The organism is Mycobacterium sp. NPDC051804, assembly GCF_044452905.1.
In the GTDB taxonomy this organism is placed as follows: domain Bacteria; phylum Actinomycetota; class Actinomycetes; order Mycobacteriales; family Mycobacteriaceae; genus Mycobacterium.
Map to the genome: position 1 here is coordinate 680,548 of NZ_JBITCD010000002.1, position 56,541 is coordinate 737,088.

A 56,541-nucleotide genomic window follows, 5' to 3' on the forward strand; every position below is an offset into this window, starting at 1 on the left:
GTTCGCCCACCCAGGATCGACGCCGCTGTTGAAAAAGCTGGTGCCGCCTTCGGCGCATGCTGCCGCGATGAGCTCGCGGGTTTCGGCATCCGCGGCGGGTGGATAGCACATCGGCACCAGCGAGGTACAGACGACATTCTTGCCCGAACGCAGGCACCGGGCGATGTCCTCGGCGGCCTCGTGATACCGGTAGTCACCAGACGCGAAGTAGGCGACGACGTCGGCATCGGTCGCCAGGACGGCGGCGACGTCACGCGAGGCGATGACGCCGGTCGTCGGCATTCCGCACAGATCGCCTGCGTCCCTGCCGTCCTTGGTTTCGGCGTGTACGACGACACCGACCAGGTCGAGACCGGAATGTGCAATCAGAGCGCGGAGTGCGCCAACACCGACTTGTCCGGGTCCCCAGAGGATTACCCGTGGTTGACGTTGACGTACGGTCATGGGCAGCCTTTCCGACTGTGTTGAACCGAGCTGTGAGAATATATCTTCTCATATTCCGGTAACACCATTACCGTACTGCAGAACCTGGAGGAGCCCGGTGAGCGATTACAAATTCCTGAAGTGGGAAAGCTTCGACGACGGCATGATCGTGCGCATCTCGCTGAACCGGCCCGAGCAGCGCAACGCCCAGAACCGCGGGATGCTCGTCGAGCTCGACGAGGCGTTCGGACGCGCCGAAGCCGATGACAACGTGCGGGTGGTGATCCTCGCCGGTGAGGGCAAGATGTTCTCGTCCGGTCACGACATCGGTTCCAAGCAGGCCAGCGCGGAGTTTCGGCCGGGCCCCGATCAGCACCCGACAGCGGCGATCAACGGGGGCACTCGGGAGGGCGCCGAGAAGATCATGCTGCAGGAGTGGCATTACTTCTTCCAAAACACATTGCGGTGGCGCAATCTGCGCAAGATCACCATTGCGCAGGTCCATGGCGACGTGTTCTCGGCGGGCCTGATGCTGATGTGGGCGTGCGACCTCATCGTCGGCAGCGAAGAGGTGCGCTTCGCTGACGTCGTCGGCACCCGCCTCGGCATGTGCGGTATGGAGTACTTCGGCCACCCGTGGGAGTTCGGGCCGAGGAAGGCCAAAGAGCTGATGCTGACCGGCGACGCGATCGACATCCACGAGGCGCATCAGCTCGGCATGGTGAGCAAAGTGTTCACGCGCGACGAATTGGGCGATTGCACAATCGATATGGCCCGTCGTATAGCTGAGGTCCCCACCATGGCGGCGCTACTGATCAAGGAGTCTGTCAACCAGACCGTCGACAACATGGGCTTCTACAACTCGCTGCAATCGTGTTTCACGCTGCATCAGCTCAACCATTCACACTGGGTGGGCGTTCGCGACGACAAGCGTGCGACCGCAGGACCCGAGAACGGCGTACCGGATTGGCGCACCGCACCCCCGATCGTCCTGTCGGTCAAAGACCAGGTCAGAGTCGAGTCATGACCCCACGCCCGATGCAGGTGACCATTCCGGATCACCTGTTCGCCCAGCTGCCGTTCTTCGACATCCTCGACACCGATGACACCGTTGTCATCGACCTGGAGAACCGGCCCGATCTGGTCAACATCCGGGGGGCGCTGCAGGGCGGACTGGTCGCGACACTGATCGACGTGGCGGGCGGCCGGCTCGCCATCAAGTACACGAGCGAGGGCGCGGGTGCCAGCACCGCGGATATGACCATTCATTTCCTGGCGCCGATCATGGAAGGTCCTGCGCGTGCCACCGCCACACTGGTCCGCGCGGGTAGGCGCACCATCGTGGTCGCGGTTGACGTAACAGATGTCGGCGGCGATCGCTTGGCGGCGCGGGCGACGTTGAGCTTCGCTGTCCTGAGACCTACGTAGTCACTTCAGCCGTCGACGGCTCCGTAGCGGGCCTCGGCAACACGGTCCAGTGCCACTGCCGGTTCGCCGTACACCATGGCCCAGCCGCGGGACCTCCGGTAGTAAAGCTGAATGTCGCCCTCCATGCCGAAGCCGTAGCCGCCGTGGATATGCAGACTGCGATGCGTTGCGTCGCGAGCGGTCTCGTAGGCGAATGCGAACGCCATCGCGGCCAGCTCACTGACGCGGTCGGGTTCATCGGCGAACGAACACGCTGCCTTGAGTGCCAACAAGCGCGCCCCGTCCGCCGCCGTGGCGCTGTCGGCGAGCGGGTGAGAAACCGCCTGGAAGGTGCCGATCGCGGTACCGAACGCGTGCCGCTGCTTGGCATATTCGACACCGATCTCGACGGCCTTCTTCGCGGCACCCGCGAGCGCGGCGGCGGTCAATGTCAGCCACAGGTCGAGTGCGCTCGAGAACAACCGCGGTCCGTCCGCTCCCCGCGCGAGAACGGTGACCTCATCGATTCCGATATCCGCGAGCGGCAACGAGCCCAGATTCTCGACAGGACAGCGGTTCTCGCGAACCCGCACCGCGACAAGACATCCGTCGACGAGTGCCAACACCGTATCTGCCACCGCCCCTGCGGGTACCAGGCTCAGCGAATGACCGTTACTCGCTCGCGGGGCGAACGTGACGAGCTTGTCACCCGCCAAAACCTCGGCGAGTAGTCCGGCGCCTGTCTCACCGCAGCACGCGAGCAACCGGGCGCCGACTTGACTCTCGATGACGGGTGCGGATGCGACGGCCCGACCGAACTGTTCGGCGATCAGTGCCAACTCCATCTCGGAGGCACCCCAGCCGCCCGAGGCCTCGTCGACGGCCATCTCGACGGCTCCGGTGTCCAGCAGTGCCTTCCACAACTTGGGGTCGAAACCCGACGGCTCCGCGGCCCGTACGCGCTCGGAGGTCGACTCCCTGGCATAGATCGCGGCGAACGACTCGACGAGCTGCCGTTGTTCGCCCGACAGGCTCAGGTCCACCAGCAAGTCCCTTCACATGCGAATATGGGTGCTCTCATTATTGAGAGTAACATTATCGCCTGCCACCCTCATTGGCCCGTGCGACGACAGATTGGTTTCACTCCATGGACTTTCGACTCGACGCCGATACCGCTGCGTTTCGCGACGACGTGCGTGCTTACCTGTTGCAGGCGCTGACGCCTGAATTCGAGGAGCGCATCTACCGAAGCGGTGTGGCCCACGACGACGAGTTCGCCAAAGGGCTTGTCGAGAGCGGCTACTTCGCGCCGACATGGCCTACCGAGCACGGCGGACAGAACCGCGGTATCTGGGATGAGCAGGTGCTCAAGGAAGAACTCATGCGTTCGGACGCGCCGGTGTACCTATCCGAGACCACGCGGATGGTCGCCTCGATCATCCGCGAAGTCGGCACGCCGGCCATGCAGGACCGCATCCTCAACGCAGCGATGGCAGGAGATATCACCATCGCGCTCGGATTCACCGAGCCGGAGTGCGGCTCGGACGTCGCCGCCGCCAGCACGAGAGCTGTGCGCGAGGGCGATGACTGGATCATCAACGGCTCCAAGATGTTCACCACCAACGGCCATATCGCCGATTATGTGTTCCTCCTGGCACGCACCAGCCCCGACAAGCCCAAGCACCAAGGCCTGACGATGTTCCTAGTGCCCATCGATGTCGACGGATTCGAAGCCCAGGCAGTGTGGACCCTTTCGGGCGAACGCACCAACATCACGTTCTACAGCGATGTGCGTATCGGCGATGAGTGGCGAATCGGCGACGTCGACGCCGGTTGGCAGGTCCTCGCGTTGTCGCTGCAGGCCGAACACGCGTCGGGTTGGGGACCGCACATCGGCAGGCTGCTGAATCACGCCGAGCACTGGGCTCAGACCAGCCACTCCGAAGACGGCTCGCGCCGAATTTCTACGATGGAAGTGCGACGGCGCATCGCCCGGGTCGCGATGGAATTCGAGGTGTCGATGCTCCTTCAGCGCCGATGCGTCTGGATGGCCGACGATGGCCAAATCCCGGTGGCCGAAGGTCCGATGTCCAAGGTGTTCAGTACGGAGGCATTGGCACGTGCCAGTCAGGACATCGTCGAGCTGGTCGGCCCGGACGCGATGCGCAGCTTCTTCGAGCCCGCTGCGCCGGAACAAGGTCGCTTCGAGCACCTCATGCGATTCTCGCTGGGCACCACCATCTATGCGGGCACCAGCGAGGTGCAACGCACCATCATCGCCCAACGCGGACTCGGTCTACCCCGTTAGTTTCTTCGGCTTACGCGCCGTCGTGCGCCGCGGCGCCGCTTTCGTCGCAGCAGGTTTGGGCTTGGCCGCCGGAGGAGCCAGCGCCTGAAGGCACCACGCCCACAGCTGATCCTCGGTGAGTTCGGCACCCTTGACGCCCAGGTGGAAAACCCCGATCTGCGCGAGCGCGATCAGCGTCGAGTTCAACAGCGTCGTCAACTGCGCCGGCGTCAAGTCTTTTCTCACCAAACCGGCGCGCGAACACGACGTGAGGATCTTGGTCAGCAGCTTCTGATGTGGCTCCCAGATCTTCGCGAAGTCCGCGGGCCGCTCGATCTCCAGACTCAGGTTGTAGATCGTCATGACCCGTCCACCGATCGCCTCGGACGACTCGGCTCGGGACAAAAAGCCACGACAGAACGCCTCGAGCTGATCCATCGGACCGTCCGCGGCGGCGACCTCATGCCGGATGGCTTCGATGAACTGACTGGTGGCGTTCTCATAGAGCGCCAACAACAATTCTTCCTTGCCCGCGAAGTGCTGATAGAACGCACGCAGGCTCAGGTTCGACCGATCGATCAGTGTCTGAATCGTGAAGTCGGCCTTCCCCGACTCCTCGACCAGCTCCAGAGCGGCAGCCAGAAAGCGCGAGCTGCGCGCCAATGCGCGGGCTCGCGCCTGGCTGAGCCGCCGCTCAATCGTCCGCTCCTGCCAACTGCTCGACAGATCGATGTCGGTGTCCACGAGTTCCAGTCCGGCTTCCGGATCACGGCCGGCGCGCTTCTTAGCAGTCATGATGGGTATGAGAATACGCGTTCTGCGCTCGTACTGTGCGGTCTACCTACACGTGTAGGTAGGCCGCCCGCGCCAGGCCGTCGTTATGCGTTACTCTGGAAATGCTCATTCTCGCTTGCGGGAATCAAAGTTCTGCAAGATGAAGCCGCAGTTCGTCCTCGAAGGAGTGCAGCCTTGACCGCAGATATTCTCATCGTTTCTCCGGACGACCACCTCGTCGAGCCGGCCGATTTGTGGACCAGCCGGCTGCCTGAGCGCTATCGGGATATCGGCCCAAGAATCATCCGCCACCGCGGGCGCATGGATCCGAGTGTCACGTCCGATGTCGCGTTCATCGACGACGAGGACGGCCGCGACGCCGATATCTGGCACTACGAAGATGCGATCATCCCCATTCCGCTCATCAGTGCGGCCGCCGGCTATGAACTCGATGAGCTGACCACCGACCCCATCACCTACGACGAGATGCGCCCGGGATGCTTCCGTCCGGCCGATCGGCTCGCCGACATGGACATCGCAGGCATCGAGGCCTCTGCCTGCTTTCCCAATACATTGGTTCGCTTCTGCGGACAGCGGTTTCTCTACGGCAAGGACAAAGAGCTCTCACTGCTGTGCGTTCAGGCCTACAACGACTTTCAGATCGACGAGTGGGGGGCGGGCTCGGATGGCAGGTTGATTCCGCTCGGCATCATTCCGCTCTGGGATGTCGAACTCGCCGCCAAGGAAGTCGACCGTGTCGCGGCCAAGGGCATGCGGGCCGTGTGCTTCTCCGAGCTGCCCGCTCGCCTCGACCTGCCGTCCATCCACAGCGGCTACTGGGATCCGTTCTTCGCCGCATGCGAGCGCAACGAGGTCGGCATCATGCTGCACATCGGGTCGAGCTCCTCACTCACCAAGTCCTCCCCGGACGCGCCGCATGTCGTGACGAGCGCGCTGATGGCGGTCAACTGCACCATCGCGCTGGTCGATTGGCTCTTCTCCGCCAAGCTCAAGCAATTCCCCAAACTGAAGATCGCCTTCGCCGAGGCGCAGGCCGGCTGGATTCCCTACTACCTGCAGCGCGTCGACGAAGTGTGGGAGGACAGGCGCGCATGGGGCGGTATCCATCCCCTGCTGACCGAGCCACCGAGCAGCCAGGTCCCCGGACGCGTCTGGTTCTCGACGTTCGGTGATCCGGTGGCGTTCCGCATCCTCGACCTCGTCGGCGAAGACCAACTGATGTTCGAGACCGACTATCCGCACAACGACACCAATTGGCCCAAGAGCATGGATGTCGCGAACAAAGCCACGGAGGGACTCGACGAAGAAACCAAGCGGAAGGTGTTGTCCACCAACGCGAAGAACTTCTTCGGGATGGCGTGACGAATCGCCGCCCAGCAGGGCCCTCGCGGGTTGGGCCCACGCGACAGCTGAAGAACTAGAGCGCTCGCCAGTCCGGCTTGCGCTTTTCGAGAAAGGCGCGCGGCCCCTCGATGGCGTCCTTCGTCAGCGCCACCTTCATCCGATAGTTCTCGGCGAGTAGTTCGGCTTCGTAGATCGGCAGGTTCATGCCCTTACGCACAGCCATCCGCGAACCACGCACCGCTAGAGGCGCATTCGAGTTCACCACCTCCGCGATGTCCCAGGCGCGGTCCATCAGCGAATCGTGCGCGACCACCTCGGTGAACACCCCCAGGTCGTAGGCGCGCTGCGCGTCCAGGCGCTCGTGCTTACCCATCAGGATCAGTCGCATGGCGACGGGCAGCGGCAAAACGCGCGCCAGCCGGACACCTTCGCGTCCCGAGGTGACGCCGATACTCACGTGTGGATCCATCAATGTCGCATGCTCGGATGCGATGGTGATGTCCGCTGTCGTGACGAGATCCATTCCCGCACCGCACGCAATGCCGTTGACGGCGCAGATGATCGGCTTCGTCATCTGCATCCAGGGCGGCGTCGCCTCCTGCGGCGCATCCCACTGCCGCAGCGAGCTCAGGATCGGCTCGCCCTGATTGTCGATGCCCGCCGCGTTCTCCATGTCGTGATCGGCTGCCTTGTTCACGTCGGCGCCGACGCACAGCGCGCGGCCGGCACCGGTGATGATCATCGTCCAGATGTCCTGCGAATTCTCTATGTCCGCATACGCCATCGCGAGCTCGGCGATCATCTCGTCATTGATCGCGTTGAGCACGTCAGGCCGGTTCAGCGTCACGCAAGCCGTGTGTCCACGGACCTCCACGTCGATCGTGTCGTAGTTGTTCACCGGCTCATTCTCTTCTCTCCAAGAGTGTTTCGGCGCTCGGACGGAACCCCAAGATGTCGTGGAACCTCTCGCAATACCTGGGCCACACGTCGGGATTGAGCAGTCGGGGCGGCATAGCTCCGGCGAAGATCGTCTGCCACTGCGTGGCCGTGGCGACCGCAAGATCACGCGCAGCTTCGATCGTGATGCCCGCCGTGTGCGGGGTGGCCACCACGTTGTCGAGGTGCAGGAGCGGGTTGTCCGGTCGGGGTGGTTCCTCGTGGAACACGTCAAGACCAGCGCCCGCAATACCCCCGCTGACGAGCGCGTCGAGGAGGGCCCTCTCGTCGTGCACTGGTCCGCGCGCTGTGGTGATGAAGAAAGCGGTCGGTTTCATCGCGGCGAACTGCGGACGCCCGATCAGACCGTGCGTCTCTCTGGTCAACGGACACGTCACCTGAATGAAATCCGAGCGCTCGATCAGCTCGTCGAGCTGCACCAGCCGCACACCGCGATCGTCGGCGGTCGCGTCGTTGACGTACGGATCGAAGACAATGACCTCCATCCCGAACGGCGTGCACAACTCCACCAGACGGCTGCCGATGGCACCGAGCCCGACCACCCCCAGCGTCTTGCCGAGCAGCTGAGTCCCCTGCAGCGCCAATCGGTCAACGAGCGGTCCATCCCGCAACGCGCGGTCCGCGACCGTGATCTTCTTGGCGAGGTCGAGCATGAACCCCAGCGCGTGTTCGGCGACCGCCTCCGCACCGGGACCCGAGTTGTTGCACACTGCGATTCCCGCCTGTGTACAGGCCTCGACGTCGATCACGTCGTAGCCCGCACCCGCAGAGCAAACCGCCAGCAGCTGTCGGCACCGTTGCACCAAATCGCGATCCGCCAACCACTGCACGCCGTTGTCCACGGACGCGACGTCGGTGCGGGTCGCCACCTGGTAGCCGTGCGCCGATTCGAGTGCGCCCCAACCTTGTTCACTGGATGCCGCCAGGTCAAGCTTGACGATGTCGATGTCCGCGACGTCGAGTATTTCGCCGGCGGCAGGATCGGTCCATCGTTCGTAGACCAGTCGCGGCCGTCCGTTCATTGCCTGGCTTTGGGCTTCGCCTGCGCCGCCTTGAACATATCGGCGAGTTCGGCGTTCACGTTCTTGTAGTCGTTGCGGGCGATGGAACCATCGCGGCCGTCGACGATGTCGTAACCCAACCGCAGATCCTTGTTCTCCATGTGAAAATACTCACGACCGATGGGGAGCCGGCGGTCCTCGCGCGGCACCTCCATCCAGGCGCGCAGGAAGCACCGCGCTTTCTTCGGATCATTGCTGCTGACGAAGTCCGATCGCGAATGACACATCGCGAAGTTGTTGGCAACTGCTGCTTCACCGGATTCGAGCCGGAACTCGACCTGCTGCTCGACCAGGATGTTGCGCAGCAACTCGATGGCCTCGTCCTGCTCTGGCGTGAATTCACGGCCAAGGGTCTTCATGGCGGGCAGGATGCTGCTGTAGGTGAAGTTTATGCAGATACGACCGTCGATCTGCGAGAACACGGGCACGTCGTAGGGCGTGACGTCAGGTTGGTCGTCAGGTTGTTCGCTGCGACGGTGGTGCGGGAAACCCTGGTACAGCACATCAAGCAGCTCAGGGCGTTCGGCAAGGATTCGGTTGTGCGCGGCTGGGCCACTTGCGAACTGGCTTTCGCCGCCCTGTGCCGCGGGATACACACACAGCAGCGAGAGAATATCGGCGGCGTCGTTGTGCATCGCGAGCTCGGCTCTGGACTTGGTTCCGCGAGCCGGTTGCACGCCGTTGGGCAGGATCTCCTCCTGCACGCGCACCATGCGGTGGCCGAACGAATTGTTGGATACCAGGTAGCCCAGGTGTGTGCAGAAGGCCCAGTATATGCGCTCGAGGTCTTCGATGGAGTGTTGCTCGACCGGGAACCCGCGAACGCACGCCAGACCCTTGCCGTACATGAGGTCCTGGTAAAGCCGCGCCAAGTCATCGTCGAGATGGGGATGACGAGCGTCGTCCGGCGTGATCTCGTCACGGCCCTTCGCAGATGTCTTCGCCAGAATCGATTCCAGCGCAGACACATTGCGCGACGAGAGGTCGAAGGTGAAATCTTCCTTGCTGGTGAAATCGGCGCCGGTCCAGGCCATCGGGTCAGTGACCTGTTCGGTGTAGATCGCGGTGGGCATCAGTCCTCCTCGTTAGGTCTCGAGCTCCCGCAAGACACGCGCGCGGGCCGTAGCCGCTTCGGTCATCATCCCGACGTCCGTACCCGCCGAAATGAATCGCAGACCAAGTCCGATGAAGCGTTTGAGCAGGTCAACAGACTTGATTCCAGCAATTCCGAACGCCACGCCGTGCTCACGGCAAGCCGCTGCCACAGAGTCTACTGCACGGCGGAAATCATCATTCTCATACTGCCCGTGTATGCCCATCTCGGCCGTCAGGTCACTGGGCCCGAGTAGGATCATATCGACGCCTTTCGCCTCCGCTATCGCACTGCTCGCAGCGACGGCTTCGGGCGTCTCGATCATCACTGCCACCACCGTGCGACGTTCGAGAACGGCGGTCAGCTCCGATGCGGACACTGGCTCGTAGCCGCTTACCGGATTCGGTCCCGATATCGATCGACGCCCGTACGGCGGGAATCTCGCGGCATTGACGACCGCTTCGGCCTCCTGTTTCGAATTCACATGTGGGACAATGACTCCAACTGCTCCACAATCGAGTACTCGAGCGATCGTGCTTGGGTCGTGTGACGGTACCCGCACCAATCCCGATATACCGGCGCCGACCGCACTCGTGCAGAGCATCGCCGCGGTTTCCAGGGATGTCGAGGTGTGCTCGAGATCGATGTAGACCGCGTCATAACCACATGCCGCTGCGATGGCAGGGACATCGGGGGTGCGCGCATTCAACAGGGCCAGACACAGCACAAGGCCGTCGCCACTCAAGGTCTCCCGCAGCGATCCCCGCATGTCTTTACGTTAGCGGAATGAGAACGTTCATTGCGTGAAGTCGTTAACGGCATTATCAATGTGGTAACCATGACGTATGCCAGGGCAGCGAGTTGCCATCGTGGGGGCGAGTCTGTCCGATTGCGGCCGCGTGCCCGATCAGACGGCCATGGGTTTGATGGCCCAGTCATCGCGCCGGGCAATCGCCGACGCCGGACTGTCCAAAGGCGACATCGAAGGATTCGGCGGGCACGGCGCTCTGCTGCCCCCGATCGAGGTGAGTGAATATCTCGGTCTACGCCCTAGCTGGGTCGATGCGACCAACGTCGGTGGTTCATCGTGGGAGGTGATGGCCATCCACGCCGCCGCGGCCATCGCAGCGGGCGAGATCGACGTGGCGCTCCTGACTTACGGCTCCACCGCCCGATCCGACGTCAAACGTCGTGCGCGCGCCTCAGCGGCAGCCATGAGCACCGGGGGTGCCTTGCAGTACGAGGCCCCCTACGGTGCGACTTTGATCGCCAAGTATGCGATGGCCGCCAGGCGGCACATGATCCAGTTCGGCACAGCCGTCGAGCATCTGGCCGAAGTCGCGGTCGCGGCCCATGAGTGGGCGGCTATGAACGACAACGCATTCGATCGCGAACGTATAACCCTGGCCGACGTGGCGGCTGCGCCGATGCTCGCCGATCCGTTCACGTCCAGGCATGTGTGCCTGCGCACCGACGGCGGCGGCGCGGTGGTGCTCGCCGGCGAGCGGGTGGCGAAGGACTGTGCCAAGGAGCCGATCTGGATTCTCGGGTCCGCCGATGCGACGTCACATGTCCGCATGAGCGAGTGGGGCGACTTCACCACGTCCGCGGCGGCACTGTCAGGGCCGCGGGCGTTCGCCCGTGCCGGAATCTCCCCGGGTGACATCGACGTGTGTCAACTCTACGACTCATTCACCTCCACCGTGCTGTTGACCGTCGAAGACCTCGGCTTCTGTGCCAAGGGAGAGGGTGGAGCATTCATCGGTTCGGGCGCTCTTCGTCCCGGCGGAGCCTTGCCCACGAACACCGACGGCGGCGGCCTCGCGTCGTGCCATCCGGGTATGCGAGGCATGTTTCTCATGGTCGAAGCGGTGCGACAACTGCGGGGTGAATGCGGGCTCAGACAGATCGACGATGCCCGCCTGGCGTGTGTGCACGCAATGGGCGGTTTCTTCAGCCACAGCGCGACGATGATCTTGGGGAGGTCGTGATGGACGTACCCATGGGCCCGGACCGGCCGACAATCGACTCCGACAGCGAGGCGTGGTGGACGGCGATCCAGGACCGCCGTCTGTTGCTCAACGCGTGTAGCACGTGTGGGCGCAAATCGCTGTACGTCCGGCCGTTCTGCCCACATTGCTGGAGCGAGGACGTCGCTCCGACGCCGGCCACCGGACACGCGCGTCTATATACGTGGAGCGTGGTCCACCAGAACGGAGCGCCCTTCGACGTACGCACGCCGTACGTGGTGGCGATGGTCGACCTAGTCGAGGGTCCTCGGCTGATGACCGTCGTCGAAGACTGTCCAGTCGAAAGCCTGAGCGCAGAACTGGAACTCACGATCGCTTTTCGTGATGACGATGACGGCTTCGTCGTGCCGATCTTTCGGCCGGCTATGGAAGATGTTGGAAAGGAACAGGAATGAATAAAGAGGACATGATTCTGATCAGCGTGGACGATCACATCGTCGAGCCACCGGACATGTTTCGCAACCATCTGGCTACAAAGTACCTCGACGAGGCCCCCAGGCTCGTGCACAACCCGGACGGGTCCGACACTTGGCAATTCCGCGACGTGATCATCCCCAACGTCGCACTCAACGCCGTCGCAGGCCGCCCCAAAGAAGAATACGGCCTTGAGCCCCAGGGCCTCGACGAAATCCGGCCCGGCTGCTGGCAGGTCGACGAGCGCATCAAGGACATGAACGCCGGCGGCATCCTGGGCTCCATTTGTTTCCCGTCCTTCCCGGGGTTCGCCGGGCGCCTGTTCGTGACCGAGGATCAGGAGTTCTCGTTGGCTCTAGTGCAGGCCTACAACGATTGGCACGTCGAAGAGTGGTGTGGTGCCTATCCAGCGCGGTTCATCCCGATGACGCTGCCGGTGATCTGGGATGCCGAGCTGTGCGCCAGGGAGATTCGCCGTAACGCCGAACGCGGCGTACACGCATTGACGTTCACGGAGAACCCTGCCGCTCTGGGCTACCCCAGCTTTCACGACCTCGACTACTGGAAGCCGATGTGGGACGCGCTTGTCGACACCGACACCGTGATGAACGTCCACATCGGCTCGTCAGGCAAGCTGGCCATCACCGCACCCGACGCGCCGATGGACGTGATGATCACCTTGCAGCCGATGAATATCGTGCAGGCGGCCGCGGATCTGTTGTGGTCCAAGCCGATCAAGGAGTACAAAGATCTGAAGATTGCGTTGTCCGAGGGTGGCACGGGTTGGATCCCCTACTTTCTCGAACGTGCCGACCGTACCTACGAAATGCACGCAGGCTGGACGGGGCAGGACTTCGGCAAGCAGAGGCCCTCCGAGGTGTTCCGCGACCACTTCCTGACATGCTTCATCTCCGACCATGTCGGAGTGCAACTGCGCAATCAGGTCGGTATCGACAACATCTGCTGGGAAGCCGACTACCCGCACTCCGACTCGATGTGGCCAGGCGCCCCCGAGCAATTGCATGACGTGCTCTCCGAGCACAGCGTGCCCGACGCCGAGGTCAACAAGATGACCTACGAGAACGCCATGCGCTGGTACCACTGGGATCCCTTCTCCCACATCGCAAGGGACCAGGCCACCGTCGGTGCGCTACGCAAAGCGGCCGAGGGCCATGACGTCTCCATTCAGGCGCTGTCCAAGCACGATCACGGCGGCGGCGGTGCATCGGACTGGCAATCGCAGATGAGCAAGGCGACCGCCAACACCGCGGGCAAAGACTGATCTCCGCGAAATTGCATTCCCAGAAGGTCGAGTAGAGACCTGGTGTAATGCAATTTCGTGGCAATTAACGCTCTGCGAGGCGGTCGGCGAGCACGCGCGGCCGTCCCGCCGATCGTGCCTCGAGCTTGTTGCGTTCGACCTTGCCGTTCGCGTTGACGGGTAGCGGTTCGTCCCAGAAGACGAGCTCCTCGGGAAGCTTGTACTTGGGCAGACCCGCGGCCATCAACGCGCCGGCGACGTCGGAGAGTGACATCTGGTCCGCCGAGTCGAGGACCACCGCAACCGCCAGCCTTTCACCGGTGGTGCTGTCGGCAACCGAATAGGCAGCGCAGTCACGGACTCCCGCGATTCTCGCGACTGCTTCCTCGACTTCGGCCGCTGGGATCTTGAGTCCGTTTCGGATGATGATGTCCTTCAACCGGCCGACGATGCGGACCCGACCATTGTCGAGTTCGGCGACGTCTCCGGTACGGAACCAGTCTTCGTCGAATGCCGCAGCGTCATCCTCGGCATCGGTGTATCCGAGGAAGGCGTGCGGACCACGGATGCAGCATTCGGTGGGATCAGCGCTCGAGCCAACGCGCACCTCCACATCGGCCAACGCCACCCCGTCGTCGGCATGGCGCACATCCCTTGGTTCGTGGCGCAGACCCGACGTGCTCACCGGCACCTCAGAAGATCCATAAGCACGCATGACGATGATCCCGAAGTCGTCCTCGATACGTTCGACGATGCGACGATCCAGCATCGTTCCACCCAGATATACCGCCCGCAACGAGATCGTGGCGTGACGGTCCACCGCTTCGTCGAGGATGCGATCCAGCAGCCGATCAGGACCCCCGTACCAGGTTGCCCCCGACGAGACGAGCAATTCGCTTGTCGCCGACGGGTCCCAACGGTCCTCGAGGATGACCGGAGCCGCGAGCATCGATCCGATGAACAGGCCCTGCAGCACCCCGGTGACCGACGCGAGCGGGCTGATGAGGAAGATGCGGTCGTCGTCCGTCAGTTCCGCCGCCGCGATGTAGTTCGCCGAGGCTTTGATCAACGTACTCAGCGAATGGATCACGCCCTTGGGCTTGGACGTAGTGCCCGATGTGTAGAGCACGAGGCACGGCTCATCGGCGGCACGCTGGGATCGGTACTCCACGTATGGAGCGCTGTCGACGTCCACGGCGATCCAGTTCAGCGTCTCAGGCAGCGGTTGCGCTGTGGCCCCTGGGGATTTCGGGGCAACGCCGTACTCGGCGCCGGTGCGGGCGATGATGTCGGCCACTTGCGTCTCACCGACGTTTCGGGGTACGAGGAGCAGCACCGCATCCAGGCGTAGCGCTGCGTGAACAGCGACGACCGAATCGACGTCGTTGCCGACGAGTACGACAATCGGTTCGGAGCCCTCGACTCCGGCGGCGGCCATCCGGAGGCAGGCCTGGTCGATTCGCTCGTCGAGTTGGGCGTAGGTGAGTTCTTCTCCTCTGGCGACGAGCGCGAGTCGGTCGGGATGTGCTGTCGCCGTGGTTCGGACGACGTCGGCGGGCTGAGCTGACCAAAACCCCGAGCGCCGGTACGTGTCCTGCAGTGCCGCGGCACGCCGCTGCGCACATCCCAGCAGCGCCGTCGGCCCACCCATGATCCTCCTTCAATGCAAATGATGGTTCTCGCTATCAGTAAATGTAACCTCTCAATCATGCCGACTCTCAATTTCGACAATCAGGTAGCCATCGTCACCGGCGCGGGCGGCGGCCTCGGCCGCTGTCATGCGGTGGAACTTGCACGCCGAGGTGCCCGCGTGGTGGTCAACGACTTAGGAGCCGCGGTCGACGGAAGTGGCGGGTCGACGTCGGCAGCCCAGAACGTCGTCGACGAGATCATCGCCGCCGGTGGCACTGCGATCGCCAACGGCGACTCGGTCGCGACCGAGGAGGGCGGCGCCGCGATCGTCGCCGCGGCGATGGACGCCTACGGCCGGGCTGACATCCTGGTCAACAACGCGGGCATTCTGCGTGACGCCGCATTCAAGAACATGACCGCCGAACAGGTCGACGCGGTGATCGCGGTACACCTCGCCGGCGCCTTCAACGTGACACGCGCGGTCTGGCCGATCATGCGTGAACAGAACTACGGCCGAATCGTCCAAACAACCTCAGGAACAGGACTATTCGGCAACTTCGGGCAAGCCAACTACGGCGCGGCCAAGATGGGACTGGTCGGCATGATGCATGTACTCGCCATCGAAGGCGCTCGCAACGGCATCGCCATCAACGCCATTGCCCCCATCGCGCGCACCCGCATGACCGAGGACATCATGGGCGAGGCCGGCAAGGCCATGGATCCCGAACTGGTCACCCCGGTCGTCGTGTATCTGTCCCACGGCAGCTGTGACCGCACCGCACACATCTACTCGGTGGGCGCGGGGAAAGTGTCGCGGGTGTTCATCGGGCAGACCAAGGGCATCGAGGACAGTGCCCTGTCGGCGGAAATGGTGGCCGAAGCCATCGATCAAATCGATGACAGCTCGGCGTTCACGATCCGGGGCGGGCCACTCAAAGAATGAGGCGTCAAAACCCCCGAAAGCGTGGCTTACGGCGCTCGGCGAACGACAGCAGACCCTCCTGCAGGTCAGCGGTCCGCGACACCACCTCTTGCGCCCAAGCTTCCTGCTCGAAGGCACGATCGCGACCCGACTCCGACGACACCGCCAGCAGCCGCTTCGTCAGGGTCAGCATCACCGTCGGCCCCGAGGCCAGGCGTTGGGCGATCTCCTCGGCGACGGCATCGGTGTCCTCCACCGCGGCCACCCGATTGACCAAACCGAGCCGTTCGCATGTCGCGGCGTCGACGGGTTCGCCGAGCATGAGCAATTCGGTGGCCTTTCGTAGCCCGACGATTCGCGTCAACAGGTGAATGGCACCGGAATCCGGCAGTATCCCGCGGTGCACGAAAGCCTCGACAAGCTTTGCGTCCGTGGACATGACGACGAGATCGGCCGCGAGCACCAAGCTCGACCCCGCCCCCGCTGCGGTCCCCTTCACCGCGGCAACCACGGGCTTGTCACAGTCCAGGACCGATGCCACCAGCCGCTGCCAGCCCTGCTGCAGCATGCGCGCGATGTCCCCCGGCCGCTTCTCGGTCACTGGCTGCGCCCCCGCACCACTAGGCCGGAGGGCGAGACCTGCGCCCGCGCAGAAATGCCTAGTGCCCGCTGCGCTCAACAGCACAGCGCGCACGACGGGATCGTCATTGGCACGTATGAACGCCTCCGTCAGAGCGTCACGCGCCAAGGGCGACAACGAGTTTCCGACATCCGGCCGGTTGATGGTGATTCGCTGCACACCGTGGCCATCGACTGCGACATCGATTCCGGAAGCTTCTTCACTCATCTCAGCCATCCCTGCGTTAACGGCGTTTCCGTTTTTCGGGTATCTTAATTTCCACTTCGATCCGACGACGATGCGGGCCAGGAGGAGGGGCCGGATGACTGATCGCACTTCTGGCTCTGAGACCGGCCGAATCACCGATGACGGGCTGGCCAGGTTGCGGGCCACCATCGGCATCGCCGTCCCCCACACGCAGCCGCCGCACTACTTCCGGCCCAACGAGGACGCCTTCCGCCACATCGCGGAAAGCTACGGAGATGCCAACCCGCTGTGGGCGGATCCGGCCTATGCGGCGAAATCGGTGTGGGGCGAACCGATCGCACCGCCCGCGCTGGTCGGTGGAGACACCCTGATCGGCGAGGACGAGGTCACGACGCTGTCCGACGAGGACCGCGCGCTGACCAAGGGCGATCCTCTGCGCGGTGTGCATGCGTTCTACGCGTCGTCGTCGCGGGAGTGGTGGGCGCCGCTGCGCGCAAACCACCGCGTGTTTCGGCGCAATGCGCTGGTTGCTGCCCTGGACAAGCGCAGCGAGTTCGCCGACCGTGCTGTTCACGAGTGGTCCGCCCAGGTCTTCCGTGACGACGAGGGCGTGATTCTCGGTGGCCAGTACCGAAACATGATCCGTACCGAACGCACCAAGGCGCGGAGTCGCAAGAAATACGACTCCGTCGAGCTGAAAACCTGGACCTCCGAAGAGATCGCCGAACTCGACGAGAGATATGCCCACGAAGTGTCACGTGGCGCAGAGCCACGCTGGTGGGAGGACATCAACGAGGGCGACCATGTCGGGCCCTTGACCAAGGGCCCGCTGACTGTGACGGACATGGTGTGCTGGCACGTCGGCATGGGGACCGGGATGTACGGGGTGCGGCCCCTGCGGTTGGCGTGGCGCAACCGGCAGCGCATCCCCCGTTTCTACACGCCCAACGAACACGGCGTGCCCGATGTTCAGCAGCGCGTGCACTGGGAACCCGGCGCCGCGCGCAACGCGGGCAACCCGACCACGTTCGATTACGGCCGCATGCGTGAAACGTGGCTGATCCACCTGTGCACCGACTGGATGGGCGATGACGCCTGGCTGTGGAAGCTGGATTGCGAGTTCCGCCTCTTCAACTATGTGGGCGACCTTCACACGATATCCGGCACGATCGTGCGCAAATATCTCGCGGATGGGAACCGGCCGGCGGTGGACCTCGAACTCGCCGCCACCAACCACCGTGGCGAGGTCACCGCACCGGGGCATGCCACAATCCTGTTGCCAAGCCGCGAACGAGGACCAGTTCGCCTCCCCGATCCGCCCGGCGGGGCGACAAACCTGTCCGACCTGCTCACCGCGGTGTCGGCGCAGTTCTCCGGACGTTGATTCGATGAGTTACGACAGCGTGCCGGGCCTGCGTGCCGAACTGATGCACTCGGTGCTTCGGCTGACTCTGGACCGGCAACGCAAGCGCAACGCGGTCGACGACACGATCCTCGACGCATTGATCGGGCATCTGGTCGAAGCGGGTATCGATGAGTCCGTGCGCGTCATCCGCATCGGCGCCGAAGGGCCCGATTTCTGCGCCGGATCCGATCTTGTCGCTAGCAACGCTCGCTCCGAACGAAAACCGCGCGTCGGGAGCACACAGCGCAGGTTGCCGAACAAAGCCAACAGGCTGATTCCCCTGATGCTCGAGACCCAGGTGCCCATCGTCACGGTGGTCCGCGGTTGGGCCGCGGGCCTCGGTTTCCACATCGCGATGGCATCCGACTTCTGCATCGCGGCCGACGACGCCCGCTTCTGGGAACCGTTCATGGCCCGTGGCTTCACGCCGGACAGCGGTGCGGCGTGGTTGTTGCCCCGCCTCATCGGCATGGTCCGGACCAGACAGCTGCTGATGCTGGGCGAGGAGATCTCCGGAGTCGATGCCGCCGGATGGGGCGTCATCCAAGGTGCCCATCCCGACGACCAATTGGACTCGGCGGCCGAGGAGCTGGTCTGCAAGCTCGCCGCCGCCCCCACCGTCGCGCTCGGGCTCACCAAGTGGTTGTTGCAGAGCAGCAACGGACTCGATCTGGACCGTCATCTACAAAACGAAGCCATGGCGCTGGAGCTGTCCAGTCGCAGTGACGATTTCAAGGAGGGCCTCGCCGCCTTCCGCGATAAACGCGAGGCAAGGTATCAGGGCCGATGACCACGCTACCGATCACCGCGACCACCTCCGCCGCCGATGCCGTCGCCGAAGTCGAACATTGGGTCGATGCCGAAGTGCCCGCGCAGTGGCGAGCGGCAGCGCGTGAGGGGCCGAACGCGCTGAGATTGGTTCGCAGTCAAGAGGATTACCGGCTGTGGTATCCGACGTTCGCCCGATCGGGTCTCGTTGTGCCGACATGGCTTCCCGAGCACGGCGGTCTTGGCGTCGGCAGCGAGATCGCACACGCGATCGAATCTGTGCTTCGCCCCCTGCGGCTTGCCCGGCTGAATCCGCTGGGACTCAACAACGCCGCTGCCGCGCTGTTCAGTCATGGCACGGAAGAACAGCGGCTGCGCTTCCTTCCGCCGATCGTCGGCAACGAAGAGAAATGGTGTCAGCTGTTCAGCGAGCCGGGCGCCGGCTCCGATCTCGCCTCACTGGCGACTCGAGCCGTGCGCGACGGCGCGGACTGGGTGATATCCGGGCAGAAGGTGTGGACCACCTGGGCGGACGAGGCGGACTTCGCGATTCTGTTGGCCCGCACCAACCCTGACCAACCGAAACACAAGGGCATCACCTACTTCCTGCTCGATATGCATCAACCGGGCGTCGAGGTGCGCCCGCTACGGCAGATCACCGGCGAAGCGGAGTTCAACGAGGTGTTCCTGGATGGGGCGCGAGTTCCCGACGCGCACCGCGTCGGAGAGATCGACGACGGCTGGCGTGTCAGCGCCTCCACACTGTCCAGTGAGCGGCAGATGGTTTCGGGGTCCGGTTCCGGCGGTATGGGACGCCTCGGCGGTTCCAGCGCCCAGCGACTGATCACCCTCGCGCAGGAAACCGGGCGATGGGACGACCCCGTCATCCGGAATAAGGTCATGCGCCTGTGGGCACAGGAACAGATACGTGGCTGGACGAACGCCCGTGTGCGCGCTGCGCTTTCCGCCGGCCAGTCCCCCGGTGCCGCATCGTCGATCGGCAAGATCCATCAAGCCACGCTCAATCAGCAAATCCAGGATCTGATGGTCGATCTCCTCGGCACCGACGCGATCGCCTGGCCCGCCACCGACGATCAGGATGCGCTGCCCAGAGACGTCCGGGGAATGTTGCGCAGCCTCGCCAACGGGACCGAAGGCGGCACAACCGATATCAACAAGAACATCCTCGGTGAGCGGGTGCTCGGCCTGCCCAAGGAGCCGGATCCGTGGAAGGGAAAGCCCTGGAAAGAGATTCCACGATCGTGAGCACGTACGAACGGCTCGTCGTAGAGCGTGCCGACGGTATCGGCTGGTTGATACTGAATCGGCCGGAAGCCGGAAATGCCTTCGATGCGCTGATGCTCGACGAACTCGAAGACGCGTGGGCCGACCTGAACGCCGACCCTGAGGTACGCGTGATCGTCAACACTGCGAACGGCCGCGCGTTCTGTACAGGTATGGACGTCGTCCAGGTCGCCCGTGACAAGGCAGCGATGCGCAAGCACTCTCGCCGCACCCGCGACGCCGAGCTGAAGATATCGTCGTGGCACTGCGGGGTATGGAAGCCGGTGATCGCGGCGGTCAACGGTGTCTGCGCGGGTGGCGGGCTGCATCTGGTGGCCGACGCCGACATCGTCATCGCCGCCGAGTCGGCGACGTTCGTCGATCCGCATGTTTCGGTGGGACAGGCCGTCGCATACGAGGCAATCACGCTCCTGCGCAAGTCGCCGATGGAGGCGATCACTCGAATGACGCTCAGCGGCAAGGGTGAGCGCATTTCCGCCCGGCGGGCCTACGAGCTCGGCATCGTTTCCCAGGTCGTTCCGGTGGACGGATTGCGGGCCGTGACGGCGACGTTGGCCGCAGCGATTGCCACCAATTCACCGACGGCGATGCGGGCCACGAAGAAGGCGTTGTGGCGTTCGCTCGAGGTCGGGTTGTCGGAGGCAAAACATGAAGCCGGGGAGGAGATCTGGCGTTTGCGCAACCACCCCGACCATGCCGAAGGCGTTCATGCCTGGCGTGAAAAGCGTGTCGCGCACTGGCAGCCGCTGGAGGTGTCATGACCTATACGAGACTCATCGTCGAGCGGCGCGGCCCGGTGGGCTGGATCATCAACAATCGCCCCGAGCGGCTCAACGCGTACGACGTGGTGATGCGCGAAGAGTTCCCAAGAGCCTGGGCGGAATTGAATGCCGATCCAGATGTACGCGTCATCGTGCATACCGGAAACGGCCGAGCGTTCCAGGTGGGTGCCGACGTGGAGGAACTCGACGGCGAAGCTGTGTTGCAGTTCCAGGAGACCATGCGCACGCTGGATCTGAAGCTGACGGGCTGGCACTGCAATGTCGGCAAACCCGTCATCACTGCGGTCAACGGTGTGTGCGCGGGTGGTGGCCTGCACTGGGTCGCCGACGCGGACATCGTCATCGCATCCTCGGACGCGACGTTCGTCGACCCGCATGTCTCGATCGGTCAGGTCAGCGCGCTGGAGACCATCGCGCTGATGCGCAAGATGCCGGCCGAGGCCGTTCTGCGAATGGCTCTCGTCGGGAGCCATGAACGGCTCACCGCCCAGCGTGCCTACGAACTCGGCATGATCAGCCAGGTCGTCGATCCTCCCGCGGCGCTACGCGAAGTCGCCCAGGACCTCGCAGAGAAGATCGCCAAGAATTCACCCGCGGCCATGCGTGCCACCAAGCGTGCGCTGTGGGGAGCTCTGGAGTACGGGTTGACCGACGCGTGCCGTGCGGGCGCCGAGCACTTGACTTCCATGTGGGGTCATCCCGACCAAAATGAGGGCCCACAAGCGTTCGCCGACAAGCGGACACCCGATTGGCAACCGCTGGAGGCGGATTCGTGAGCCTGACCGAACTGCTCGACGGTTTACCCGACGTCGCTGTGCACACGGTCGGCTCTCAGGTTTCGAGCGCCGAACTGGTGGCGGGTGCCAAACAGCTGGGCTCATTGCTTGGGGAGGGTGGGCTCGAAACCGGTCAGGTCGTGGCGGCGATGCTCCCCAACGACGCCACCACGATCGCGGCACTGTTCGGGACGTGGTACGCCGGCGGCGTGTATACCCCGCTGAATTCCAGGGCGGCTGATGTTGAACTTGTCGCTCAACTGCGGACGCTCCGGCCAGTTGCGGTCATCACGACACCGGAACTCGCACGACGGTTTTCAGCTTTCGATCTGCCTGTCATCATGGGCGCAGGCCTGAGGTGGGAACTGACGCCGTCGTCCGATCAACCGACCGACCCCAGGCACTACGACGCCGACGTCGCACTCCTGCAGTTCACCTCCGGCACCACCGGCCCGCCGAAGCCGGTACCGCTTCGACATGCCACCGTCCTCGATCTGATCGACCGACTGCTGGCCAAGCTCCGCGGCGCAAGACCTGCGTCGGTTACGGCGAAGCGCCCGCCGATGCCTAACCTCGTACCGTTGTCGCTGTCCCTGTGGGCCGGTATTTATCAGGTGCTGTTTGCCTTCCGCGCAGGTTCAGGCGTGGTGCTGATGGATCGCTTCTCCCCCAGCGATTTCGCCGCGCTCGTTCAGCGACATCAGTTGCGCTCGACGGTACTGCCGCCCGCAGCGCTCACCATGGTGCTGCACGACGAAGCGGTGATCGATCTGTCGCCGTTGAAGATCGTCCGATCGATCACCGCGCCCCTGTCCCCGGTGCAGGCGGGACGCTTCCGCGACAAGTTCGGCGTGATCGTGCTCAACTCCTACGGCCAAACCGAACTCGGCGGTGAGGTGGTCGGGTGGTCGGCCGCCGACGCGCGTGAATGGGGTGAGACGAAGCTCGGCTCGGTGGGTCGGCCGCTGCCCGGAATCGACGTCACCATCGTCGATGACGAGGTGATGGTCCGGACGCCGACGACGGCTGCCCGCAAGATCGATGGCGCCTTCCTCGACAGGCTGACCGACGACGGCTGGTTTCACACTGGCGACCTCGGCTGGTTCGACGATGACGGTTTCCTGTGGCTGGACGGCCGAGTCTCAGACATGATCAACCGGGGCGGTCTCAAAGTCTTTCCCGGCACGGTCGAGGATGTCCTACTGGCAGCCGACGGCGTGCGGGAGGCAGCCGTGGTCGGTGTACCCGACGAGCGGCTTGGTGAGGTGCCGTGGGCGTTCGTCGCGAGGCTGGATCCCGAACCGACCGAGGCTGATCTGATCGCGTGGTGCCGGGAGCGGCTCACCCCGTATCGCGTTCCCGTGCGCATTGTGTTCGTCGATCAATTACCGCGCAACGACGTCGGCAAAGTCGTCAAACGCCAGCTGGCCGCCATGGCCGACTCGTGAGATCCGTCGGCTCAGACGAGTGCTGCTTGCTATTCGAGCACGCACAGTCTCACACGGGTTGCCGAACACAAGGAGATGAAATGCACGACACGAAAGGGAAACATGATTGATTTCAGAGACCAAGCGGTCATCGTCACTGGTGCAGGGCGTGGACTGGGGCGGCTATACGCGCTCGATCTCGCCCGCCGCGGCGCATCTGTTGTCGTCAACGATCTCGGCGGCAGCATGGGCGGAGAAGGCGCCGATCAAACTGTGGCTGACCAAGTCGTCGAGGAAATCACCAACTCCGGCGGTCGTGCAGTGGCTTCCCACGATTCTGTGGACAGCTCGGAGGGCGGGGAGGCAATCGTCGACGCCGCGCTCCAGCATTTCGGCCGCCTTGATGCGGTGGTCAGCAACGCCGGAATCTTCAACAGCGTGCCCTTCGACGAGTTGACGCGCTCTCAGTGGCGTCAGATGCTCAGTGTGCATCTCGACGGGGGATTTTATCTCAGCCAACCGGCCTTCAAGGTCATGAAGAAGCAGGGTTACGGCCGGTTCGTGTTCATCTCGTCCTCGGGCGGCATGTTCGGCCAGCACCTGGAGGCGCACTATGGCGCCGCGAAGGCGGGTCTTGTCGGCCTGAGCAATGTCATCGCGCTGGAAGGCGCCGACCACGGGATACTGTCCAATACTGTTTTGCCCTTTGGGTTTTCGCGCATGGTCTCAGAATCCGTTGACGTCGATGCGCTGGCGGGCACCGGCCTCATCGACGCGATCAAGCCCGAGAAGGTGGTGCCAATGGTCACGTATTTGGCCAGTCGGGCGTGTCAGGTCAGTCATCAGAACTACTCATCGTGTGGAGGTAGGTACGCACGAGTGTTCATCGGACTCGGTGAAGGCTGGATGGCCGGTCACGACGACGTGGCGACTGCCGATGACATTGCCGAGCGCTTCTCCCTCGTGTCGCGGACCGACTCGTTCACCATTCCCGAAAACATCTACGAGGAACTGTTTTCGGTGATGGGCCAGCTGGAGACCGGCGAGGCAGCTGTCTCTGGTGAGTCCTAATAGCAGTACGGCTACGGGTAGCGATCGACCGGATCCCGTGATGTGGTCGACGGCTGACGACAGACGTTCTGGTTGACTTCACGTGTGGGCTTGAATCCACTGCCACGAACGACATTTCGTGAAAATTCCATAGCCCGCATCAGGCAATTGGCGGCGTTCCGAGATCGTTGCTCCCTACCCGCGGCGCCGCGGCTGACTGGTGGGGCCCACTGTCAACGGTGAAAACTGACAGCCGTCTGCGCGGTGGTACGTAGAGCACATCGTCCACGCATCCGCATGTTTCGGCCGACGCCGCCTTCTCTCTGGCCGCAGCCTAAGATTGCTCGCTGGCGCACCGAAACTGGGGCGCTGGCATGTCGATTCGGAGAGTAAACCGGCGCTGTCCCGTCCTCGCTATCGTCACTTTCCCGGCCCGTTGGGCCACCGCAGCAACGAACCGGCGTCGACGCGAATCTGCTGGCCCGTCACATAGCGACTTTCGTCGCTGGCAAGAAACACGCCTAAGTTGGCGATGTCTTCGGGCTCGATGTATGGAATGGGCATGGCCTGAAAGAAGTTGAAAGCCAACATGGCGTCTTCCTGCGTCGGCTTTTTTCCTTCCGCCACCAAATCTGGACGGAACATGCTGTAAATCCCGTCGTTCTGCAGGAGGTGGGTATTGCAGTTCGTCGGGTGAATGGTGTTCACCCGGATCATTTTCGGCGCCACCTGCAGCGACAGTTGCTCCGAGTACTCGATCAGCACGCGCTTGCTCCAGCCGTACCCGGCACCGCCAGGCCCCATATCCGGATTGTCGGTCGTGCCGTTGATCATGCCGGCCGTCGAACCGGTGATGATGACAGACGATCCAGGCCCGAGATGTGGCAGCGCCACAGCGACTGTGTTCATCACCCCCAGCAGGTCGACGTCGGTGGCGTCGACGAAAGCCATCGGGTCGTGCGGCCTGCCCATCGCCATCGGAAGGATGCCGGCGTTCGCGACAACGACATCGAGCTTGCCCAGGTCGGCAAGTGCAGTCTCGAGCGCATCGCGCAGTTCATGGCGTTCACGCACGTCGACGGCCGCTGCGAAGACACGCCTGCCCAACTCTTTGACCGAACGTTCCGTCTCGGCCAAATCTTCGGGAGTCGACAGCGGATACGGGTTCGAATCGATCTGCCTGCAGATGTCGATCGCGACGATGTCAGCGCCCTCGGTCGCCATCGCGAGTGCGTGCGCTCTTCCCTGACCACGCGCCGCTCCGGTGATGAACGCGACCTTGCCCTCAAGTCGTCCGGACATACAGCCTCCATTGGTTCGGCGCACCAGTCTTGTCAGATGCACTCGTCGACTCATTCAACCTACAACATGCATGTTGCGTGGCGACAGTCGTCACCCATGCTCCAACCACGTTGTATCCATGCACAGTTCACGGCGAAGCATTACTTTCAGTTCCTCGCCCGCGCAGTCGCCAGTGCCGCTCGGATCACCGTGGGGAGCGGACCGCGGAGGTCACCGGAAGTGCGAGCGCGTACGCGCGGCGCCGATCCGAACACTCGCGCGAGCGCATCCTCACTGGTATCCGCACCGACGGTGACGCAAAGCGTTCCGATGGCCCGGGAGTTCGCCTCCCGCAGCGCTCGTCGGGTGTCAGCCTCGGCGTAGGAACCTTCGTATCCGCTGTCGTAGGCCACTCCATCGGATACGACGATGAGCAGCCGCCGAGTCGCTCCCCGGTCCTCGTCTATCACATCGCTCGCACGCCGTATCGCGGCTCCGAGCCTCGTGAAACCGCATGGCTCGCAGGCGTGTAAGCGACGGCGCGCGAGATCGTCCCACCCCATTCCGAACGGCAGAACACACACGAGTTCGACGTTGCGGCGATCTTGCGACCGAAATCCATGGACGGCGAGTCTGCCGCCCACAGCGTGTAGTGCGTCGGCGATAACTTCGGCGAGTTCGATCTGGCGCCGATGTGTGGACACGCCTGACGAAGTCGACGACACCGAGCCCGACAGATCGACCAGGACCAGGACAGCAAGGTCGGGTCGGCGAAGCCGCGGCGCAATCCACACCTGCTCCTCGCCGAACCCGGTGGCCGCCAGCGTCGCCCGGGCATCCACAGCCGCCTCGAGGTCGATCTCGTCTCCATCGGCGCGTCGTCGGCTCGGCGCAGGTGAGAGAACCACCCGCGCGATCCTGCGCCGCAGTTCCGCATCGGCGAGTTGATGAAGGCTGGCGTGTCGGTCGACGGCGGTCGACTCGATGTCGTAGACCGTGCAATAGTCGGGTCGCATCGTGCGCCGTCCTTCGTCGAACTCCGGATACTGCCGCGCATTTCCCCGACGAGTGCCTCTCGGAGCACCATGCGGACCCACCCGATCGAATGCACGTTGCGCCGTGCTGATCACTACAGCACCGGGATCGCCCGCACGTCGGCGAGCTCGCGACCGCGCTTTCGGGGATGCCTCCGAGGCCGTGGAGCCCGGCGATCCTTTTCGCTTTCGTCTCAACTTCCGTAGCAGCCAGTTTTCATCGATGTCCATCGCGAGTTCTTCGACGATTTTCGCCAATTCGACAGCCGCCGGATTGACCTCGCCGCGAGTCGGATCCACCGGCTCATCCTCAGACTCACTAACCGATGCATCGCGATGCGGACCCTCTATTACCGACAAACGAGGCACCTGGGCCGCTAACCGTCCGAACCACGGCAATGATGGGGGCAGTGGTTCCCGGCCGCGCGCACGCTCAAGCGATTCCTCGGCGTTGCCCGATGTCGGCCAATCGTCGCCCAGCGATGCCGACAAGGTGCTCAGCGCAGGCATCACGCTTGACCGCTCCCTTAGAGCACGCGAAATCTCAAGACAGACATATCTTTCCGCGATGCCGCTTCGCCTTCCACGATGGCAGAGGCCAGCTTCCCACGCCACCTCAAGGCTGCCCGCCCCCATAAGCGCGGCCTGGCCGAGAATGGAGGCACGCACATCTCCGTCGGCCGTCGCGTTCGACACGTTGATATGCGTCGTGGTGCTATGCGTAGGCATATCGCCTTCAGTGATTTCCATGTACCGGCCTGCCACCACTGAGGCCACCAATTCCAGGCGACTGCACTCGGGCCGCGACGTCATCTGCGGACACACACCTATGATCGCGACGAGATGAAACCGTCGACCAGCTCGACCAATCCAGCGGTGAGCGACGCGTCGTCAGTCAGCGGTTCGGCGATGGCCGCGCGACATGCCGCCCGCGGGTCGAGACCGGACATGATCAGATCGGCAGCGCTCACCAGCGTGCGGGTCGAGGCGACTTCACGCAGCCCCGGCACGTCGACCGACCTCACCGCCTGACCGATTGCGATCAGCTGGTCCAGCAATGCACCTTCCAAACCAGTTTCATGACGGACGATTTCGGTTTCGATCTCGGCGGGTGGAAAATCGAGGCTTATCCCGATCATCCTTTGGCGAGTGGAGTCCTTCAGGTCTTTGATCGCGTTCTGGTAGCCCGGGTTGTAGGACACGACGAGCGTGAAGTCATCCGGCGCTTTCAACTCCTGACCTAGCCGGTCGATCGGCAGTATGCGCCGGTAGTCGGTAAGCGGATGGATGACGACCGTGACGTCTTGGCGCGCCTCGACGATCTCGTCGAGGTAGGCAATACCGCCTTCGCGTACCGCCCGAGTCAAAGGACCGTCCACCCATACCGTTTCGGCACCCTTCAGAAGATGCCGGCCCACCAGGTCGGCGGCCGTCAAGTCCTCATGACAGGCGACCGTATGCACACCGATCCCAAGCTCGGCGGCCATGGCCTCCACAAAGCGCGTCTTGCCGCATCCCGTCGGTCCCTTGATCAGTATCGGCCGGTGCGCTTCGTGTGCCGCGAGGAAGACGTCCCGCTCATCCCCCACGGGATGGTAATACGGCACATGTCGCGCAGCGGCGGACTCGGCTGACGGACGTATGGCCGTTGCGATTTCGGTCAAGTCTTCTCTCCTAGATCGGTTCTTCACGCCCATCGTTACCCGAACAAAACCGGCAGCGAGGTTGGCGACCGGAAAATTTGCCCGCGGATATGCGGGTCGTCGGCATCGGGATCAAGCCGAAGATTCGGCAGCCGGTCCATCAACAGGTTGACCGCAACCCGCATCTCGAGCCGGGCAAGGTGCATACCGAGGCAAACGTGCGGCCCGGAACCGAAGCCGATGTGCGCACGTGCCTGCCGCATGATATCGAACGCATCGGGATCGTCATATCGGTCGTCCTGCCTGTTGGCCGCTCCGAGCATCGGCATCAATTGCGCGCCAGCGGGAATCGGCACACCGCCGAGTTCGGTGTCCCGAGTCGCAACTCTGGTTATGGCCAGCAGAGGAGCCTCCCATCGCACAGCCTCTTCGATCGCCTGAGGCATCAGCGAGCGATCCGCGCGCAATAAGTCGAGTTGACTCGGATTCGACAACAAGCCGAAGAGCATGTTGCCCAACGCGCGGTAGGTCGTCTCGATGCCCGCCGGTAGCAGCAACCGCATGAACGAGAAGATCTCATCGTCAGTCAATCGCTCGCCGTCAATCTCTGCCGCTGCCAGGCTGCTGATCAGATCGTCGCGAGGTTCCTTGCGGCGCGTCTCGAGAATGGGCCTGGCGTACTCGGTGATCGCGACAGCCGATGCGCGGCCACGGTCGGGTGCAGCCATGAAGCTGAGCACGTCTATCGACCAACGCTGGAATTGGAGGAAGTCTTTTTCCGGCAGTCCAAGCAGACCTGAGATGATCCGTGTCGGATACTCAAACGTGAACTCTTTAACGAGATCTGCTCGTCCGCGATCGACGAAACGGTCGATCAGGTCGTTTGCGATCACGGTAACCAGATCGTCTTCCCAGCGTTTCAGCGTCTTCTGCGAGAAAGCCTTTGACACCAGACTTCGGAGTCTGCCGTGGTATGGCTCGTCCATGCCGAGCATCACGCGCTGACCGAGAACCTCGCCGAACGCCGCGATGACAGCCGACGACGAATACGTATCACCGTCTCGCAACATCTGCGCGATGTCCTCGTGCCGGTAGACCATGAAAAACGGGTTCGCCTCGTCGATGGGCAATCCTGATACCTCGATGCGCTGGACCGGATGGTCATTCCGCGCTCGGGCTAACTCGGTATAAGGATCGCGGACGTCGCCCGAGAGCGCGTCGTCGAATGAATAGAACTCCTCCAGATCGTCCGTTTGCTCGAGATCATGCGTCTGCTCCATTGTGCTCCCTTTGGGTTGAATGCGGCCTGTGTCAATATCTCTGGGCCTCAGCGAATGCGAAGACCGGCGATCAGGTTGTTGAGCGCAGCACTGACCTCGACTCTGGCCTTCGCGGGGTCATCACTCTTGGCGACGATGATCGCGGCTTCGTCGACCAGTGCGAGAAGTAACTGCGCAAGCGCCGGCACCGGCTGCGGCGCCATCGCACCCTCAGCGATGGCGCGCTCGAGGCCGTCGGAAATGGAATCGAGCCCGCGGCGCGACTGCATCACCCGCCACCGGTCTGCACCGAACACCGCGGGACCGTCAACCAAGATGATTCGTTGCACCGCGCCGATGTCAGCCGCGCCGGCGAGGAAGCTGAGCAGGCCGTGCCGTAGCCGATCCAGACTGTCACCACGATCGTCGATCAGCGCATCGGACATCGCCATGAACTCGGTTACGACCTCGCAGTAGACCTCTTCGAAGAGCCCTTGTTTGCTTTCGAAGTGGTGATACAACGCACCGCGTGTGCCGACTCCTGAGCGGCTGACGATGTCTTCGATGCTGGTCCCGTGATAACCGCGTTCGACGAAAAGACTGCGGGCACTGTCCACGATCGCCGAGCGTGTCGCCGCTGCCTGGTCTTCGCGCGCTCGACTTTTGTACATGGTGGCGGTATGTTAACTCACCTACTAGCAGTATGTGAAGCCGCTGCCAACGGAGGGAGTACCGATGACCGCCACCGAGACGGTGTTGGCGAACCGGGGTAAGACACCTCAAGTTGATCAACGGGACAGCTCACAGCCGATGTCACCACCCGGCATCGTTGCGCTGGTCACGACCGTCGTCACCGTGCTGATTCTGTTCGGGTGGATGCTGAGTTTTGCCACTCGCGACGCAGGTGACCGAATCCGAAGGCCCGGCCGCACCGACCCGACCGAATTCTCGGTCGAACCGCTGTTCGGGTGGCACTTTTGGCCGTACTTGTTCGAGGTCGGGGCCGTCGTCATGTTCGGCGGCGCGCTGATCATCCTGACCATTCAGTCCATCCGGGCAGGCAAGATCACGATGGGGATGTTGTTCTTCATCGCGGGCAACTCGCTGGTGTGGCTTGATCCCTGGGGGAACTGGGGGCCGTACGCAACCTACGACTCGCGTCTCCTGCATTGGCCCGAAACCTGGTGGTGGGCCTCGGTTTCCCCCACCGTGGAGCCCGTCTTCAACTTCATCGGCTACTACGCGTTCTACATAGGACCGTCGGCGGTGTCGATTCTGCTGTTGAAAAAGGTAATCGGACCGCGTTTCCCATCGACCGCATTTGTGCATCGCCATCCGTTGATCTCGCTGACGATCATCACCATAATTGTGGGCTTCATCATCGATGCCGTCATCGAGATCTTCTTCGTCATGACCGGTCTCTACGGATACTCACAGGTGCCTGCGTTCGGCTCGATCAAAGTCGGTCAGCCTGACCAATTCCCGCTTCTGCTGGAGTCGTTGTCGACGACATTGCCCTTCATTGCGGTCAGCCTGCTGTGGTGGCGCAACGACACCGGTCTAACCGGCGCCGAGCGGTTGGCCAATAAATTCCGGATCACACGCGCGACGGGCCGTGCGGGCGTGCTGATGACCATGATCGTGGTGATGAGCTTCGGGTATTTCCTCTACCTGGCCCCCTTCTTCATCATTCGCTATTTCGATTTGTCTACCGAGACCGCACGACCTTGGCGCTGGTGTGTGACGAAGGTGTACGACCCGCAGGGTCACTTTGAAAAGGCCGGTGAACAGGGCCCGTTCTTTGAGGGCGTGTGGGCGCACTGGCCATCCGGACAACCGAACGGACGGGAGGTTACGCCTCCGGTCGGGGAGCCACTACCCAACGCGTGCAAACCGTGAGCGAAGGCTTTGGCACACCGCGTCGAACTGCGGTCATCACCGGAACGTCGCGCGGTCTCGGCCGACTCTCCGCCGCCGAGATGGCCCGTCGCGGCTGGCACGTCGTAGCCGCGATGCGCTCGCCGGACCGCGATGGGCAGTCTCTCCTCGATGAGGTCGCGGGCCTCTCAGGAGAGGTCGAACTACTCACGCTCGACCTCGTCGACCCGGCCTCGATCGCGAAAGCTGCGGTCGAGCTGTCCGGGTACCAGGTCGATGCTCTAGTCCACATCGCAGGTCTCGCACCTGCGGCGGCCTTCGAGGACACCCCACGCGAAGAGCGCATGAGCACGTTCCAGACGAACCTGCTGGGACCCATGCACCTGACCGAACTTCTGCTGCCGGCGATGCGTGAACGCCGCGAAGGTCGCATCGTTGCAGTGGCAAGCTTGGCGGCCAGGATTGGTATGCCACTGTCCTCGGTGTACGGAGCCAGCAAGGCAGCGCTTGAGAAGTGGATCGAAAGTCTCGCGGTGGAAATTCATCAGTTCGGGCTGTCGGCCCATGTATTAGAGGCCGGAATGTTCGATACCGACATGATCACGGCCAGCGATGTGCCCGACGCGGTAGGTCCGTACGGGCCGATGTACGCCAACTTCTCCCAACGTCGCGCGGGGGTGGTGGCCAAGGCCAGGCCCGCGCCACGGTTCGCCACGGCACTGGCGGACTTGCTGGAAAAGAAGGCACCCCCGGTCTTTCAGACCGTCGGATTAGACGCGGCCGCAGCCCTTTACGCGCAACGCCTCATCCCCAGCCGGGTCATCTCCTCAGTCTTGAAACGGGTGGTCACCCCATAGATGGACTTCTCGTATCCGGATGAGACACAGCGCTTCCGCGCGGAATTGCGCGAATGGCTGGCAACGAACATCACAGATGAGGTCATCGCCGCTGATCGCCAAAGGGGACGCAGCGACACGGCTTTCGAGACCTTGCGTGCGTGGGACGCCGCCACAGCTGATGCGCACTGGGCGGCTGTGTCTTGGCCGCGACGCTACGGCGGCCGAGGTGCTACGGCCCTCGAAAGACTTATATTTGCTGAGGAGACGGCGGTCGCTCGCGTACCCGCGCCGTTGAACACCATCGGCATCAACAACATCGCGCCAGCGCTCATGATGTATGGCACGGAGGATCAGAAGCGAAAGCTCCTGCCACGCATGGCGCGCGCCGACGACATCTGGTGCCAAGGTATGTCGGAGCCCGAAGCCGGCTCGGACCTCGCTTCGCTGAGTACCCGCGCTGTCCGTGACGGTGACCACTTCGTCATCAACGGCCAGAAGATTTGGACTTCGCTGGGGCACCGAGCCGACTGGTGTCAGCTCTACGTACGCACAGATGCCAACGCGCCTAAGCACGAGGGCATTTCGTGCTTGATCGTCGACATGACCACGTCCGGGATCGATGCGCGTCCACTGGTGAGCATCGGCGGTGACTCGGACTTCGCTGAGGTGTTCTTCGACGACGTTCGAGTACCCGCCGACGCGCTCCTGGGCGGATTGAACGCTGGCTGGCAGGTCGCGATGACGACGTTGGCTTATGAGCGGGCCGCGGCGGCACAACTGTACGTCGAGATGCAGATTCAACTAGACGATCTCATCAGCGACCTCGCTCAAGTCCAGGTCGACGACAAGTTCATTCTGGATGATCCGCTCGTACAGTGCCGTGTCGGCGAACTTTCGGTCCGGATAAAGAACCTAGAGTTGCTCTGCTTACGTGCCGTCTCGAGCCTACTCAACGAAGGTGACGACGCCGCTGCGATGTCAAGCCTTGCCAAGACGACATGGGCCGAGGTCGGGCAGGATCTTGCAGCGTTGGGCTTCGAACTGCTGGGCGCACAACGCGCGGATGGTCGCTGGGCCCGCCAACGACTCACAGCGAGGGCCCTCTCCATCGCCGGCGGTACCACTCAGGTCACAAAGACGGTCACTGCACAGCGGGTGCTGGGAATGCCGCGCAAATGAATCTCGAGCTCTCCGAAGAACAACGCACGATGCGCGACACTGTGCGCGACTACGTCACCCGGTTTGTCGACGTTCGCAACCATGCGCGCGCACTGGTCGACGACCCATTGGGCACCACCGATGAAGTCTGGCGTGGTCTAACCGGATTGGGCACCACCGGACTGCTGATCCCCGAAGCGCAGGGCGGCTCTAGCCTCAGCATGATCGAGGCCGGCCTCGTTCTCGAAGAGCTCGGGGCGAAACTGTATTCAGGCCCATGGTCGTCCACTGCAGTGGCCTCAGTGAGGCTACTCACTCGCGCCGGAGTGGACGCCCCCGAGCTTTACGGCTCCATCGCCGACGGATCCCTGGTCCTCACGACGGCAGTTGACAGCACGGGGATATCCGCGCCGCGGGCTCCTGAAATGGTGCTTGCAGGCACCTTGGACGGTGTTGCTGACGTGGCGGCGGCGGATCTGATCCTCGTCATCGCTCACGTTCTTGGGCAACCTCGGCTGTGCGCGGTCCGAACATCCGATGAACGCGTCAGCTTCGAGCCGCTGCCAAGCATCGATCTCACGCGCAGACGATTCCGTGTCTCGCTTGCTGGAGCCCGCGCGCGCGATCTGGGACCTGTCGACCGTGAATGCATTGACGCGGTGACCGATGATCTGCTCGTCATAGCTGCAGCGGAGGCATTGGGCGCGGCGCGCGCCCTCCTCGACCTCGCCGTAAGTCACGCGAAGGTACGCAAACAGTTCGGTAAGCCCATCGGTGCTTTCCAAGCTGTACAGCACCTCTGCGCTGACATGTACGAAGCCGTTGAGTTGATGCGCAGCAGCGTCATCCATGCCTTGTGGTCGGCCGACAACACAAGCCCCGCTGAATATCACCTTGCTGCGGTGCGGTTGAAGGCCATGTCCGGACAGCTGACCATGGTCGGCGACAACGCCGTGCAAGTCCTCGGTGGCATCGGTTACACGTGGGAGCATGACGCCCATTTGTATCTCCGTCGCCTGTTGGACTGGAGTCGGTTCCGCGGCGAACCCAGCGGCTACCTGCAGGAGGTAGCACGATGGTTGATTGCGAGCAATGTCCGGCGCTCCGTCGATGCCGTTTCGTGAAAGACACGGGCGTGGAAATCGACTACCTGCTCACGTCGACTCGTTCAGCGCGCAGGGTGCTCGACCTCGACGCCCCGATCGATTTCTCGGAGATCCGCGACTGCCTTCGCATCGGCCTGCACGCCGCCAACGGTTCCAATCAACAGTCATGGCGCTGGCTCGTAATCACCGACCCCACCATCCGCCAGAGCATCTCAAACCTTTACCGAAGCGCTTATCTGGAAAAGGTCGGTGGCCATCCCATCGCTCATCTGATCACCGATCGGAGCCCGGAGGCACGCGTCCTATCCTCGACAGAATGGCTCGTGGACAACATGGCACACGTGCCGATGTTGATCATTCCGTGCTACCGCCCCTTTGTCCCTCGGACTGAGGGTGATGCGTCGTTCCACTTGGCGACCCTCTACGGATCGATATTTCCGGCTGTGTGGAACTTGCAACTCGCACTACACACGCGCCGATACGGGACATGCATCACGACCCTGCATCTGCGATATGAAAAGGAAACTGCCGCGCTGCTCGGGATTCCCACCGGATACGTACAAGGGTGTCTTCTGCCCGTGGCCCGGCTTCGTGCCGGGCACACCTTCGGACCGACTCCTCGCCGTCCGCTCGAAGAAGTTGTCGCGGTTGATGGTTGGACCGGGCGACCGCTATGACGACGAGAGGAAAGCAATGAACGATCAGGGAATGGCACGACTTCAGGAGTTGGCGGATCGGATGGAAATCCTTGACTGCCTGCAACGCTACGCGCGTGGTATCGACCGCCAAGACAGAGATCTGCTGCGTTCCGCCTACCACGACGATGCGATCGACGATCATGCCGGCTTCGTAGGCAACGTCGACGATTTCATCGATTGGGCGCTCAGCTATCACTCGACCCAAACTCGCTACCAGCACTACCTGATGAATCACACCGTCGAACTCGCCCGCGATGAGGCTCACACCGAAACGTACTACTTGTTCATCGGGACGGATCGGGATCGCGAGAAACCGTTGACTATCACTGGCGGTCGTTACGTCGACCGCTTCGAACGTCGTGAGAACCGGTGGGCCATCGCCGCCCGTGTCTGTCTTGTGGAGTGGTCAACTTACGGACCATCCGCGATGACCCCTGAAATCATCGAGTTCCTTGCACCCTTGCAGACCATCGCGCACGATATTTCTGACGCTTCCTACGACCGACCACTGGCGATCAAGAGAATGTAGAGGTCTACGGGGCAGACGGCCTTGCGAATCGTGCACGCAGTTCGTTCTTCAGCACTTTGCCGGTCACGTTTCGAGGCAGTTCTTCGACAAATTCCAACCGCTCGGGCGATTTGTGTCTGCTCAAGCCCTGATCGTCACAAAGCCGCACCAATGACTCAAGGCAAACTTCGGCGCCACCGTGCGCCACTATGACTGCGCACACCCGTTCGCCCGTGCGAATATCGGGCACACCGATCACCGCAACATCGGCGACCCCGGGATGGGTGGCCAGTACCTGTTCGACCTCTAGCGCAGAGATGTTCTCCGCGTTGCGGATAATGGCGTCCTTGATCCGCCCGGTAACGACAACGTTGCCGTCGGCATCTATTCGTCCTCGATCTCCGCTGCGGAACCAGCCGTCGGAATCGAACGCATCGACGTCCAGCGAATCGTCGACATAGCCGAGAAAGCATTGCGGGCCCCTCAGTCGGAGCTCGCCCTCCTCCTCGATGCCGACTTCTCGCTCGATATCGTCGACAACGCGCACCGTGACGCCAGGCACGGGACGGCCGACGGTATGGTCGAGCACCTCAGGCGGGCCGTCTGGCGGTGGTGACGTAGCCACCGGGAACTCCGTGAGTCCCCACGCGTTCGCTACGCCAGCAACCGAAAGTGTTTCGCGCACTTGCCGCCCCAGCTCGGCGGTGATCGGCGCTCCACCACCTACGCATCCACGTAGATCAGGAAAGAGGGGATCGGCACCGTGCTCGCGTTGCGCTGCCATGAAGGCTACGAAGAACGGGGTTGCCGAGCCGAGCATCGTGGGACGATGCGCGGCGATCGCCTTTGGCGTGAGCGCGGGGTCGAACGCATCGAACAGCACCAGTCGCATACCGGTGAGCAGACTGGCGGCCAGCATCGCCGCGCCACCGATGTGTGACACCGGGAATGCGATCGGATTGACGTCGCGGCTGGAGACGCCGAACATTTCGACGACGCCCGCCGACCCGGCGATCACCGAACGGTCGCAATGCCGCACGCCCTTCGGAGCCGCGGTGGTGCCCGACGAGTAGTAAACCCACCGTGCCAGTGTTGCCTCTTCCGGAGGCGCGGGCAGCGATGCGAGATCACCCGTTGGAAGTCGCAGGCCATTCGTCATCGGGGCCTCATGATCTACGACGACAATCGTCAGCGGTTTATCCCTCGCGAGCTCGTCGGCGAGAGCCACGTGATCGAAACCGCGCCACACCCCGGGAACGATTATCACTTCGGTGCCGAGTTGCGCTGTCACAAAACGGAGTTCGCGTTCCCGCCAAATGGGCAGAATCGGGTTCTGCACCGCGCCGAGACGCGTCAGCGCGACCATAACGACCATCGTCTCCAGTGTGGTCGGCAGTTGCCAGGAAACCACCGTCCCGTCGACGACCCCGCGTTCTGCCAGAGCCGCTGCGGCAGACGCAGCCGCATCGCGCAGTTGTGAATTCGTCAGGCTGCGACCGAAGTCGTCGACGAGGACGATGCGCTCGGGATGCGAGGCAGCCGCTTCTTCGACCAGGCTCCAATATGTTCCGGACATCAGCGCATAATTCTCTTCGCGCACGCGCTCATCAGCTGCTCGGCAGCATCAGCCGCCGTTTGGCCAGGATGTTGCGCATCATCTCATTGCTCCCGCCGGACACCGTGTAGGCACGCGACCACAACCAGCATTCTCGCAGACGCTGTTTCGCCTGCTCGACGCTCGCGTCAGCGGCCACGGTGCACACCATCGGGGCGAGTTCGGCGCCGTACGCCGAAACCCGGTGATACGTCTCGGCGAAGCTCAGTTTGGCGATGGATCCGTCGCCGGGTTGCTCGGCCCCGACAACGAGTCGTTCGACGTGGTCGTCGATGAACGCCTTCGCCACCTCGACTTCGACGGCCAACTCGGCCACCTTCTGCCGGATGTCCTCATGCTCGAAGGCCGGCCTGCCGTCGAGCGTGGCGTGACGCACCACCGCGACGAGATCATCGATCAGCAACTCGAGCAGGATCACGTTGCCACCGATACCGAAGCGCTCGAAGTCCAAGCCCGCCATGACGATCGACCACCCCTGACCGACCTCACCGATCAGGTGGTCCGCAGGCAAGGAGACGCCGTCGAGAAAGACTTCGTTCACTTCGATGGCGTCGTTGATCGTCCGGATAGGACGCACCTCGACACCGGTCGCCGACAACGGGACGACGAAGGCCGACAGTCCGTGATGACGTGACGACGAGGGGTCGGTGCGGACGAGGGCCAGACCCATATCGGCCCAATGCCCGTCGGTGATCCACGTCTTCTGACCGTCGATGACCCAGGTTCCGTCATCCTGTCGCACTCCCCTGGTGCGAACATTGGCGATATCGCTGCCGGCATCGGGTTCGCTGAGCAGCTGACACCACACGTGCTCACTGCGCCGTATCGGCGGAAGCAGCGACGCCTTCTGTTCGTCGGACCCGAAATGCAGCAGCACATGGGCCGCGAGGTTGACCTGGTCGACGGGCCGCGGAGCACGGGCGCGCAGAATCTCTTCACTGAGGATGCGGTCGTGCAGTGGATGGTGGTCGGCGCGACCACCATGCTCGACGGGCCAGTCGGCGCCGACGAAGCCGGCGTCGAACAGCGTGGCGAACCACCTACGCAATTCTGTTTCCTGCTCGGCGTTCTCGGGGGCCCGGCGCCCCTCTCTCGCGTCGAACGGTGGTGCGTGTTCGGCGATGTGCCCCCTGACCAGCTGCCTGAACTCCGCCAGCTTCGCGTCGCTTGGCCTGGTACCCGCGGCGCTCACCAGCCGGCCTTTTCGGCGAGCAGTGTGCGGCTCCGGCGAGCCGTCCCGAGCAGATAGGCGTTCGTGAACACCCGACGCAATTCGTAATGTAAGGGGTACTCCCAGGTGAATCCGATGCCGCCCGACAGCTGCATGCACTCGTCGACGGCAGCGGTCGCTTTTTCGGTGACGAACGCATGGGCCACGGCGGACAATGCGATCGCGTCGTCAGAGATGTCATTGGAGGCCAGTGCCCGCGCGGCCTTCATGATGACCGCACGCGCCTTGGCTTCGAAGACCAGCAGGTCGACCAGCCGATGTTGCACTGCCTGGAAACTGGCGATCGGCACACCGAACGCAATGCGCTCCTTGAGGTAGGAGACCAACCGGTCGAACGTGGCCGACAGCGCTCCCAGCGAATCCGCGCTGAGCAGAACCCGCGCCACCGCGAGTAATTGGTCCGCTCGCTCTGGTCCACCGATCAGCACGCCGTCGGCCCCTACGAGGTCGACCCGCCACGCCGCGCGACTGACGTCCAACAGTTCGTTGTCACGACTTCTGCGAATCTCATCGGATATTTCGTACAGATGGATCCCGTTGTGCCCCAGTGTGATCAGAATCTCTAGTACGTCGCCGGCAGTGACCCGAACGGTGCCCCCGCAATGCGCACACCCTGCGCCTGCGGTCCCGTCGAGCATCGCGGGCAACCATCGGTCACGCACGTCGGCGGGCGCCGAGGCCAACGCCGCGGCAGCCAACGCGCAGCCGAACCATGTCGACGAGTTCTGTGCGCGTCCGAGTTCTTCGGCGATGACTGCCGTCTCCGCGGGACGCCATCCGCTGCCGCCGAGGTGCTCCGCGACGAGCAGTCCGGTCCAATCCATGGCCGCCAGCTCTTTGACAGAATCTCGAGCAGCACGTCCGGTCAGAAATTCACGGGCCGCATCGCGCAACTGGTCGAGGTCGACATCGTCTGTGTCGAAGTCCTCGTCGCCCATCGAAATCTAGCTCCGCCCGATCAACTGATCCGCGTTGTCGGCCATGATGCGCTTCTTTGCGGCCTCATCGAGCGGGTCGAGAAGCTTGACGAAGTCGGCGGGCTCGGCCAACCCTTCGGCGTGCGGGTAATCCGAACCCATGAGCAGACATTCGTCGTAGCCGAGGCGATCGACGATCGTCGGGATGTCGTCCTCCGGGTATGGCACCACCCCGACGTGCCGACGGAAGATCTCAGACGGGCGCTCCGTCAGCTTGCCTCCTATCCATGGGCCGTTGCGCCCCATCCCGCGACTCTTGTCCATGTGAATGACGAACTGCGGCACCCATTCGGCGCCGTGCTCGGCAACCAGCACCTTCAGGCCGGGGAACCGGCCGAAGAGGTTGTCGAAGACGAGCGCCGACAAGGTGTCCTCGATCGGCCGTTGACCGTAGATGTTCATCCACTGCCAGGCTGACATGTGCCAGGCGGCGGGGTCGGCTTCGTGACCCCAGGCCGGCGAGATGGCGTTGAAGTACCAGTACGGCTGAATATGGAACACTAGCGTGCAGCCGGCTTCCTGCAGTCGCGCGTAGACCGGGTCGAAGTAGGGGTCGCCTGGCGAGCGGCCATAGGCGGGACCGGTCGGAAGAAGCACAAGGCGTGCACCCTGCTCGATGATCGCTTCGGTTTCGGCGATCGAGGATTCGAGGTCACGCAGCGACAGCAGTGCCGTGGCATAGATCTTGTCCTGGTAGTTGAAACCCCAGGTGTCATCGAACCAGCGGTTGAAGGAGCGCAGATTCGCGTACAACGCCTCGGTGTCGTCGACGTAGTGCTCAGCGGCCAGGGCCATACCCGCCGGAAAGATGACTGCACGATCGACGTTCTGCTCGGCCATGACCTTCAGCCGAGGGTCGCGCTCCAACCACTCCGGCTGCATCGGCTGTGGCTCGTAGGTTTCGTCGGGGTTGCCCGACCCCATCTGCTTGAGCATTTCCTTCAGCGATCCCGGCCGGTAGGCGAGGTCGAAGCCGAGGCCGGCCTCGCTGTTGAAGGTGGCAATTCGGTGTCCGGCGAGGATCACCTCTTTGCCATCCGCAGCACGCACCGGTGCGATGGCCCGATCGTGAAATTCCTTGGGAAGGTAGCGGGTAAACGCATCTCGCGTCTCATAGCAGTGCGTGTCGCAGTCGAAGATCCCGTAGTCGAGTCTCGTCGTCACTGCGCTCCTCCTTCGTGCGAGAATGAATATTCTCCGATTTAGGAAAAGATACTATCCTCGTCCGGGAATGCCTATCCCGGGTCGGAACGACAGGAGGTTGCGCGTGGCGGCAAGTGAGGCCGATGACCTCCGAGCAGCCGTGCGCGAGTTCCTCAGATCCCACTCGCCGAGCAGTCGGGTGCGCGAGCTCATGGATAGCGAAAACGGCTACGACGAGGTCGTTTGGCAGCGGATGGCCGAACAGCTCGGGCTGCACGGCATCGCCGTCCCCGAAGAGTTCGGCGGCGCTGGTGCGGGGATCGGCGAACTGGCCGTCGTATTCGAGGAGATGGGTGCGACGCTGCTGTGCGCACCGTTCTTCTCCACGGTCGCGATGGCCATCCCGGCGATTACCACCAGCGGCGACCAGCAGGCGATGACCGACTACCTACCGTCGCTCGTCGACGGGACATCGACCGCGACGCTCGTGCTCAACGGAAGACTCGATGCATGGGACCCGGCCGCGGTGACGCTGACCGCACAACGCGACGGCGGCGGCTTCCGCGTGTCCGGTGACGCCGACCTGGTGCTCGACGGCCAGACCGCAGACCTCGTGTTGGTGGCCGCATCCAGCGCAACCGGTATTTCGTTATTGGGAGTCGCCGCCGACGCCGACGGTGTCAGGCGCGAACCGCTCGCATCTCTGGACCGCACTCGAAAGCTCGCCAGGATCAGCTTCAACGGAGCCTCCGCTCGTCTCATCGGCGACGAGGGTGGGGCGGCGGACGGACTGGCGCGCACATTCGACCTTGCCGTCATCGCGCTGGCCGCAGAGCAGGTCGGCGCGGCCCAGCGGTGCCTCGACATGGCTGTCGACTATGCCAAGGAACGCATCCAGTTCGGTAGAGCCATCGGCAGCTTTCAAGCCGTCAAACACCGGTGTGCGGACATGCTCGTCCTCGTCGAAGGCGCGCGCTCGGCTGCCGTGCATGCAGCCGAAACCGGTGATGGAAATGATCTATCGATAGCCGCATCGGTGGCGAAAATGGCTTGTTCGGAAGCCTTCCTGCAAGTCGCCTTGGACAATATGCGCTTACACGGCGGTATCGGATTCACTTGGGAACACGACGCACACCTTTACGTGCGGCGAGCGAAATCGACACAGTTGGTTTTCGGTGGCCCCGACTTCCACGCTGAGCGATTGGCAGCCCTCGTCACATCATCAAATCCCTGACCTGGAAGGACAGCTGTGACCATCTCGTTCTCCCTCGAACTGCCCACGCAGCGTGTGGACGCGGTGTCGGAGTTTGTCTCCGCTGACGCGATCTCTGAGATCGCCCGTGTCGCCGAGGCGAGCGGCTTTCGTGCCGTGCACGTCACCGACCACCCAGCGCCCGATGCAAAATGGCTGGACCACGGCGGCCATCACGCGCTCGACCCCTTCGTCGCGTTGTCGTTCGCGGCCGCGGCCACCACTGACGTGAACCTGTTGACCAACGTTTACATCGCCCCATATCGCAACCCGTTCCTCGGCGCGAAATCGATCCAGAGCCTTGCGGTGCTCTCCGGCGGGAGGTTGATCCTCGGGACAGCGGCGGGCTACCTCAAACCCGAATTCAAGGCGCTGGGAGTCGATTTCGACAGTCGGGGCGATCGATTCGACGAGGCCCTCAGCGTGCTTGCAAAGGTACTCGGCGGCGAGGATGTGGCGTATGAGGGCACCAGGTTCGCTGCGCGGGGAGTACGGATCCGCCCGGTCCCTGCGACTCCCCCGCCGATCTGGATCGGAGGCAACAGCAAACCCGCAGTCCGCCGCGCCGTCACCCGCGCGCAGGGGTGGGCTCCGTTCAATACCTTCGGCTATGCGGCAGCCTCGCGAACCGCGGAGATCTCGACCCTCGAGGATCTGGAATCGGCGATCGCTTGGGCCAACCAATTCGCCACGGAGGTCGGCCGCACAGGGCCGCTGGATATCTGCTTCTCAGCGGGCAATCTGCTCGATGAGGAGAAGTCCACCGATGAACGGCATGCGACGATCGCAAAGCTGGAAGGTATGGGCGTGACCTGGCTGACGGTCGCGCCTCAGGGAACCACACGAGCAGAGGTCGTAGACCACGCGCTTGCCTTCGCCGAAGAGTTCATCGCATGAGGCTGTCATCCGCGAACGCGTCCACTCTGATTTGACGACGGGCGAACAGCCACCGTCCATCCGCGGGAATCAGAACGTCTCGATAGCGTCCCCAGTGGTCGAGCCCGACGTCGGTGTGGACCGCGAAATAGCTGCTGACCTCCACCCGGTCGCGCGCCACCGATTCGAATCGGACGCTCGAAACGTGATGGCGCACATGCGTCGGAACTTCCCTGTCCGGGTCGGGTTCCCTCGTCACAGCGGAGGCGAGGCCCGACTCGATCGCCGAGCGACCTTTCAGCGGTTCAACGCCGCCGCTGAATTCCAGTATGCCGTCGGGCCCGAAGCACTGCGCAAGGCCACGAAGATCGAACCGGTCCGTTGCGGCGGTGTAGTCGGCCAGCGTCTGTCGTACAGATTCGCGAACATTGATCTCCCAATTCTCCATTGCTCTCCTCTGGAAAGGCCGCTGCGCCACACGATAACGTCTGTTCTCATGCCCCAACCAAGACTGCCAGACCTGATTACGCCGGAAACGACCGCCATCGTGACCCAGGAATGCCAGGGCGGTGTCATCGGAGCACAGGCCGGCCTTCCCATGCTGGCCGAGGAGGCGCAACGAGAGGCGATCCCGAACATCGCCAAGCTGCTCAAAGTCGCGCGTGGGGCGGGTGTGACGGTCGTTCATTGCCTTATCCACCGCCGTCCCGATGGCCGCGGGTCCAACACAAACGCCCGGCTGTTCATGGCCGGTAAGTCCTTTGCCGCCGATTTGACGCCCGGCAGTCCCGGAGGGTCCGTTCTTCCAGAACTCGATCAGCAACCTACTGACATCGAGCTGACGCGGTACCACGGCGTAGGGCCGATGACCGGAACCGATCTCGACTCGGTGCTGCGCAACCTGAACATCACCACCATTGTGGGCGTTGGCGTTTCGCTCAACATCGCCATTCAGAACTTTGTGATGGATGCGGTCAACCGGAGCTATCAGTTCGTACTTCCGCGTGATGCGGTGGCCGGGTTTCCCCGGGAGTATGCGGAGTCGGTCATCGACAACACTTTGGCTCTGCTAACCACGGTGACGACCACAGATGCAGTCGTCGCGGCGTGGACTGAACACGCTCGATCCCGACCCGATCTGGATGTTGTCCAGTGCAGGTGATAACGTCTGTTCTCATCTGGCGTAAACGCTGATATTCGCTGCTCTGAGGAGGGCCCCATGTCTCCCCGGTCTTTGCCGTATCCCGTGTTCGACATCGACAACCACATGTACGAGACCCGGGACGCGTTACTCAAGTACTTGCCCAAAGAGCACAAAGGCAAGGTCGGCTACGTCGAGGTCAACGGGCGGCCGAAGCTCGTGGTCAAAGATCACATCAGCCACATGATCCCGAACCCGACCTTCGAACGAGTCGCCAGACCCGGCAGCGCTGAAGACTATTTTCTGGGCAACAACCCAGAGGGACTCGACTTTCGCCAGTTCATCGGCGAGGCGATGGATGTCATTCCGGCCTACCAGTCGCCGGCACCGCGGCTCGAGCTGATGGATGAACTCGGGATTGATCAGTGCGTGATGTACCCGACGCTCGCCAGCCTCATCGAGGAGCGCACGACGGACGATGTCGTGCTGACCCATGCGATTATTCACGCGCTGAACGAGTGGATGCACGAGCACTGGACCTTCAACTACAAAGACCGCATCTTCGCGACCCCGGTCATCTGCCTCCCTATAGTCGACGAGGCGATTCGCGAGTTTCACTACGGCCTGGAACGCGGGATGAAGACCTTCTTGGTGCGACCGGCGCCCGTACCCAGCAGGTTCGGGGGCTCGCGGTCCATGGGTCTGCCGGAATTCGATCCATTTTGGGAGGAAGTCGTCAAGGCGGATATGCCCGTCACCCTGCATTCCTCGGACAGCGGCTATCAGAGGCACCTGATGGAGTGGGAGGGTGGGGGCGAATACCTGTCATTCAAGACAAGCACCCTCCGTGAAGTAGTCATAGGTTTCCGCGCCATCGAAGACACCTTGGCAGCGATGATCTGTCACGGCGCGCTGTCTCGCTTCCCCGATCTCAAGATCCTCGTCGTCGAAAATGGGAGTGGCTGGGTCCCGAATCTCCTACGACTCCTGGAAAAGGCATACAAAACGATGCCCAAGGAATTCGACGAGCATCCGATCGACGTCTTCAAGCGCAATATCTACATCCACCCGTTCCTCGAGGATGACGTGAAGAGTCTGGTCGACATCATGGGAGAGGATCACGTCATGTTCGGCTCGGATTTCCCCCATCCAGAGGGTATCGGCGACCCGATCAGCTTCGTCGACCGACTTGAAGGTCTATCTGAATCCGCGAAGGCAAAGATCATGGGAGGCAACGCGATCGAGCAATTGGGGCTCAAGGTATCGGTATGACGCAGGCGCCCCCCTCGCCCCGGATCTACGCGGGCATCGACGGGTTCGAAGCGCACGTCGGGCAGCATCTCGGCTACAGCGGATGGCGCGAGGTCACCCAAAAGGAGATCGATCTCTTCGCTGAGGCGACGGGCGACCACCAGTGGATCCACGTCGACCCCGTAAAAGCCGCAGCGGGGCCGTATGGCAAAACCATCGCGCACGGCTACCTCACGCTGTCCCTGGTCCCTATTCTCGTACAACAGATCTACCGGGTGACTGGACTGTCGATGCAAGTGAACTACGGTGTCGACAAGCTCCGCTTCCCCGTCCCGGTGCCCGTCGGCTCGCGGATCCGGGCCGGTGCCGAGTTGGTCAAGGTCGAGCGGAATGACAAGGGTGGCCGCGCCACCGTTCGGGTCACGGTAGAGGTCGAGGGATCCGACCGGCCGGCGTGCGTGGTCGACACCATCGCCGCCATGGTCGACGCCTGATCTCACCTACGGTTACCCAGAGCTTCCTCCGCACCTCGTCTGCGTAAGTTCAATCCAGCACTACCCGTTCAGTAGTCGGTCGCCGATGACCTTGTCCCGGCGCAACTTCGCGATCTCCTCGTCAGACAGTCCCAGTGCACTTAGCACCTCTTCGTTGTGCTGGCCCAACGTCGGCGAAGGGGTGAGGTGATGTCGCAACGGTCCCGGTGTGATCCGAAACGGCCAGCCAGGGAACCTTTGTCGGCCCGAGAGTGGGTGCTCGAGCTCTTCGTAGAAGCCTCGCGCATCGAGCTGGTCGACGTCGTACATGCGGTCGCCGGTCAGCAACCGCTCTGCGGGCACACCGCGTCGACGCAGTGCATCGGCGGCCTCGTCCGGGCCCTGCGTGGCCGTCCATCCGCGCAGCACCTCATCGAGGGCGTCGTGATTGACCAACCGTGCCTCCGCCGTCCCGAACCTCGGGTCATCGACGAGGTCGGGCCTGCCGATCACGTCGATCGTGGCGGCCCAGTCTTCATCGGCGCGCACGGAGATGGCCACCCACTCGTCCTCCCCGGCCGCCGGATAGACACCCTGTGCGTAGATGCGATGCCGGTTTCCTTCTCGCTCCGGCACTCGGCCCGTCAGCGAGTATTCGATCACCGGTTCCGCCGTCACCACTGCCCCCACCTCGATCTGTGCAACCTCTATCAGTTGCCCCTCACCGGTTCTGCGCTTGTGTTCGAGGGCGGCGAGGAGCGCGACCGTGGCGTGGGTGCCTACGACCGGATCGGCAGGTCCCTGCAGATTGCACGGTGGGCCATCAGGATAGCCGGTGGCCGCCGACATTCCCGACACCTGTTCAAAGTTCAATGCCCACCCGACGTAGTCGCGCCATGGTCCCTCGAGTCCCAGACCCGGCATGCGCACCATGATCACGTCCGGGTTGACCTTCACCAGCGAGTCGTAATCCAGACCAAACTGCTCCACCACGCGGGGTGAGAAGTTCTCCACCACCACGTCGGCCTCGGCGGCGAGCCGCAGTGCCAGTTCGCGACCGGCCTGAGAGGTCAAGTCGAGAGTGATGTCGCGCTTGTTGAGGTTGGTAGCCTGCCACATCGGCCCGACCTCGTACCAGTCATCGCTATTGCGCAGCAGCGAACCTGAATACCGGTGGCCGTCGGGACGTTGGATCGATTCGACCTTGACGACGTCTGCGCCGAACGCGCCTAGGTACATGGTGAGATAGGCGCCGGACCAAAAGGTGCTCAGATCAAAGACTTTCAGACCTGAGAACGGCGCGTCGACTTCCTCGGGTACCGATGCTGACGCTGTGTCAGCGCGGTTACCCCACGGCGCAACGGTGCCATCGCCCAATCGCGGCGCCTGCCGTGGGCGGCCTACCGGTGTCCCGGAGAATCGAAATGGCGCGCCTGGGCGCGAAAAACCTACGCCCGCAGCGTCACTCTCGATGAAGAACCCCCGCTCGCGATATTGCGGCGAGTCCAGGATCGTGGCCCCGTCGTTGATGGGCGCCGCCGGTATCCGCATCGCCTGACTCAGCTCTACCAGGTCAGCGACGGTCATCGAGTCGAGGAACGGCTGCGCCTTGGCGAAGAAATCTTCGCGCTCGGGCCCACCCAACATCATGGCGATCTGCTTCTCACCGAACTCGGGGAGCCCGACCATAGCGCACACATCCAGCCAGTGCTGACCAGTCAGGCAATTGATGCCGATCCACCCGTCCGCCGCACGGACGATGCCCAACATCGGTCCGGCCTTCGAATTGGGCGGTAGACCCATGCTTTTCAAGCGTGCCGCCATGAGCATCGGGTAGGGCAGGGTCGACAACAGCGCCTCGAACGTCGACACATCGACTTCGACCACCCGGTCCCCGCCGGCCGACGCGATTCGTAATGCCGTCAAGGCGCCGAGCGCTGCGTAACCCCCGGCGATGTACTCGGGAATACGGGCGCCGGATTGCACGGGCGGCCGACCAGGCTCGCGGGTGCTCACCCATCCCGATGCGGCCTGGACCGTCAGTGGCGTCGACCGTCGGTCGAATCGTGGGCCGTCCTGCCCGTAATCGGAGATCCGAACGACGACAAGGTTGGGGTTGACCTGTTGCAGGCTGTCGTGGTCGACGCCCCAGTCCCACCGCTGCGCCGCACCCGGTGCGAGATTCTCGACCAGCAGGTCGGCATGTGCGACGAGGTCGCGGAGCACATCGCCGATGGACTCGAAATCTGCTGTCAATCCGCGCTTTCCAGCATTGAGGTACTCAAACAAGCCGCCGGATGCGCCCCAGTTGCGGAGCGGATCGCCGGACGGCCGCTCGACCTTCACGACGTCCGCGCCGAGATCGACGAGCAGCTTCGTGCAGTACGGTGCGGTGATGTCGGTTCCGAGCTCGACGACCCGCAGTCCCGCCAGCGGTCCCGTCACGCGGGCACTCCGATCGCCTTTGGCTCCATATAGGCCCGCAATCCCATGACGCCGCCCTCGCGCCCGATCCCGCTCTGCTTGAAGCCTCCGAACGGTGCATCACCAGGGATCGTGCCGTTGATCGAGACCTGGCCGGACCTCACTCGGCGTGCGATCCCAAGGGCACGGTCCACGTCCGTGCCCCACACCGCGCCGCCGAGCCCATAGGCCGAATCGTTGGCGATGGCGACGGCTTGGTCATCGTCGCGGTACCGCAGCACGGTCAGCACTGGGCCGAATACCTCTTCCTGCGCGATATACGACTCAGCGGTGGCGTCGGTCAGCACAGTTGGCTCGAAATAGTAGCCGCGGTCGACGTCTTTCGGACGCTGTCCGCCCGCGACGATCTTTGCTCCGTCGTTCTCGGCGCGCCTGACGAAGCCCTCCACCCTGTCGAGGTGTTCGCGGCTGATGAGCGGCCCCATTGCGACTCGCCCATCGGTGGGATCGCCCACCGTCACGTTGCGGGCCAACTCGGCCAACCGGTCGACAACATCGTCGTGCAGCCTGTCGGGAACCAACAGACGGCTGTTGAGAATGCACGCCTGTCCCGCATGCAACGTGCAGCCCTCGAAGAGCAGGCGTTCGAATAGCTCGTCGGTCAGTTCGACGTCGTCGAGCAGAATGCTCGCTGATTTCCCACCGCACTCCAGCAGGATTCGCTTCATCGTCGTTGCGGCACCGGCCATCACGTCCCGTCCGACCGCCGAACTTCCGGTGAAACTCACCATGTCGACCCGCGGATCGAGCGTCAGGAGCCTGCTGGCCTCGATGCTGCTCGGGGTGACGACATTGACGACACCGGGAGGGATGTCAGTCTCGTCATCGATCAGTCGCGCGAGTGCCAGACCGGCCAACGGGGTGAGCGGCGATGGTTTGAGCACCAGCGTGTTACCCGCGGCAAGCGCGGCACCCAGCTTCATCACGTTGAGCGTGTGCGGAAAGTTCCAGGGTGTCATCGCCGCCACCACCCCGAGAGGCTCATAGCGTAGGAGAGTTGTGCCGGCCGCACCCCACGCGTCCATCGGCGCTTCGGCCGGCTCCATTGCGAGCTCAGACGCGTGCCCGACCATGAATGCCGGCCCGTCTACATGGATCAGCCGCTCGTTTGCTGTGCAACCCCACTCGGCTTGTGCCAAGGCAAAGATCTCGTCGCCATGGGACAGCAGGGCGTCGCTGAGCTGCTGCAAGCAGCGTGACCTCGCCGCCGGTTCTGCCGCGGCCCACGTTGTAAATGCACTTCGCGCCGCGCCGATAGCCTCTCGCACCTGCGCGACTCCGGCATCCGGCGCCGAGGCGATCACCCGCTCAGTCGCCGGGTTCACGACGTCATACCGTCCGCTGTCTGCCTCGACCCAACTGCCGTCGATGTATAGGTCATATGTGTCGACGAAGCTCGGCTCGGCCATCGGTTTCGCAACCCTTTCCCTTATCTTCGCCGACTGACGTCGACGTGTGCTGACTACGCATACTCAGTCCGACATATTTCACCTCTGTGTACACGCGTCGCGTGATCGCGTCAATGATATCCGGCCTTTAACTGCGCAAATGCTGATTGACATAGACGATGCAGGTACTGTAGACACAAGGTAGTCGGACATTGATGATCAATCTGTCCGATCAGCCACAGCGTCGAGGAAGGCTCCACGTGCCCGCAGATCAGGTTTCCAAGCCCACCACATCGGTCCCGCTACACTCGCCGGACTTCTACGCAGGCGACATTTACCCGGCGTATCAGGAATTGCGCAGGACGGCGCCAGTGGTGTGGAACGACGACATGAAGTTCTGGGCGCTACTCAAGTACGAGGACTGTCGCTATGTGTCGTCAAACCCAGGGCTCTTCACATCGACGAAGGGAGTGACGATCCCCGACCCGGCGTTCCCCGACGCCCCCGTACACGAAGGCAGCCTCCTCTTCACCGACCCACCACGGCACCGGCAACTGCGCAAGCTGATCAACTCCGGCTTCACCAAACGCCAGGTGACGTTGCTGGAAGCAAAGGTTCGCAACCTCGTCAAAGACATCGTGGATGGCATCGATACATCCCGCGAGTACGAGTTCGCTGAGGAGATCGCGGCCCCACTGCCGACTCGTATCATCGCCGAGATGTTGGGGGCCCCGCCCGAAGACTGGGAAAAGTTCCGCACCTGGTCGGACGCCGCTGTCGGGTCGGCAGACCCTGAAATCGAGATGGACAGCTTCGTCGCTGCAGGTCAACTCTACGAATACTTTATGAAGCTGATCGAAGCACGTCGATCCGGCGAGGTGGTCGATCAGAACGACCTACTGAGCGTTCTCGCGGCGGCAGAAGTCGATGGTGAACGTCTCTCCGACAACGATCTACTCAATTTCTCCTTTCTGTTGTTGGTCGCCGGCAACGAAACCACGCGCAACCTCATCGCCCTCGGCACCCTCGCGTTGATCAGGCATCCTGACCAGTTCGCACTGTTGCGATCGAACCCGGCTCTTTTGCCGAGCGCCGTCGAGGAGATGCTTCGCTTCACGAGCCCAGTCACACACATGGCGCGCGTCGCCAACAAGGACGTTGAAATCCGCGGCCAGAAGATCGCGGCCGGCGAAATCGTCGTCATGCTTTACGGCGCGGCTAACCGTGATGAAGATGTCTTCGGCCCAACTGCCGAAGAATTCGACATAACCCGTAGTCCAAACCCGCACATCGCATTCGGCGCGGGCGAGCATTCATGTTTGGGGGCTCAGCTCGCTCGCTTGGAAGCCCTGGTGATGTTCGAGGTGTTACTTGGCACCTATCCGACCATTGAATTGACGGGCGAGGTGACGCGGCTCCGGGCCACTATGGTCCCTGGGGTCAAGCGCATGCCGGTACGTCTGGGAGCGAGTGCGTGATGGATTTCGACTACAGCCCTGAGCAGGAACAACTCCGCAAGGATTACCGCGAGCGCCTTGAGGCCGTGATGACCCCCGAGCGGCGGAAGTCCGTGGCCAAGCTCATGGAGGGCGGCGACGCGATGAGTGAGTGCCGCCGGGCCCTGGGTGAGGCCGGCCTGCTCGGTGTCGCCTGGCCGGTCGAGTACGGGGGCAGCGGTCTCACCGCGCTGGAGCAATACATCTTCGGCGAGGAGGCGCGCCGCGTTAATGCGCCATTGCCGATGATCACTCTGAACACCGTCGGTCCCACCCTGATTCAGTACGGGACCGAGGAGCAGAAGCAGAAGTTCCTGCCTGCGATCCTCAAGGGCGAGGTGGACTTCGCGATCGGATATTCCGAGCCCGGCGCCGGGAGCGACCTCGCCTCGCTGCGGACCACGGCTGTGCGCGACGGCGACCACTTCGTGATCAACGGCTCCAAGATGTTCACCAGCGGCGCGGAATTTGCCGACTACATCTGGCTGGCTGCTCGTACCGATCCAGATGCCAAGAAGCACAAGGGCATCACCGTCTTTATGGTGCCCACCGACTCCCCTGGTTACTCGTGGAAGCCGCTGAACACGATGCCCGGCGTGCAGACGTACTACACCTTCTACGACGACGTGCGCGTACACGAGAGCGCGATCGTGCTCGGTGAGAATGAGGGCTGGACGCTGATCACCAACCAGCTCAACCTCGAACGTGCCGCGCTGGGCAATCTCGGCGCACTCGAGCCCCTTTTCGAGAAGACGCTCGAATGGGCGAAGGCCACCGAGCTGGACGACGGCTGTGTCATCGACCAGCCGTGGGTGCAGCAGGCCTTGGCCCGAGTGGAGGCGCAAGTCGCTGCATATCGCCTGTTGAATCTACGGGTGAACACCAATATGAGCTCCGGCGCCCTCGGCATGGGTGAGGCCTCGGCGGCAAAGGTTTTCGGGACGGAATTGACCCAGCAGGTGGCGCGCGAGCTACTCGATGTCGTCGGCCAGGCAGGCCTTCGCAAGGAGGTATCAGCTCCCCTGAAGGGCGAACTCGAGAGCGCATACCGACTGGCCGTCATCAACACCTTCGGCGGCGGCGCCAACGAATTGCAGCGCGACATCATCGCCATGGCGGGACTCTTGATGCCGCGCGCACCCCGTGACATGCGAGCCTCCTGAAAGGAACCATGACAGTGACCGAACTCGCCAAAGACGAACTGCGCCAGCGCCTCGATGCTGTGATCGGGACGCCTACCGACGGGGTGGGTAAACCGTCACACGCCCCTGATCCGGTGAACGCCGCGATGATCCGGCACTGGGCATACGCGCTGGACGACATGAACCCGGCCTACCTAGATCCCGAGTTCGCAGAGAATTCCCGCTATGGCGGGCTGGTTTCGCCGCCCGTGATGCTGCAGAGCTGGACGATGCCACCGCCCAAACTCGCCGGCATTCACGAGCGCGGTGGTGTGCCGGTAGAGATCAAATCCAACCCCTTGCAGTTCCTTTCCGATGCTGGCTACACCGGCATCATCGCGACAAACTCCGAGTTCGAGATCGAACGTTATCCCCGGGTCGGAGACCAAATCACTGCGGAGACGGTTTTCGATTCGATCTCGGATGAGAAGAAGACCGCCATGGGCGACGGCTTTTTCGTCACCTGGGTCACCACCTACCGCGATCAGCACGACGAAGTCATCGGACGGCAGTGGTTCCGCACCCTGCGATTCAAGACGAGCGGAGCCCCCGCCGGAACGGCTGCAGACTGATGGCCACCAGACTCGCGCCCTCGATCAGTCCCGACACGGAATTCTTCTGGTCGGGGTTGAAAGAGCAGGAACTTCGCATCCAGCACTGCATGGACTGCGATACGTTGAGGGTGCCGCCGCGGCCGATGTGTGGAAAGTGTCAGTCGCTCAACTGGGATTATGTGGTGTCCACGGGTCGCGGCACGGTCTACAGCTTCGTGATGCCGCAGTACCCGCCGCTCCCGTTTCTCCAATACCCCTATGTTGTTGCGCTGATCGAGCTCGACGAGGGTGTGCGCATCGTGTCGAACCTGTGCGAGATCGAACCCGCCGACATCGAGGTCGGGATGCCCGTCGAGGTCTTCTACGAGACCTTTGAAGCCCTGCCGACTGGTGAAGAGTTGGCACTGCACCAATTCCGGCCCGTCGACTGACCGAAGGCGATACACGACAATGGATTTCACATTCACCGAAGAACAAGAGACGGTTGGCAAAGTCGCCCGACAGCTGTTCGAGGCCCGCGCGACGCCGGAGCACCTGACCGAACTCGAATCCACGGATGTTCGTCACGATGCCGCACTCTGGAACGAGCTCGCCACCTCGGATCTGCTCGGTATCGCCTTGCCCGAGTCCGTGGGCGGCACCGGCGGCGGGTTCCTGGAGTTGGCCGTTCTACTCAGCGAAGTCGGGTTCAGCGTCGCGCCGGTGCCGGTGTACGCGACGCTCGTTCTAGGCGCGGACTCGATTGCGCGGCATGGAGACTCCGAGCTACAGCAGCGTTATCTGCCCGGGGTAATCGACGGCAGCACCATCCTCACCGCGGGACTCGCCGAGCCCGGGAACTCCGATCCGACCTCACCGCGAACCACGGCACGCAGCGACGGAGACTGCTGGCGGCTCGACGGCATCAAGGATCTGGTTCCCGCGGCGCAGCTGGCCAAGGCCATCGTGGTCTCCGCGCGGGCCGACGACGGTCCCGGCCTGTTCGTCGTCGAAACAGCGGCACAAGGCGTCACGGTCACCCCGGTCAGCACCACCAACGGCGAGCCCTACGCCGACGTTGAACTGTCTGGCGCGGTCGGTCACCGGCTCACCGAGTCCGTCGGCGCCGACTTTATCGGTGCGTTGTACTCCCGTGCGCTTGTGGGTTTGTGCGCCATCCAAATCGGCGTCGTGGAGCGAGCTTTGAAACTCGCCGCCTCCTACACCACTGAACGTGAGCAGTTCGGCAGACCCATAGGTTCGTTCCAGGCCGTCCAGCAGCGGCTGGCGGACGCCTTCATCGATGTCGAAGCCATCCGCTGGACCACATGGCATGCGGCGTGGCTGATCGCCGAAGGTAGGCCCGCCGAGCGCGAGGCCTGGATAGCCAAGTTCTGGGCCGCCGAGGCAGGTGCGCGCGTCACCGCGTCGGCGCAACAGGTGCACGGCGGCATGGGTATCGATGTGACCTATCCGCTGTCGCGGTACTTCCTGTGGGCCAAGCAGATCGAACTCGCCCTCGGGTCGGCGTCACAACAGTTGGCCCGCCTCGGCCAGACCTATTCGGAAGGAACGAAATGACCTCCACCATCGGACGCTCGACCACCCTCGCGTTCAACACCATCAACGTCGGCGACGAGGTCACGCCGATGGACGTCCCTGTCACGACGACGCTGATCGTCGCAGGAGCAATCGCCTCTCGCGACTACATGCCGGTACATCACGACCGTGACTTCGCAAACTCGCAGGGATCGAAGGACATCTTCCTCAACATCCTGACCACCAACGGGCTGTGCGTGAAGTTCCTGCATGATTGGGCAGGCCCTGAAGCGATGGTGAAGAAACTATCGATTCGTCTTGGTGTGCCCGCATACCCGAACGATCCGATGCGGTTCGAGGGCAGCGTCACCGACAAGTCGTCGTCGGACGGCGAGGGTCTTCTCGAGGTGACCTTCAAAGGCACGAACAGCCTTGGTGATCACGTGAAAGGCACGGCGGTGCTAAGCCTGCTCGACGGGGTGGACGCGTGACGCGCCAGCGAGTAGCGGAGGCGGATCGCGCATGAGCAGGGACGGGATGGGCGGCAAGGCCGCGCTTGCTGGCATCGGCCAGACCGAATTCTCGAAGGAGTCGGGCCGCACGGAGATGCAGTTGGCCTGCGAGGCAGTCAAATCGGCGATCGACGACGCCGGGCTCCGCCCCAGCGACATCGACGGCATGGTGACCTTCACAGTCGACGAGAACGAGGAGATCGAGGTCGCGCGTAACGTCGGCATCGAGAACCTGACGTTCTTCACGAGGGTGCCGCACGGTGGCGGCGCCGCCGCGGGCACGGTCATGCAGGCCGCTATGGCGGTGGCGACAGGCGCCGCCGAAGCGGTGGTGTGCTACCGGGCATTCAACGAGCGCTCCGGGTTTCGATTCGGCGGCGCGGGCCGACAGCCCGGTGTGACGCCGCTGTGGATGGCGCCCTACGCACCGTTCGGATTCATGACACCCGCGGCCTGGGTCGCCCTGCATGCGCAGCGTTACATGTCGACATATGGGGTCACCAACGCCGATTTCGGGAAGATCTCCGTCATCGACCGGAAACACGCCGCGACGAACCCGGACGCCTGGTTCTACGGGAAGCCGATTACCATCGAGCAGCACCAGGAGTCACGCTGGATCATCGACCCTGTTCTGCGTCTGCTCGACTGCTGTCAGGAGAGCGATGGCGGCGTAGCGATGGTGGTGACCAGTGTCGAACGCGCCCGCGATCTCGCCAAGCCGCCCGCGGTGATCACCGCCGCCGCCCAGGGTGCTGCCTTCGACGGTGAAGTCATGACGAGTTACTACCGTGAAGAAATCACGGGGCTGCCCGAGATGGGGGTTGTCGGCGACAAACTCTGGCGCAACTCCGGGCTCAAACCCGACGACATCTCTACGGCGTTTCTCTACGACCACTTCACGCCGTTCGTCTTCACACAGCTCGAGGAGCTCGGCTTCTGCGGTCGTGGCGAGGCCAAGGACTTCGTGTCGGTCGAGGAGTTCTCGCTCGGCGGCCGACTGCCGATCAACACGAACGGCGGATTGTTGGGCGAGGCTTACATCCACGGCATGAATGGAATCACCGAAGGAGTGCGGCAAATCAGGGGTACATCCCACAATCAGGTTGACGACGTCGAGCACGTCCTGGTCACGTCGGGTACAGGTGTTCCCACCAGCGGACTCATCCTGGCCCCGGACCATTGATTAGCTAGTGTCGAGCGGTGAGCTCTGAGATGACGCAGGCCGAGATTGTTCAGGCGACCGATACTCGGGATGTCATCATCTCGGCCGCGTTTCTTTGCTTTCGGACGCAGGGCCTACGCAAGACGACCATCGTCGACATCGCTAAAGCCGCCGAGGTATCGCGCAGCACCTTCTACGAGTACTTCCGGGACAAGGAAACGATTGTCGAGGCCTGCGCGGAGGCAGCGTCGCAGCGGTTCTACCGCAATATGGCCACGGCTATCGACCGACACGGTGGCAGCACTCTGGAGGGCCGGCTGGTGCGGGCAGCCGTTTTCGTCTCCCAAGCGCGCAGAGTCGTTGAGCCGGAGGCGTACTTCGACGAAGAGGAAGTCAACCTCATGATGACGAAGAACGCATCCACGCTCCTCGAGGAATGTGCCGAATTCCTCGCCCCCTATATGTCTGCCGCCAGATTGACCGGCGAAGTGCGCAGCGACCTCGATCTTCCCTCTGCCACCGAATGGTTTGCGCGGATGCTGTTCTCACTGTTCACCACTCCGTCGCCGACCGTCGACATGCGCGATGACGAAGCTGTAGCGGATTTTGTACGACCCTACGTCGTCTGCGGGTTTGCCGAAGGCCGCTTTCGCCGACGCTGACGAACCGGTAGCAACGGATGTCCGATTTTCGCGCTCTATGCGATAATACGTATTCTCATAAACGAAAGCGATGATATCCAGTGAGACCGACCGCCGCATCCGCTGAAATCGACCGCGACCGCGGGCAGCTTCGCAATCGGCCATCCGTCCGAGGTCGGGCAACCCCATCCAGACTGGTCGTCGTGGCGTCCGATACCGCCGACTCGGTTTCCGCTGCAGGCGGTCTCATCTTCGATTCGGTTCGGGCCGGTTGGAC

Annotated in this window: 56 protein-coding genes (2 of these 56 cut by a window edge); 35 read left to right on the plus strand and 21 right to left on the minus strand. The window is 62.9% G+C overall.

Annotation, left to right across the window (positions count from 1 at the left end; translation table 11 throughout):
- On the minus strand, positions 1-444 hold the start of the coding sequence (locus tag ACIA48_RS08995) for a dihydrodipicolinate reductase (protein ID WP_396729870.1). 669 nt of this gene lie to the left of the window's left edge; the window shows 444 of its 1,113 coding nt (coding positions 1-444); its start codon is at positions 442-444; its stop codon lies beyond the left edge, outside the window.
- 97 nt (positions 445-541) lie between these two features.
- On the opposite strand from ACIA48_RS08995, the gene ACIA48_RS09000 reads away from it, so the two are divergent.
- The gene (locus tag ACIA48_RS09000; protein ID WP_396729872.1) at positions 542-1,450 is read left to right on the plus strand and encodes an enoyl-CoA hydratase; all 909 of its coding nucleotides are present in this window, start codon (positions 542-544) and stop codon (positions 1,448-1,450) included.
- Positions 1,451-1,461: 11 nt separating this feature from the next.
- The gene (locus tag ACIA48_RS09005; protein WP_396730733.1) at positions 1,462-1,851 is read left to right on the plus strand and encodes a PaaI family thioesterase; all 390 of its coding nucleotides are present in this window, start codon (positions 1,462-1,464) and stop codon (positions 1,849-1,851) included.
- 5 nt (positions 1,852-1,856) lie between these two features.
- Here the strand turns inward: ACIA48_RS09005 and ACIA48_RS09010 are convergent, their stop codons facing one another.
- The gene (locus tag ACIA48_RS09010) at positions 1,857-2,873 is read right to left on the minus strand and encodes an acyl-CoA dehydrogenase family protein (protein ID WP_396729875.1); all 1,017 of its coding nucleotides are present in this window, start codon (positions 2,871-2,873) and stop codon (positions 1,857-1,859) included.
- 104 nt (positions 2,874-2,977) lie between these two features.
- Here ACIA48_RS09010 and ACIA48_RS09015 point away from each other — a divergent pair, with 104 nt between their 5' ends.
- Positions 2,978-4,138 (plus strand): acyl-CoA dehydrogenase family protein, encoded by a 1,161-nt coding sequence (locus tag ACIA48_RS09015; RefSeq protein WP_396729877.1) that lies wholly within the window; start codon positions 2,978-2,980, stop codon positions 4,136-4,138.
- On the opposite strand, the gene ACIA48_RS09020 is transcribed toward ACIA48_RS09015, so the two are convergent.
- Positions 4,127-4,912: a TetR/AcrR family transcriptional regulator gene (locus ACIA48_RS09020; protein WP_396729880.1), complete on the minus strand. Its 786-nt coding sequence runs from the start codon at positions 4,910-4,912 to the stop codon at positions 4,127-4,129. The genes ACIA48_RS09015 and ACIA48_RS09020 overlap by 12 nt on opposite strands.
- A gap of 174 nt (positions 4,913-5,086) precedes the next feature.
- Between ACIA48_RS09020 and ACIA48_RS09025 the strand changes: the two genes are divergently transcribed.
- A complete protein-coding gene (locus ACIA48_RS09025; protein ID WP_396729882.1) occupies positions 5,087-6,274 on the plus strand; it encodes an amidohydrolase family protein in 1,188 nt (395 codons plus the stop codon).
- 55 nt (positions 6,275-6,329) lie between these two features.
- On the opposite strand, the gene ACIA48_RS09030 is transcribed toward ACIA48_RS09025, so the two are convergent.
- Genes ACIA48_RS09030 through ACIA48_RS09045 form a run of 4 tightly spaced genes read right to left on the minus strand, consistent with a single transcriptional unit; the run spans position 6,330 to position 10,136 of the window.
- Positions 6,330-7,154: an enoyl-CoA hydratase/isomerase family protein gene (locus ACIA48_RS09030; protein ID WP_396729884.1), complete on the minus strand. Its 825-nt coding sequence runs from the start codon at positions 7,152-7,154 to the stop codon at positions 6,330-6,332.
- 4 nt (positions 7,155-7,158) lie between these two features.
- A complete protein-coding gene (locus tag ACIA48_RS09035; RefSeq protein ID WP_396729886.1) occupies positions 7,159-8,235 on the minus strand; it encodes a hydroxyacid dehydrogenase in 1,077 nt (358 codons plus the stop codon).
- Positions 8,232-9,347, minus strand: a complete 1,116-nt coding sequence (locus ACIA48_RS09040) for a TauD/TfdA family dioxygenase (protein ID WP_396729888.1) — start codon at positions 9,345-9,347, stop codon at positions 8,232-8,234. Before ACIA48_RS09040 ends, ACIA48_RS09035 begins: the two co-directional genes overlap by 4 nt.
- 12 nt (positions 9,348-9,359) lie before the next feature.
- A complete protein-coding gene (locus ACIA48_RS09045) occupies positions 9,360-10,136 on the minus strand; it encodes an HpcH/HpaI aldolase/citrate lyase family protein (RefSeq protein WP_396729891.1) in 777 nt (258 codons plus the stop codon).
- Between the two features lie 76 nt (positions 10,137-10,212).
- Between ACIA48_RS09045 and ACIA48_RS09050 the strand changes: the two genes are divergently transcribed.
- The 3 genes from ACIA48_RS09050 to ACIA48_RS09060 are packed head-to-tail and all read left to right on the plus strand — an operon-like array spanning position 10,213 to position 13,093.
- Entirely contained in the window at positions 10,213-11,358 is a 1,146-nt protein-coding gene (locus ACIA48_RS09050; protein ID WP_396729893.1) for an acetyl-CoA acetyltransferase, read from the plus strand.
- Positions 11,358-11,792, plus strand: a complete 435-nt coding sequence (locus ACIA48_RS09055) for a Zn-ribbon domain-containing OB-fold protein (protein ID WP_396729895.1) — start codon at positions 11,358-11,360, stop codon at positions 11,790-11,792. The genes ACIA48_RS09050 and ACIA48_RS09055 overlap by 1 nt, the downstream gene beginning before the upstream one ends.
- The gene (locus tag ACIA48_RS09060) at positions 11,789-13,093 is read left to right on the plus strand and encodes an amidohydrolase family protein (protein ID WP_396729897.1); all 1,305 of its coding nucleotides are present in this window, start codon (positions 11,789-11,791) and stop codon (positions 13,091-13,093) included. Before ACIA48_RS09055 ends, ACIA48_RS09060 begins: the two co-directional genes overlap by 4 nt.
- Positions 13,094-13,157: 64 nt before the next feature.
- Here ACIA48_RS09060 and ACIA48_RS09065 read toward each other — a convergent pair whose 3' ends face one another.
- A complete protein-coding gene (locus ACIA48_RS09065; protein WP_396729899.1) occupies positions 13,158-14,723 on the minus strand; it encodes a class I adenylate-forming enzyme family protein in 1,566 nt (521 codons plus the stop codon).
- Positions 14,724-14,780: 57 nt separating this feature from the next.
- On the opposite strand from ACIA48_RS09065, the gene ACIA48_RS09070 reads away from it, so the two are divergent.
- Positions 14,781-15,647, plus strand: a complete 867-nt coding sequence (locus ACIA48_RS09070) for an SDR family NAD(P)-dependent oxidoreductase (RefSeq protein WP_396729901.1) — start codon at positions 14,781-14,783, stop codon at positions 15,645-15,647.
- 4 nt (positions 15,648-15,651) lie between these two features.
- Here ACIA48_RS09070 and ACIA48_RS09075 read toward each other — a convergent pair whose 3' ends face one another.
- A complete protein-coding gene (locus ACIA48_RS09075) occupies positions 15,652-16,482 on the minus strand; it encodes an enoyl-CoA hydratase/isomerase family protein (RefSeq protein ID WP_396729904.1) in 831 nt (276 codons plus the stop codon).
- A gap of 85 nt (positions 16,483-16,567) precedes the next feature.
- Here ACIA48_RS09075 and ACIA48_RS09080 point away from each other — a divergent pair, with 85 nt between their 5' ends.
- The 7 genes from ACIA48_RS09080 to ACIA48_RS09110 all read left to right on the plus strand — a co-directional run bounded on the left by ACIA48_RS09080 (position 16,568) and on the right by ACIA48_RS09110 (position 23,986).
- Complete coding sequence (locus ACIA48_RS09080) at positions 16,568-17,836, plus strand: hypothetical protein (RefSeq protein WP_396729906.1); 1,269 nt, start codon at positions 16,568-16,570, stop codon at positions 17,834-17,836.
- 4 nt (positions 17,837-17,840) lie between these two features.
- Complete coding sequence (locus ACIA48_RS09085; protein ID WP_396729907.1) at positions 17,841-18,647, plus strand: enoyl-CoA hydratase/isomerase family protein; 807 nt, start codon at positions 17,841-17,843, stop codon at positions 18,645-18,647.
- Positions 18,644-19,891, plus strand: a complete 1,248-nt coding sequence (locus ACIA48_RS09090) for an acyl-CoA dehydrogenase family protein (RefSeq protein ID WP_396729909.1) — start codon at positions 18,644-18,646, stop codon at positions 19,889-19,891. The genes ACIA48_RS09085 and ACIA48_RS09090 overlap by 4 nt, the downstream gene beginning before the upstream one ends.
- Complete coding sequence (locus ACIA48_RS09095; RefSeq protein WP_396729910.1) at positions 19,888-20,691, plus strand: enoyl-CoA hydratase/isomerase family protein; 804 nt, start codon at positions 19,888-19,890, stop codon at positions 20,689-20,691. Before ACIA48_RS09090 ends, ACIA48_RS09095 begins: the two co-directional genes overlap by 4 nt.
- A complete protein-coding gene (locus tag ACIA48_RS09100; protein WP_396729912.1) occupies positions 20,688-21,488 on the plus strand; it encodes an enoyl-CoA hydratase/isomerase family protein in 801 nt (266 codons plus the stop codon). The genes ACIA48_RS09095 and ACIA48_RS09100 overlap by 4 nt, the downstream gene beginning before the upstream one ends.
- Positions 21,485-22,936: a class I adenylate-forming enzyme family protein gene (locus ACIA48_RS09105; RefSeq protein ID WP_396729913.1), complete on the plus strand. Its 1,452-nt coding sequence runs from the start codon at positions 21,485-21,487 to the stop codon at positions 22,934-22,936. Before ACIA48_RS09100 ends, ACIA48_RS09105 begins: the two co-directional genes overlap by 4 nt.
- Positions 22,937-23,038: 102 nt before the next feature.
- Positions 23,039-23,986, plus strand: a complete 948-nt coding sequence (locus ACIA48_RS09110) for an SDR family NAD(P)-dependent oxidoreductase (RefSeq protein ID WP_396729915.1) — start codon at positions 23,039-23,041, stop codon at positions 23,984-23,986.
- A 399-nt stretch (positions 23,987-24,385) separates the two neighbouring features.
- Here the strand turns inward: ACIA48_RS09110 and ACIA48_RS09115 are convergent, their stop codons facing one another.
- The 5 genes from ACIA48_RS09115 to ACIA48_RS09135 all read right to left on the minus strand — a co-directional run bounded on the left by ACIA48_RS09115 (position 24,386) and on the right by ACIA48_RS09135 (position 29,853).
- Positions 24,386-25,267 carry a mycofactocin-coupled SDR family oxidoreductase gene (locus tag ACIA48_RS09115; RefSeq protein WP_396729917.1) on the minus strand — a complete coding sequence of 294 codons (882 nt, stop codon included), beginning with the start codon at positions 25,265-25,267 and terminating at the stop codon, positions 24,386-24,388.
- A gap of 146 nt (positions 25,268-25,413) precedes the next feature.
- On the minus strand, positions 25,414-26,262 hold the full coding sequence (locus ACIA48_RS09120; protein ID WP_396729918.1) for a VWA domain-containing protein: 849 nt from the start codon (positions 26,260-26,262) through the stop codon (positions 25,414-25,416).
- A gap of 845 nt (positions 26,263-27,107) precedes the next feature.
- Positions 27,108-27,977 carry an AAA family ATPase gene (locus tag ACIA48_RS09125; RefSeq protein WP_396729920.1) on the minus strand — a complete coding sequence of 290 codons (870 nt, stop codon included), beginning with the start codon at positions 27,975-27,977 and terminating at the stop codon, positions 27,108-27,110.
- A gap of 2 nt (positions 27,978-27,979) precedes the next feature.
- Positions 27,980-29,203, minus strand: coding sequence for a cytochrome P450 (locus ACIA48_RS09130; protein ID WP_396729922.1), 1,224 nt, complete (start codon positions 29,201-29,203; stop codon positions 27,980-27,982).
- A 47-nt stretch (positions 29,204-29,250) separates the two neighbouring features.
- A complete protein-coding gene (locus ACIA48_RS09135) occupies positions 29,251-29,853 on the minus strand; it encodes a TetR/AcrR family transcriptional regulator (protein ID WP_396729924.1) in 603 nt (200 codons plus the stop codon).
- A gap of 64 nt (positions 29,854-29,917) precedes the next feature.
- Here ACIA48_RS09135 and ACIA48_RS09140 point away from each other — a divergent pair, with 64 nt between their 5' ends.
- Genes ACIA48_RS09140 through ACIA48_RS09165 form a run of 6 tightly spaced genes read left to right on the plus strand, consistent with a single transcriptional unit; the run spans position 29,918 to position 35,390 of the window.
- Positions 29,918-31,081: a spirocyclase AveC family protein gene (locus tag ACIA48_RS09140; protein WP_396729926.1), complete on the plus strand. Its 1,164-nt coding sequence runs from the start codon at positions 29,918-29,920 to the stop codon at positions 31,079-31,081.
- A complete protein-coding gene (locus ACIA48_RS09145) occupies positions 31,078-31,917 on the plus strand; it encodes an SDR family NAD(P)-dependent oxidoreductase (protein ID WP_396729928.1) in 840 nt (279 codons plus the stop codon). The genes ACIA48_RS09140 and ACIA48_RS09145 overlap by 4 nt, the downstream gene beginning before the upstream one ends.
- Positions 31,918-33,078, plus strand: a complete 1,161-nt coding sequence (locus ACIA48_RS09150) for an acyl-CoA dehydrogenase family protein (protein ID WP_396729930.1) — start codon at positions 31,918-31,920, stop codon at positions 33,076-33,078.
- Positions 33,075-34,181: an acyl-CoA dehydrogenase family protein gene (locus ACIA48_RS09155; protein WP_396729932.1), complete on the plus strand. Its 1,107-nt coding sequence runs from the start codon at positions 33,075-33,077 to the stop codon at positions 34,179-34,181. Before ACIA48_RS09150 ends, ACIA48_RS09155 begins: the two co-directional genes overlap by 4 nt.
- Before the next feature lie 11 nt (positions 34,182-34,192).
- A complete protein-coding gene (locus tag ACIA48_RS09160; RefSeq protein WP_396729933.1) occupies positions 34,193-34,840 on the plus strand; it encodes a nitroreductase family protein in 648 nt (215 codons plus the stop codon).
- Between the two features lie 31 nt (positions 34,841-34,871).
- Positions 34,872-35,390, plus strand: a complete 519-nt coding sequence (locus tag ACIA48_RS09165) for a nuclear transport factor 2 family protein (protein WP_396729935.1) — start codon at positions 34,872-34,874, stop codon at positions 35,388-35,390.
- A gap of 4 nt (positions 35,391-35,394) precedes the next feature.
- Here the strand turns inward: ACIA48_RS09165 and ACIA48_RS09170 are convergent, their stop codons facing one another.
- Genes ACIA48_RS09170 through ACIA48_RS09185 form a run of 4 tightly spaced genes read right to left on the minus strand, consistent with a single transcriptional unit; the run spans position 35,395 to position 40,356 of the window.
- Positions 35,395-36,945, minus strand: a complete 1,551-nt coding sequence (locus ACIA48_RS09170) for a class I adenylate-forming enzyme family protein (protein WP_396729937.1) — start codon at positions 36,943-36,945, stop codon at positions 35,395-35,397.
- A 31-nt stretch (positions 36,946-36,976) separates the two neighbouring features.
- Positions 36,977-38,176, minus strand: coding sequence for an acyl-CoA dehydrogenase family protein (locus ACIA48_RS09175; RefSeq protein WP_396729939.1), 1,200 nt, complete (start codon positions 38,174-38,176; stop codon positions 36,977-36,979).
- Complete coding sequence (locus ACIA48_RS09180; RefSeq protein WP_396729941.1) at positions 38,173-39,153, minus strand: acyl-CoA dehydrogenase family protein; 981 nt, start codon at positions 39,151-39,153, stop codon at positions 38,173-38,175. The genes ACIA48_RS09175 and ACIA48_RS09180 overlap by 4 nt, the downstream gene beginning before the upstream one ends.
- Positions 39,154-39,159: 6 nt before the next feature.
- Positions 39,160-40,356, minus strand: a complete 1,197-nt coding sequence (locus tag ACIA48_RS09185; protein WP_396729943.1) for an amidohydrolase family protein — start codon at positions 40,354-40,356, stop codon at positions 39,160-39,162.
- Positions 40,357-40,459: 103 nt separating this feature from the next.
- Between ACIA48_RS09185 and ACIA48_RS09190 the strand changes: the two genes are divergently transcribed.
- Together ACIA48_RS09190 and ACIA48_RS09195 are read left to right on the plus strand one after the other, a co-directional pair.
- Positions 40,460-41,569 (plus strand): acyl-CoA dehydrogenase family protein, encoded by a 1,110-nt coding sequence (locus ACIA48_RS09190; RefSeq protein ID WP_396729945.1) that lies wholly within the window; start codon positions 40,460-40,462, stop codon positions 41,567-41,569.
- A gap of 15 nt (positions 41,570-41,584) precedes the next feature.
- Positions 41,585-42,484 carry a TIGR03619 family F420-dependent LLM class oxidoreductase gene (locus tag ACIA48_RS09195; RefSeq protein WP_396729948.1) on the plus strand — a complete coding sequence of 300 codons (900 nt, stop codon included), beginning with the start codon at positions 41,585-41,587 and terminating at the stop codon, positions 42,482-42,484.
- Here ACIA48_RS09195 and ACIA48_RS09200 read toward each other — a convergent pair.
- Positions 42,474-42,911 carry a nuclear transport factor 2 family protein gene (locus tag ACIA48_RS09200; RefSeq protein WP_396729951.1) on the minus strand — a complete coding sequence of 146 codons (438 nt, stop codon included), beginning with the start codon at positions 42,909-42,911 and terminating at the stop codon, positions 42,474-42,476. The two genes, ACIA48_RS09195 and ACIA48_RS09200, sit on opposite strands and share 11 nt — an antisense overlap.
- A gap of 48 nt (positions 42,912-42,959) precedes the next feature.
- Here ACIA48_RS09200 and ACIA48_RS09205 point away from each other — a divergent pair, with 48 nt between their 5' ends.
- Genes ACIA48_RS09205 through ACIA48_RS09215 form a run of 3 tightly spaced genes read left to right on the plus strand, consistent with a single transcriptional unit; the run spans position 42,960 to position 45,349 of the window.
- The gene (locus ACIA48_RS09205) at positions 42,960-43,625 is read left to right on the plus strand and encodes a cysteine hydrolase (RefSeq protein WP_396729953.1); all 666 of its coding nucleotides are present in this window, start codon (positions 42,960-42,962) and stop codon (positions 43,623-43,625) included.
- A gap of 57 nt (positions 43,626-43,682) precedes the next feature.
- Entirely contained in the window at positions 43,683-44,876 is a 1,194-nt protein-coding gene (locus ACIA48_RS09210; protein ID WP_396729955.1) for an amidohydrolase family protein, read from the plus strand.
- Positions 44,873-45,349 carry a MaoC family dehydratase gene (locus tag ACIA48_RS09215; RefSeq protein WP_396729957.1) on the plus strand — a complete coding sequence of 159 codons (477 nt, stop codon included), beginning with the start codon at positions 44,873-44,875 and terminating at the stop codon, positions 45,347-45,349. Before ACIA48_RS09210 ends, ACIA48_RS09215 begins: the two co-directional genes overlap by 4 nt.
- 60 nt (positions 45,350-45,409) lie before the next feature.
- On the opposite strand, the gene ACIA48_RS09220 is transcribed toward ACIA48_RS09215, so the two are convergent.
- Positions 45,410-47,773: a CaiB/BaiF CoA transferase family protein gene (locus ACIA48_RS09220; protein ID WP_396729959.1), complete on the minus strand. Its 2,364-nt coding sequence runs from the start codon at positions 47,771-47,773 to the stop codon at positions 45,410-45,412.
- Entirely contained in the window at positions 47,770-49,221 is a 1,452-nt protein-coding gene (locus ACIA48_RS09225) for an aldehyde dehydrogenase family protein (RefSeq protein WP_396729962.1), read from the minus strand. The genes ACIA48_RS09220 and ACIA48_RS09225 overlap by 4 nt, the downstream gene beginning before the upstream one ends.
- Before the next feature lie 239 nt (positions 49,222-49,460).
- Between ACIA48_RS09225 and ACIA48_RS09230 the strand changes: the two genes are divergently transcribed.
- The 9 genes from ACIA48_RS09230 to ACIA48_RS09270 form a co-directional block, all read left to right on the plus strand.
- Positions 49,461-50,678: a cytochrome P450 gene (locus ACIA48_RS09230; RefSeq protein WP_396729964.1), complete on the plus strand. Its 1,218-nt coding sequence runs from the start codon at positions 49,461-49,463 to the stop codon at positions 50,676-50,678.
- Entirely contained in the window at positions 50,678-51,859 is a 1,182-nt protein-coding gene (locus tag ACIA48_RS09235; protein ID WP_396729966.1) for an acyl-CoA dehydrogenase family protein, read from the plus strand. The genes ACIA48_RS09230 and ACIA48_RS09235 overlap by 1 nt, the downstream gene beginning before the upstream one ends.
- A 14-nt stretch (positions 51,860-51,873) precedes the next feature.
- Entirely contained in the window at positions 51,874-52,449 is a 576-nt protein-coding gene (locus ACIA48_RS09240; RefSeq protein ID WP_396730735.1) for a MaoC family dehydratase N-terminal domain-containing protein, read from the plus strand.
- Positions 52,449-52,862, plus strand: coding sequence for a Zn-ribbon domain-containing OB-fold protein (locus ACIA48_RS09245; RefSeq protein ID WP_396729968.1), 414 nt, complete (start codon positions 52,449-52,451; stop codon positions 52,860-52,862). The genes ACIA48_RS09240 and ACIA48_RS09245 overlap by 1 nt, the downstream gene beginning before the upstream one ends.
- Positions 52,863-52,881: 19 nt before the next feature.
- Positions 52,882-53,991, plus strand: coding sequence for an acyl-CoA dehydrogenase family protein (locus ACIA48_RS09250; protein ID WP_396729970.1), 1,110 nt, complete (start codon positions 52,882-52,884; stop codon positions 53,989-53,991).
- Positions 53,988-54,440 (plus strand): MaoC family dehydratase, encoded by a 453-nt coding sequence (locus ACIA48_RS09255; RefSeq protein ID WP_396729972.1) that lies wholly within the window; start codon positions 53,988-53,990, stop codon positions 54,438-54,440. The genes ACIA48_RS09250 and ACIA48_RS09255 overlap by 4 nt, the downstream gene beginning before the upstream one ends.
- A gap of 31 nt (positions 54,441-54,471) precedes the next feature.
- The gene (locus ACIA48_RS09260) at positions 54,472-55,644 is read left to right on the plus strand and encodes a lipid-transfer protein (protein ID WP_396729973.1); all 1,173 of its coding nucleotides are present in this window, start codon (positions 54,472-54,474) and stop codon (positions 55,642-55,644) included.
- A gap of 29 nt (positions 55,645-55,673) precedes the next feature.
- Positions 55,674-56,285: a TetR/AcrR family transcriptional regulator gene (locus ACIA48_RS09265; protein ID WP_396730737.1), complete on the plus strand. Its 612-nt coding sequence runs from the start codon at positions 55,674-55,676 to the stop codon at positions 56,283-56,285.
- Between the two features lie 182 nt (positions 56,286-56,467).
- Positions 56,468-56,541, plus strand: the 5' end (the start) of a protein-coding gene (locus ACIA48_RS09270; protein ID WP_396729975.1) for a hypothetical protein. 361 nt of this gene lie beyond the right edge of the window; 74 of the gene's 435 nt are visible here — the first part of the coding sequence; it begins with the start codon at positions 56,468-56,470; its stop codon lies off the right edge, out of view.

Excerpts from the sequence above, each read along its gene's own strand:
- ACIA48_RS09215 (WP_396729957.1), top strand. The coding sequence starts at position 44,873 with ATGACGCAGGCGCCCCCCTCGCCCCGGATCTACGCGGGCATCGACGGG.
- ACIA48_RS09210 (WP_396729955.1), top strand. The coding sequence starts at position 43,683 with ATGTCTCCCCGGTCTTTGCCGTATCCCGTGTTCGACATCGACAACCAC.
- ACIA48_RS09135 (WP_396729924.1), bottom strand. The coding sequence starts at position 29,853 with ATGTACAAAAGTCGAGCGCGCGAAGACCAGGCAGCGGCGACACGCTCG.
- ACIA48_RS09150 (WP_396729930.1), top strand. The coding sequence starts at position 31,918 with ATGGACTTCTCGTATCCGGATGAGACACAGCGCTTCCGCGCGGAATTG.
- ACIA48_RS09200 (WP_396729951.1), bottom strand. The coding sequence starts at position 42,911 with ATGGAGAATTGGGAGATCAATGTTCGCGAATCTGTACGACAGACGCTG.
- ACIA48_RS09235 (WP_396729966.1), top strand. The coding sequence starts at position 50,678 with ATGGATTTCGACTACAGCCCTGAGCAGGAACAACTCCGCAAGGATTAC.
- ACIA48_RS09110 (WP_396729915.1), top strand. The coding sequence starts at position 23,039 with ATGATTGATTTCAGAGACCAAGCGGTCATCGTCACTGGTGCAGGGCGT.
- ACIA48_RS09100 (WP_396729912.1), top strand. The coding sequence starts at position 20,688 with ATGACCTATACGAGACTCATCGTCGAGCGGCGCGGCCCGGTGGGCTGG.
- ACIA48_RS09060 (WP_396729897.1), top strand. The coding sequence starts at position 11,789 with ATGAATAAAGAGGACATGATTCTGATCAGCGTGGACGATCACATCGTC.
- ACIA48_RS09250 (WP_396729970.1), top strand. The coding sequence starts at position 52,882 with ATGGATTTCACATTCACCGAAGAACAAGAGACGGTTGGCAAAGTCGCC.
- ACIA48_RS09005 (WP_396730733.1), top strand. The coding sequence starts at position 1,462 with ATGCAGGTGACCATTCCGGATCACCTGTTCGCCCAGCTGCCGTTCTTC.
- ACIA48_RS09040 (WP_396729888.1), bottom strand. The coding sequence starts at position 9,347 with ATGCCCACCGCGATCTACACCGAACAGGTCACTGACCCGATGGCCTGG.
- ACIA48_RS09265 (WP_396730737.1), top strand. The coding sequence starts at position 55,674 with ATGACGCAGGCCGAGATTGTTCAGGCGACCGATACTCGGGATGTCATC.
- ACIA48_RS09050 (WP_396729893.1), top strand. The coding sequence starts at position 10,213 with ATGCCAGGGCAGCGAGTTGCCATCGTGGGGGCGAGTCTGTCCGATTGC.
- ACIA48_RS09065 (WP_396729899.1), bottom strand. The coding sequence starts at position 14,723 with ATGGGTGGGCCGACGGCGCTGCTGGGATGTGCGCAGCGGCGTGCCGCG.
- ACIA48_RS09140 (WP_396729926.1), top strand. The coding sequence starts at position 29,918 with ATGACCGCCACCGAGACGGTGTTGGCGAACCGGGGTAAGACACCTCAA.
- ACIA48_RS09020 (WP_396729880.1), bottom strand. The coding sequence starts at position 4,912 with ATGACTGCTAAGAAGCGCGCCGGCCGTGATCCGGAAGCCGGACTGGAA.
- ACIA48_RS09180 (WP_396729941.1), bottom strand. The coding sequence starts at position 39,153 with ATGGGCGACGAGGACTTCGACACAGACGATGTCGACCTCGACCAGTTG.
- ACIA48_RS09155 (WP_396729932.1), top strand. The coding sequence starts at position 33,075 with ATGAATCTCGAGCTCTCCGAAGAACAACGCACGATGCGCGACACTGTG.
- ACIA48_RS09225 (WP_396729962.1), bottom strand. The coding sequence starts at position 49,221 with ATGGCCGAGCCGAGCTTCGTCGACACATATGACCTATACATCGACGGC.
- ACIA48_RS09260 (WP_396729973.1), top strand. The coding sequence starts at position 54,472 with ATGAGCAGGGACGGGATGGGCGGCAAGGCCGCGCTTGCTGGCATCGGC.
- ACIA48_RS09045 (WP_396729891.1), bottom strand. The coding sequence starts at position 10,136 with ATGCGGGGATCGCTGCGGGAGACCTTGAGTGGCGACGGCCTTGTGCTG.
- ACIA48_RS09125 (WP_396729920.1), bottom strand. The coding sequence starts at position 27,977 with ATGGGCGTGAAGAACCGATCTAGGAGAGAAGACTTGACCGAAATCGCA.
- ACIA48_RS09070 (WP_396729901.1), top strand. The coding sequence starts at position 14,781 with ATGCCGACTCTCAATTTCGACAATCAGGTAGCCATCGTCACCGGCGCG.
- ACIA48_RS09115 (WP_396729917.1), bottom strand. The coding sequence starts at position 25,267 with ATGTCCGGACGACTTGAGGGCAAGGTCGCGTTCATCACCGGAGCGGCG.
- ACIA48_RS09255 (WP_396729972.1), top strand. The coding sequence starts at position 53,988 with ATGACCTCCACCATCGGACGCTCGACCACCCTCGCGTTCAACACCATC.
- ACIA48_RS09130 (WP_396729922.1), bottom strand. The coding sequence starts at position 29,203 with ATGGAGCAGACGCATGATCTCGAGCAAACGGACGATCTGGAGGAGTTC.
- ACIA48_RS09245 (WP_396729968.1), top strand. The coding sequence starts at position 52,449 with ATGGCCACCAGACTCGCGCCCTCGATCAGTCCCGACACGGAATTCTTC.
- ACIA48_RS09015 (WP_396729877.1), top strand. The coding sequence starts at position 2,978 with ATGGACTTTCGACTCGACGCCGATACCGCTGCGTTTCGCGACGACGTG.
- ACIA48_RS09035 (WP_396729886.1), bottom strand. The coding sequence starts at position 8,235 with ATGAACGGACGGCCGCGACTGGTCTACGAACGATGGACCGATCCTGCC.
- ACIA48_RS09090 (WP_396729909.1), top strand. The coding sequence starts at position 18,644 with ATGACCACGCTACCGATCACCGCGACCACCTCCGCCGCCGATGCCGTC.
- ACIA48_RS09080 (WP_396729906.1), top strand. The coding sequence starts at position 16,568 with ATGACTGATCGCACTTCTGGCTCTGAGACCGGCCGAATCACCGATGAC.
- ACIA48_RS09075 (WP_396729904.1), bottom strand. The coding sequence starts at position 16,482 with ATGGCTGAGATGAGTGAAGAAGCTTCCGGAATCGATGTCGCAGTCGAT.
- ACIA48_RS09165 (WP_396729935.1), top strand. The coding sequence starts at position 34,872 with ATGGCACGACTTCAGGAGTTGGCGGATCGGATGGAAATCCTTGACTGC.
- ACIA48_RS09120 (WP_396729918.1), bottom strand. The coding sequence starts at position 26,262 with ATGCGACCCGACTATTGCACGGTCTACGACATCGAGTCGACCGCCGTC.
- ACIA48_RS09170 (WP_396729937.1), bottom strand. The coding sequence starts at position 36,945 with ATGTCCGGAACATATTGGAGCCTGGTCGAAGAAGCGGCTGCCTCGCAT.
- ACIA48_RS09055 (WP_396729895.1), top strand. The coding sequence starts at position 11,358 with ATGGACGTACCCATGGGCCCGGACCGGCCGACAATCGACTCCGACAGC.
- ACIA48_RS09205 (WP_396729953.1), top strand. The coding sequence starts at position 42,960 with ATGCCCCAACCAAGACTGCCAGACCTGATTACGCCGGAAACGACCGCC.
- ACIA48_RS09085 (WP_396729907.1), top strand. The coding sequence starts at position 17,841 with ATGAGTTACGACAGCGTGCCGGGCCTGCGTGCCGAACTGATGCACTCG.